Here is a 57,671-nt window from a genome sequence, read left to right as displayed (position 1 = left end):
TTTGTATTCACTGCTTGAAAGAGAAACTTTATACTGCATCTGTCTTATCTGCTTTATTTTTATGCTTGCACCGTCTTTATAAATATGAGTAATATCTATATTATTATTTGTATTTATTTTTAAGCACTCATTGCATTCATCACAATAATACCTACTGTTTTTACAATACAATGTTTTTAAAAATTCTAATATAGTATTATCTAAAATTTCTTCTTTTGCACCATAAAACAAATAGGCATGAGCCATAGTATCATTATTTATATGATTTAACAAAATATCTTTTTCGGTTTTTAATAAATTATCAAACATAATTAATATTTTTCAAATCTGGCAACATCTAAGATAAATACAGTTGCCCCTCCAACTTCAACGCTTGCAGAATAAGTAGTAAGAGGACTTTCCATAAATGAAGCATCAACAGGAGTAGAAACAACCTGTTCTCTTTTTTTACATATTTTTTTCATTATTTCAAGAGCTCTTTCAACCTTTTCATCTTCTGTTCCTATCATTAATGTAACATTTTTTAGTTTTAGAAATCCGCCCATTGTACTTAGTTTAGTTACTTGGTAACCTTCATCTGTAAGCGCATCTGATAAAATAAATGCATCTTCATTTTGAACAATCGCTATTATTAATTTCATTGTATTACCTCCTAAATTATTTTTAATTCTTTTGTATAAATCATTATTGATTTCTTGAATACTTTTTAATTTATTATCCTCTACACATTCAATTCTTTCAAAACCGTAATTTTTTATAAGAAAATTTACATTTTCATAAGCAGACATTAAATATTTAAAATTACTTTCGTGAATATCTTTTTCATGCTCATTTGTAAATTTATTATCTCTGTCTTTTATAAGTTTTTGAGAAACTTTAGGGTCAATATCCAAGAAAAATATTTTATCAGGAGTAGGAATTTTAAACATATTATATTCATAATCCAACAGCCAATTTAAAAATTCTTCTCTTTTTTTTATATCTTTTATTTTACAACCTTGATGAAGCATATTTGAAGTTACATATCTATCTGCAATAATTATTCCACCATTATTATAAAATTCTTCATATTCCTTTTTATATGTTGCATATCTATCAACGGCATAAAATGTAGAAGCAACTTTTGGATCTATATCTTCTGCATTACTTCCAAAATCACCGTTTAAATACATTTTCACCAAAGCTGAAGAATCACTTTTATAATTTGGATAACTTGCCCTTAAAACATTATATCCTTCTTTTTTTAATCTTTTTACTAAAAGTTCGCTTTGTGTTTGTTTTCCACTTCCATCAAGCCCTTCTATTACAAATAGTTTTCCCTTAGCCATTATTTCTCCTTAATAACATTTATAAATTCATTTTCTATTCCTAGAATCGTTTGTTTATCTTTTATTTCTTTTATATAATCTATTATTTCCTTATTAATTATTTCCCCTGGAGTAAGTATAGGATATCCTGGAGGATAAGGAAATATAAAATCATAGCTTACACTTCCTAAACTATCATCTATTTCTACTCTTTTCTTTTCAAAAGAAAGAGTTTTTCTCATAGAATATTTTATTATAGGTTTAATATGTTTAAAAATAATATCCTTTTTTTTGCCTACATTAGTTTTGTATGTTTTATTGATATTTTTTAATGCACTAATTAAACTATCAATATCGCTTTTTTTACTAAGCAGTCCAAGATATACCAAAACATATTTTTCTGTTGAACATTCTGTAAATATATCATAATTATTTTCCAGTATTTCTGATAATGAATAACCATCAAAACCAGTATTATCAACACCTATACATAATTTTGTATAATCATGAATATCACTATTAAATTCTTCCAAATAAAAATTTGTATTTTCTTCTATCTCTTTTTTTGCACCAGTATACCATTCTTTTATTTGACTTAATATACTTTCTCCTTTTTCTTCTGCAAAGGATACCGCTTCTTCTACACTTTGCAAAAACAAAAATGAAGGAGATGTTGAAGTTGTCATCTTGAAAAATAATTTCAACCTTTGAATATCAATTATATCACTGTTTATATGTAAAAGTGAAGTTTGAGTTAATCCAGATAGTGTCTTATGCATAGATGTAATTACTATATCACTCTGTGCGGTAAGTGCTGAAGCAGGATATTCCTTACTAAAAGAAAAGTGTGCTCCATGAGCCTCATCTACAATTATTATAATTTCTCTATTTATTTCTTTTATTCTTCTACATAAACTTTTTATATCAAGTGAATATCCAAAATAACTTGGATATGTTATAAATACTGCTTTTATATCTTTATTTTTATTTAATGCAGATATATATTCTTCTTCACTTATTCCAATATCATTATTCTTTGGATAAATATAAATAGGATTAGCATCACTTAAATATAAACCATAATATGATGAAATATGACTATTTCTTGGAATCAATATTTTATCATTTTCTTTTAAGGAATATAAAATGGAACTTATAATCCCTCCTGTGCTTCCATTTACTAAAATAAAAGAATATTTTGTATTAAAAATATCAGATATTTTATTTTGTAAATTTAGAATAACATCATTGGGGGATAGTAAATTATCATTAAATGAAAGTTCTGTTAAATCTTTTAAATAAAAATCATTTACTCTTCCTTTATGTCCCGGCATATGAAGTCTCACGGGATTTTTATGTATATATGTTCTTATTCTTTCATTAAGTTCTTTTTTCATACAAGCCTTTTCTTTTGATATATTTTAAATTATTATATCATAAAATAAAATGATAAATTTAATTATTAATATTTAATTTCAATAAAATATATAAATATTCATAATAAGGTGATATAATAGCATAAAATGTAAATAATGAATTAAAGGAGGTCTATTATGGCTAATCAAAATATCGTGACAATAACAAATGAAAATTTTGAAACTGAAGTTTTAAATAGTGATAAACCTGTTATGGTTGATTTTTGGGCAACTTGGTGCGGTCCATGCAGAGGTCTTGCTCCAACAATAGATGAAATTGCTGAAGAATATTCTAATAAAATTAAAGTATGTAAACTTGATGTTGATACAAATCAAGAACTTGCAATTCAGTTTAGAGTAATGAGCATTCCTACAGTTATTTTCTTTAAAGGCGGAGAACAAGTAGCAAGAGAAGTGGGAGCTTATCCAAAAGAAAAATACGTTGAAATAATCAATTCTTTATAAAAAAGCACCACAAGGTGCTTTTTTTATAACAATTTCTATTTTATTATTTTATATAAATGTTATTACAAATTAATAATTAATATATTTTTTATTTCAAAAATACTAAAAAAAGAAGAAGGATATCTCCTTCTTCTTTTATAAAACTTTGTTTAAAAAGTCTTTAGTTCTTTGATTTTGAGGATTTCCGATTACTTCTGAAGGTGGTCCTTGTTCTATAATAACACCTTCATCCATAAATATAACCCTATCCGCTACTTCTCTGGCAAAACCTATTTCGTGAGTAACAATTACCATTGTCATCCCTTGAGCAGCAAGTTCTTTCATAACACTTAAAACTTCCCCAACCATTTCTGGGTCAAGGGCAGAAGTAGGTTCATCAAACATCATTATGTCAGGCTCCATTGCAAGCGCTCTTGCTATAGCAACTCTTTGTTGTTGTCCACCTGAAAGTTTCTTAGGATATACGTCTGCTTTTTCAGCAAGTCCTACTCTTTCAAGAAGTTCCAAAGCTTTTTTTTCTGCTTCTTCAGGTGTTTTTAATTTTAAATCTACCGGAGCAAGCATAATATTTTTCTTAACAGTTAAATGAGGGAAAAGATTAAATTGTTGGAATACCATTCCAATATTTTCTCTCATTTTATTAATATCGTTTTTCTTATCTGTTATCAACTTACCGTCAATTTCGATTTCACCTTTAGTTGGAACTTCCAAAAGATTTAAACATCTTAAAAAAGTACTTTTACCTGAGCCGGAAGGACCGATTATGCAAACAACTTCGCCTTCTTTTATTTCAAGATCTATTCCTTTTAAAACTTCTAACTTTTTAAAATATTTATGTAGATCTGTTACTTTTAATTTACTCATTGGTTACTCTCCTTTCAATGTAATTAGAAATCATAGAAAGTATAGTAATCGCTACCAAATACATTATACCTACTATAGTCCATGTAGCAAATGAATTCATTGTTCTTCCGATATAAATATTGGCTTGATATACTACCTCGCCTAAACTAATAACAGAAATAATAGATGTATCCTTTAGAGTAATAATAAACTGATTTACAAGAGAAGGAATACATATTTTAATAGCTTGAGGTAATATTACCTTTATCATAGCTCTGCTTTTAGGTAAACCCAAACTTCTAGCTGCTTCCATTTGACCTTTATCAACAGCTTGAATACCTCCTCTAAAAATTTCAGACATATATGCACCGGCGTTTAAAGAAAGAGTTATTAAACCGGCTGCATAAGCAGTAAGTCTAAAATCTATACCAAAAGATTGTATTAACTGAGGAATACTAAAGTATACAAAGAAACATTGTACCAAAAGCGGTGTTCCTCTTATAATCCATAAATAAAATTTAGATATAGCTTTAAAAGGTTTAAAACTTGATAACCCCATAATACAAGAGATAAGCCCTAAGAAAAACGCTATTATTAATGATATTATTGTTATTTGTATTGTCATTGCAAACCCTTCAAAAAGTAATGGGGCTGCTTCAGTAAAAACCTCTATTAAATTCATTAAATCACTCCAACTATTTTTTTATTTCTATTTATCTGCAATATATTTATCTAATATTTTTTGATATTCTCCACTGTCTTTAATATTTTTTAAACCTGTATTGAACATTTCAATTAGTTCTGAATTTTTACCTTTTAATACAGCAAAACCATAAGAAGAACCTTTTTCCATGTCTGTTACCATTTTTAATCCGTTACCTTGAGAGATACCATAACCCATTACAGGATAATCTTCAAAACAAGCTACAGTATTTCCAGTTTTAACATCTTCGTACATTTTTGGAGAATCTTTAAAGTAAGAAATTTCGAAACCATATTTATCTTTTATAGATTCAGCAAAAGTAGCACCTTCTGTACCTGTTTTACAAGCTACTGTTTCACCTTTTAAATCTTCATAGCTTTTGATTGTTGTGTTATCAGCTTTAACAGCCATAACTACACCAGAATCATAATATGGTTCAGAGAAATCATATTTTTCTTTTCTTTCATCTGTTATACTCATACCTGCAATAACACCATCAGCTTGACCTGATTCTAAAGCTGCAACAGCTGCATCAAAACCTAAAGATTGAAGTTCATAATTAAAACCTTGATCTTTTGCTATTGCATCAAGTAACTCAACATCAATACCAGTGAAATTATTGTTTTCATCTGTAAATTCAAATGGTGCAAATGTTGTATCTGTAGCAATTATATAAGTTTTTTCTCCGTTTGCAGAATCATCTTTAGATCCACAAGCTGTAAATCCTATAAGCATTCCTACAACTAACAAGCATGCTAATAATTTTTTTCCTTTTTTCATTTTCTTCCTCCTTTAATCTAAAATGATAAAATACTAGTTCTATTATAACTTATTACGTTAAAAATACCAAATACTTTTATAAAATAAAGCTAATTTTTTTTAATTTTTAAATTAAATAAATTATATTTACTTTATTTAATTAAATAAATTTAATAATTAAGTTTATTTTTTACGTAATTTTTACCAAACTGTATGCTTTTTTGAATAGTGGTTTTTAATTCTTCAATTGAATCAAAAGCTCTTTCTTCTCTTTCAAATTCTAAAAATTCTACTTTGATTTTTTTGCCGTAAATATCTCTGTCGAAATCAAATATATTAGTTTCTACTCTTGGGGTTTCTCTAAATGTGGGATTTACACCTACATTACTTATTCCATAAAAGACTTCGTTATCTATTGTAACCCTGCTTACATAAACGCCTCTTTTGGGCATAATTTTTAATTCATCTGGGAAAATATTTGCAGTTGGTATTCCTATCTGCCTTCCAAGATGTTTACCTTCACAAACTATACCTTCCACCATATAAGGTCTGCCTAAAAATTTATTGGCTTTTTGTATATTACCGTCTTTTATATAATTTCTTATTGCAGTAGAACAAACTCTTTCATTGTCAATCTTAAATTCATCTACGACTTTAATTTCAAATCCTTTTTCCTTTGAAAGCTTTTTAAGTAATTCACTATTTCCGCTTCCGTTTTTTCCAAAGTGATAATTAAAACCAACTTTCATTTTTTGCATATTAACATTATCTAAAACAAGATTTACAAATTCTGTATCTTTTAAATTCATAAAATCATAGTCAAAAGATATAATAAATAAATAATCAATGCCCATATCAGTTAAATACTCTATTTTTTCATCCATAGTCATAAGTCTTTTAGGAGCTTGTTGTTTATTTATTAAATCCATTGGGTGTTTGTCAAATGTAACAACGCAGTTTTTTAAACTTTTGTCTTCTTCTTCTATAATTTTCTCATGTCCCAAGTGTATTCCATCAAAATAACCAAAGGCCATAGATAATTTTTCTTTTTTATCAGCTTCACCAAACGAATGAAATATTTTCATTATTTTTGTTCCCCGTATAAAATCTTAATTGGTCTTATTAGTACGTTTTCTTCTTCGACTCTTTTGCCTACACCGATAAACTTATCATCCAAATATAACCTTACCAATGAATTCTCTCTAATTTCACTGACATTTGTTAAAATATTTTTTTTAATCAAAGCATTACCGTTTAATATGATTTTACTGCTTCTCGGATTAATATCTACTCTCTCTAAATCCTTTAAAAACAAATCATCATTTTGCAAAACATCTTTTAATCGACCGCTAACTACTTTTTCTTCAAGTTCACTTAATGTAACACTGTTTTCTATATTTAGCGCTCCATTCTTTGTTCTTATAAGACCACTCATAACAGCTCTTGTTCCAAGTTCCTTACCTATATCGCTTATTAAACTTCTTATATAAGTCCCTTTTGAACAGGAAACTTTTATGGTAGCATGTCTTGGCAAATCGGTATCAACAACTTCAATATCATTTATATAAACTTCTCTGGAAGGAATTTCAACATCCTTTCCCTCCAATGCATATTTATATAAAGGTTTTCCTTTTACTTTTATGGCAGAATATATAGGAGGCGTCTGAGTTATTTTTCCTTTAAACTTATTAATAGCAAAAACAAACTCATCCAATGAAAAATTTGGAAGAGAAACTTCTCTTGTAGCGGTCCATATATCATAACTGTCGCTTTCTTTTCCAAATTCTATTTTTGCAATATATTCTTTTTCAAAAGCAGTAATATAACTGGAAAGTTTTGTGCTTCTACCTACAAGTATTCCCATTACTCCAGTTGCCATAGGATCAAGTGTACCGCTATGTCCGATTTTTTTTTCGCCAAGAATCTTTCTTACCTTAAAGCAAACATCATGACTTGTCATGTTTTGCTCCTTGTTAATGCAAATTACACCGTTTATCAAATTAAACCTCTAAATCAATATCTTTAAGTATTGTCAAAATTTCGTTTTTATCTCCTTCAAAAGTAAATCCGGCAGCTTTAACATGTCCTCCACCGCCAAATTCTTTTGCTATTTCAGCAGCATTAACATTTCCACCACCGCTTCTTAAAGAAACTTTAAAAGAGTTTTCATCTGCTCTTTTTACAAGTGCAGCAAGTTTACATCCTTTAATATATCTAATAGCATCAATTAGTCCATCAGTATCAGTATTTTCATTTATACTTTCATCATCAAGCACCATAACCAAAATTTGATTATTGTTAAAAGCATAAATACTTTCTAAAGATTTTTTTCTTATAATCAAACTTTTTAAATCTTTAAGTTTAACCATTTCATTAATCTTACCTTGATCAACACCAAGTTTTAAAAGTTTACTTCCAATAATATGAGTTGTAGGAGTAGTGTTTGAATAAGAGAAATTACCTGTATCAGTTGATATTGCTACATATATAAGGCTTGCAATATCTAAAGGCAATGTCCCAAGTATTTTAGAACTTATTGCAAAAACAAGTTCTCCGGTTGCAGCGGCTTTTTCACTTACAACATTTATATCTCCATATTTTGCATTTGTTACATGATGATCTATTACTATTGTTTTATTGCATAAGTTTCTTAAATCATTTCCGAATAAATAATCTTCACTACTTGAATCCATTGAAAGACAAACATCATAGTTTGCTTTCAAATCATCTAATTTTGCAACTTCCTCTTCCAAAATCATATCTTCTAAATTTACAGGAATAGGTGTTTGAACATATAAATCAACATCTTTACCTATAAGTTTAAGTGTCTTTTTCATTGCAAGTGATGATCCTAGAGCATCACCGTCAGGATTTTTGTGAGTAAGTATTAAAAATGTATTGTTATTTTCAAGAATTTCTATAAATCTATCTATCATTTTATTCATCCTCTTCAAGATTTAAACCTGCTAAAACTTCGTCTATATGCATCGCATAATCTAAAGAATCATCAAGTTCAAAAATAAGTTCAGGAGTATTTTTTGTTTGTAAAACTTTTGATATAGACTTTCTTAAAAAGCCCTTAGCTTTATCAAGCACTCCAATAATTTCTTCTTTCTTATTATTTTCTCCCATTATACTTACATATACTTTTGCATATTTCAAATCGGGAGTTGCTTTTACTCTTGTTACACTTATTATTGCTTCTTTTAATCTTGGGTCTTGAAGTTCAAGCTCGATTAAAAGCGATAATTCGTTTTTAATCAGCTCGTTTACTCTTTCTATTCTATATCCCATAAAGTTTTTTACTCTCTTTCGATTTCTTCCATTTTGAATGTTTCAAAAACATCTCCAACTTTAATATCATTAAAGTTTTCAACACCAATACCACATTCATATCCTGATTGTACTTCTCTTACATCATCCTTAAATCTCTTAAGAGAAGCTATTTCACTTTCAAATATAACTACACCGTCTCTTATTATTCTTATCTTGTCATTTCTGTTAATAACACCTTCAGTAACATAAGAACCGGCTACCAAACCAATATTTGGAACCTTAAAGGTTTCTCTTACTTCAGCCATACCAACAATAACTTCCTTAAATTCAGGATCAAGTAAACCTTTAAGCGCTTTTTCGATTTCTTCCATTACATGATAAATTACATTGTAACTTCTTATTTCTACGTCTTCTTTTGCTGCTGCTGTCTTTGCATTTGCTTCAGGTCTTACGTTAAATGCAATAATAAGAGCATTTGAAGCAGCGGCTAATGTAACGTCACTTTCTGTAATAGCCCCTACACCACCGTGAATTACGCTTACTTTAACACCATCTTCATTATCATTTAATTTTTCAAGAGATTGTGTTAATGCTTCTAATGAACCTTTTACATCGGCCTTAACAATAAGTTTTAATTCCTTAAGTTCGCCTTCGCTTATTTGATTGAATAAATCATCTAAGCTTACAGGTCCGCTCTTCTTAAGCGCATTTTCTCTCATTATAGCTTTTCTTCTTTCGGCAAATTTTCTTCCTTCTCTTTCATTTTCAGCAACGAAGAATTTTTCACCGGCATTAGGAACTTCATTAAATCCTAAAATTTCAATAGCTGTAGATGGTCCTGCGACTTTTATTTTATTCCCTTTATCATCCATCATAGCTCTTACTTTACCGTATACATCGTTACATACAACAGTATCACCATCATTTAAGATACCTGACTTAACAAGAAGTGTTGCAACAGTACCTTTTTGTTTATCAAGTCTAGCTTCAATAACAGTACCTACAGCGGGTTTGCTTGGATGAGCTTTTAGTTCTTCCACTTCTGCTACAAGAAGTATCATCTCAAGTAAATCTTCGATACCTTGTCTTTTCTTTGCAGAAATTTTAACGCAAATTGTATCCCCTCCCCAATCTTCGCTTACAAGTCCATACTCAGTAAGTTCTTGCATTACTCTATCAGGGTTTGCACCAGGTTTATCTATTTTGTTTATTGCAACAATAATAGGTACCCCTGCATCTTTGGCATGGTTTATAGCTTCAACTGTTTGAGGCATAACCCCGTCATCAGCAGCTACTACAAGTACTGCTATATCTGTAACAGATGCACCTCTTGAACGCATAGCTGTAAAAGCTTCATGTCCAGGTGTATCTATAAATGTGATTTTTTCATTATTGATTGTAATTGTATAAGCACCAATATGTTGTGTAATACCACCAGCTTCACCTGCAATTACGTTTGTATGTCTTATTGCATCAAGTAAAGATGTTTTACCATGGTCAACATGTCCCATTACTGTAATAATAGGTGGTCTTTTTACAAGTTCATCTTCATTTTGATAATGAGAATCAAATAAATCATCAATTGCTTTATTTTCATCTTCAAGGTTACATGTAATTTCAAATTCTTCACAAACAATAGAAGCAGTATCAAAATCAATTGATTGATTTAAGTTTGCCATTACTCCATAACCCATTAAAACTTTTATCACTTCTGTTGGAGCTTTATTTATTTTAGCGGCAAGTTCACCTACAGTAATTCCATCAGGAATTGTAATTTCGCTAATTAAAGAATTTTCTAATTGTTTTTCTTCTTTTTCTATTTTACTTTTCTTTTTATATTTAGACTTAGAAACCTTAGATTTCTTTGAGTTATCAATAAATTTAGGAACTACTTCTTTTTTATCTTTTTTATTTTTCTTGTTTTTCTTTGAACCGTAGCCTTTTTCATTCTTTTGATTTCTGTTGTCATTTTTCTTGTTTTTAAATTTTTCACCTTTTACAACATTATCGCTTTTATCATCATTACTGTCATAATCATAATGTTTGTTGCTTTTCTTTGGTTTGTTTTTATTATTCTTCTTTTCTTCGTTATATATTACAACAACTTCAGGTTCTTTTTCTTCCTTCTTTTCAGGTTTTACAAAACGATTATTTTTATTGTTTTTTTGATTATCCTTTTGTTTTTTATCAACAGGATTTTTTCTTTCTTCTTTATTTGGTTTTTCATCTTCGCTTTGTTCTTGTGTTTTATTAACAGGTTTATTCTCTTTATTTTTCAAATAATCCTCTTTATTAAAATTATTTCTAAAATATTTCTCTTGTTGTGCGCTTACGGCACTCATATGATTTTTTACGGGAATACCCATATTTTTCATTATTTCAGCAAATTCTTTACTTGGAAAGCCATATTCTTTAGCCATATCGTAAACTCTCATACTAAAAAACCCTCCTTACTTTATTTTATATACTTTAAAACCTCTTCTTTTAGAGGAGTAATATCTTCATTAGTAAGATTCATATTAAGTGAATTGTTTATTATTTTTGCATTTACCATTTTTTCTATGCAATCGGGATTTTTACAAATATAAGCTCCTCGCCCATTCATTTTCCCGCTTTTATCAAAAACAACTTTGTTATTTTCCTTATCTCTTACAATCCTTAATAAATCTCTTTTATTAAATTTTTCTCTGCAAATCAAGCAGGTTCTAAGTGGTGTCTTTTTCATATTCCACCTCTTATATTATTCTTCATCCTCAGAAAGTAAAACTTCTTCAACACTGTCTAAAATATTTACTTCACTATCAGCGTTTTCACTTTCAAATTTGCTTTTGCTTTTAATATCAATCTTCCAACCTGTAAGTCTTGCAGCAAGTCTTACGTTTTGTCCGTCTTTACCTATTGCAAGAGAAAGTTGAGAATCATCTACAACAACCATTGCAGAATTTTTTCCATCGTTTTCTTCTGTTTGTAAAATATCAACTTTTAAAACTTCGGCAGGAGCTAATGCATTTTTAATGTATTCAACAGGATCTTCGCTCCATTTAATAATATCGATTTTTTCTTCACCGATTTCATTTAAAACATTTTGAATTCTAATTCCTTTAGGACCTATGCATGTTCCAACAGGATCGATTTGTTCATCTTCAGAATAAACAGCAAGTTTACTTCTGCTTCCTGCTTCTCTTGAAATTGATTTAATTTCAACTAATCCATCTGCAATTTCTGCAACTTCTTCTTCAAATAATCTTTTAACAAGTCCAGGATGAGTTCTTGAAAGAATAATTTGAGGTCCTCTTGTTGTTATTATTACATCAGCAACATAAACTTTAAGTCTCATTCCAGGATGATAATGTTCACTTTTTACTTGATTTTGGCTGTTCATTATACCTTCAGCTTTACCTAAATCAATATGGATAATTCTGTTTTGTTCAATAACAGGTTCTCCGTGAATCATTTTCTTTACTTCTTTGTATTCTTCTCTTTGAATAACACCGCTTACCATTTCATCTTTTTTCTTCATGAATGTATTGCTGATGATATTTCTTTCTGATTCTTTAAGTTTTTGAATAATAAGTTGTTTTGCATTTTGTGTTGCAATTCTTCCAAAGCCTTTTGGATCAATATGAGTTATAACACTTCCTCCAAGAACGGCGCTTTTATCAAGAACCAATGCTTCGTGAAGTGAAATTTCCTTATCGTCATCTTCAACTTCTTCTACAATTTCTTTTGAATAAAAAGCATCAATAGCCCCTGTTGTTCTATTTATGTTTACAACCAAATCAACATTGCTTCTTGTATCTTTTTTATAAGCAGCAACAAGTGCTTGTTCAACTGCTACAATAATTTCTTCTTTATCTATACCTTTTGCTTTGTTAATTTCATCTAATGCTTCAATAAAATCTTTTAAAGAATGATCTGCTTCTTGTTTTTTCTTTCTTGCCATTTTTTTACTCCTTAATTAAAATTTAAAATCAAAACTTAAATTAACTTTACTTATATCTTCTTTTGGAATAGCCATATGATCATCGTCTACCAAAACTAAAACTTTTCCGTCTTCATACCCTTCCAAAATACCACTGAATTTTTTCCTTCCGTCCACTGACTTAAAAAGTGCTACATCTATCTTTTTACCTGTAAACTTTATAAAATCTTTTTCTTTTTTTATAACTCTGTTTACTCCGGGAGAAGATACTTCCAAAATATATTCTTCTTCTATTATGTCTTCTTCATCAAGCATATCTGATATAAGTCTTGTTACATTGCTTATATCGTCAAGATTGACTCTTCCTTCAATTCTTTCAATATATAATCTTAAAACTTTGTTATTTCCTTCTTTTTTAAATTCTATATCAACAAGTTCAAGCCCATTTTCACTTAATATATCTTCACTTAAAGCTTCAATTTTATCTGTAATTTTCAATATAAAGCCTCCTAAATAAAACAATATAAAACAATGAGTGGACATACGCCCACTCATCTAGCCTAAATTATTATACACCTTAAAATATAAAAAAGCAATAAAAAAGCCTCATTTTTATGATTAAACCAATATTTTAAGGTAAAAAAACATGTAAATACATAAAAAAAGAAGCATAAAAATGCTTCTTTAAAATTAATCTTCAATTATTTTTACATAAAATCTTCTATGTCTTGGACCATCAAATTCAGCAAAGTATATACCCTGCCATGTACCAAGCAACAATTCATTATCTTTAACTATAATAGTTTCGCTACACCCTACAACACTGGTTTTTATATGAGCAGTACTATTACCTTCATAGTGCCTAAATTCTCTCATATCAGGGAAAAACTTATCAAAGGCAAATAACATATCACCAACAACGTCAGGATCTGCAGCTTCATTTATTGTTATTCCTGCGGTTGTATGAGGAGAAAATACTGTACATAAACCATTTTGCACTTTGCTTTCCTTAAGTGCACTTTTAACCATATCCGTTATATTATGGAAATTTTCATTATCAGTTCTAAGATCAAATTCAAAAAGCATAACAAACTCCTTAATAATATAATTTCTTATTACATTATAACATTAATTATTAAAAAAGTTATCGGAATCATTATAATGTTCGTTAAAATTAAAGTCATGATTATTATTAAAAAGGTTATAGTGGTTTGTCGTAGTATAATAAATTGTTCCAGCAAACAACAATATAACCATTATAGCTAAAACAACAGCTCTAATTTTTCTATTTTGATATAAAAGAAACAATCCAATAACAACCAAAAATAAGGGCCACATTAAATCTATTGCTTTTACAAACCCAGAAAAAGAGAGAATATAAATATCAAGCAAATTTAAGATGCATCCGGCACCAATAACTATTAAAAGAATTCCAAGTATTATTTTTAGATTTCTATTCATGATTTTCACTACCTTCTTCTCTCATTTTCTTTATTTCTTCAATGGTAAATTCACCTTTATCAGAATCATTTTCAGTTTCTTCGTTTTCTTCATTTACATTTGAATATTCAACTATAGAAGATTGTGATTTTTCATTTATACAATCATCTTCTATAATATTTTCTTCTTTATTAATATCATCTTCTTTTATAACATTACTTTTTTCACTACTTGAATTATCAACATTATTATAATTTATATTATTCACATTTTCGTAATTAACATCTTTGTTTTTTTCTTTAAATGGAACACTTGATACTATTAAAAGAAGCCCTGCAATCAACAAACAAACGGGAACGATAAAATCTGACATATATTTTGGTAATACATTTCCAAGGAACAAAATAACACCTATTATAACTAAAAATAAACCTATCTTTTGTTGATTTTTATTTTTATTAATTTTTTCATCATCAAATTTATAAGCCCCTGAATTGAATTTCGTATTATACTCATTTACACCTGAACTATTAGAGTAAAAAGAAGAAAACTTTTTACTATGCATTGTATATTCTCTTATAGGCTCATAAGGAATTAAAAAACAAAGTAAAAGATATATAAAAATTAGAATACCACTTGTAACAAGTCCAAGAATTATTGCTACTATTCTTATTATTATAGAATCTACATCAAAATACTCTCCTATTCCCCCACATACTCCCCCAAACCATTTATCATCTCTGCTTTTATATAGTTTTTTTTCATTCATATCAAAGATGTCCTCCAAAGCAAATTTATATGTTTATATAATATATAAATATTATTAAATTTGCAATTAATCTAACATTAAAAACCCATTAAAATATTTTATGTTATAAAGCATATTGTTTTGCTTTTAATATAACCCCATGATATAATTTAGTTAACGTTAAGCCTTAAGAATGGAGATTATATGAATAAACAAGAACAAATTTTAAATGACTTTTTGGTTGAAATATTTAATGAGATACTAAAAGTTGAAGGTAATGCTTTAAAAAAAGGTAAATTCAAAAACCTTTCAATAAGAGAAATGCACGTAATAGAAGCCGTGGTAAAAAACGAAAAAGCCGGAAATAATACATCTTCAAACATTGCAAAATCATTAAATATTACTCCTGGAACATTAACAATAAGCGTTAATGCTCTTGAAAAAAAAGGTTATTTAAAAAGAGAAAGAAACGATGAAGACAAAAGAGTCATAAAAATTTATGCAACAAAACTTGGACACGAAGTAGAAAAAAATCATGCACAATTTCACGAAAATATGGCAAGAGAAATGCTTAATTTCTTCCCAGAAGAAAAAAGAGAAGTTCTTATTCAAGGCGTAGTTGAACTTGAAAAATTCTTTACAAATAAAAGCAAGGCAGGTGCATAAAATGGTAAGAATAATTGTAGACAGTACATGCGATTTAAGCAAAGAAATTGTAGAAAAACTTGATATTACGGTAGTACCTTTAACGGTAAGATTTGGCGATGATGAATTTTTAGATAGTGTTAATATTTCTAATGATGAATTTTATGAAAAGTTACTTTTAGCACACGACAATCTCCCTACTACATCACAACCAAGTCCAATAAAGTTTAAAGAAGTATTTGAAAAATATATAGCACAAGGTGATGAAATAGTTGCAATAATGGTATCTTCAAAATTAAGCGGTACTATGCAGTCTGCAACAATAGCAAAAAATGAAGTAGACGAAGATAAAATTTATATTGTAGATTCAAAAATTGCAAGCTTTGGAACCTATCTTCTTATAAGTGAAGCCGTAAAAATGAGAGACGAAGGGAAAAATGCCAGTGAAATTGCAATAAAAATAGAACATATGACAAATAATTTAAGACTATTCGTTTGCTTGAATACCTTAAAATATTTAATGTACGGAGGAAGAATATCTAAAACAACAGCAGCAATAGGCGAGATGTTAAACATTAATCCCGTATTAAAGGCAGTTGACGGAGAGCTTGAACAGGAAGGAAAAGTAAGAGGGAAAAAATTATCTTACAAATTTATGCTTGAAAGAGTAAAGGGTAACATTGATTATTCTTATCCTGTAACATTTGGACATTCTCATGCACATAAAGCCATTGAAAACTTTAAAGATTTCATGTACAAACATCTTCCAATAGAAGAAAGCGAAATAATTTCAATAGGCCCGACAGTTGGAACATATGCAGGACCTGGGGCAATAGGTATTGCTTATATACAAAAACAAGATGAAGAAGAATAAATAAAAACACACCAAAAGGTGTGTTTTTTATATTGTTACTGATTTTTATCAACTTTTGCATATCTAAATTTTGATAATCATTTATAAATTTATATTAAAAAAATATTTTTTCTCATCTAAGTTTATTGATAAAAAATCATTAATTTCATCCATAAACTATAATATTATAAAAAAGAGTTTTAGAATTTTCTAAAACTCTTTTAATATTTATGCTTCAACTGTTTCTGCCTCAAGTGTTTCTTTTAAATTCATATTTGCTTGAGAAAGCATAAGCTTAATTCTGTTAAGCTGATTAACTTCACTTGCTCCAGGGTCATAGTCTATTGCAACTATATTTGATAAAGGATACATTTCTCTTATTTTCTTAATTACACCTTTACCAACAACGTGGTTTGGAAGACAACCGAAAGGCTGTGTACAAACAACATTATTTACACCTGATTTAATAAGTTCCAAAATTTCACCTGTTAAGAACCAGCCTTCACCTGTCTGGTTACCAACAGACACAACATCATTTGCATAATAAGCAAGTTTATTTATTTGATTTGGAGCATTAAAATGTACACTCTTTGCACATTCTTCTTTATAAACTTTCCTGTATGTTTCTATAAAGTTTATTCCTAAATTGGATATTGTTGCGCTAATTTTCTTCATACCAAGTTTATCTGATTTAAAGTTGTTGTTATAGAAACAGTATAATAAGAAATCAAGAAGATCCGGCATAACGGCTTCCGCTCCTTCTTTTTCAAGTAAGTCTACCAAATGATTATTTGCACCAGGAAGGAATTTAACAAGAATTTCACCTACTATTCCAACTTTTGGTTTAACTTCATTTGTAATTGGAAGTTCATCAAACTCTCTTATAATATTTCTTATGTTTTCATGGAAAACTTTTTTAGAAGAACGAGGTTTTGATAAATCTTTTATACATTTTTCTTCCCATTTTTTATGAAGTAAATCCGCAGAACCTTTTACTACTTCGTAAGGTCTCATTCTATATAATACTCTCATAAACAAATCGCCGTAAACAACAGCTTGCAAACCTTTGTTTAAAAGTTTAGGTGTTATTTTAAAACCTTCGTTTGTTTCTATTCCGTTTGCATTTAGAGAAATTACAGGGATATGTCCCATTCCGGCATTTTCAAGAGCTCTACGAATAAATCCGATATAGTTTGTCGCTCTACATCCTCCACCTGTTTGAGTTATCATTATGGCAACTTTGTCAGTATCGTATTTACCTGAATTCAATGCTTCCATAATTTGGCCAACAACAATCAAAGAAGGATAACAAGCATCGTTGTTTACATATTTAAGCCCAATGTCAACAGCTGTTTTACTATCATCTTGTAATGCTTCATACTTATACCCACAAGAATTAAGAGCAGCTTCAAACAATGAAAAATGTATAGGAGACATTTGAGGAGAAAGAATTGTATAATCTTTCTTCATTTCCTTTGTAAATTCAACTCTTTCATAACTTGATTTTTTTATTTTTCTCTTTGTTTTTTTCTTATCTCTTATTTTAAGTGTTGCAAGAAGCGAACGAATTCTTATCCTTGCAGCTCCTAAGTTATTTACTTCATCAATCTTAAGTACAGTATGAATTTTTCCTACAGAAGATAATATATCTTTTACTCCGTCAACAGTAACCGCATCAAGTCCGCATCCAAATGAGTTAAGCTGTACAAGATCGATATTATCTTTTGTCTTTACAAAGCTTGCAGCTTTATATAATCTTGAATGATACATCCATTGATCCATTACAATAAGAGGTCTTTCAACTTCACTAAGATGAGAAACGCTGTCTTCGGTTAATACTGCAATACCATAAGAGTTTATCATCTTATCAATACCATGATTTACCTCATGGTCTATATGATATGGTCTACCGGCAAGAACAATTCCTCTTTTACCTGTTTCGTCAAGATATTTTACTACTTCTTCACCTTTTTTAGCTATTTTTTCTCTTACGCTTAAAAGTTCATCCCATGCTTTATCAACTGCTTTTGAAACATCATTTTTATCTAAGTCAAAACCTGTTTCTCCACCTTTTGTAAATTCTCTAATTATTCCTTCTTTTATTGTATTTTTATTTGTAAATGCAAAGAAAGGATTTAAAAATTTAACATTTTCACTTTCGATTTCTTCAACGTTGTTTTTGATGTTTTCTGCATAAGATGTAACAATAGGACAGTTATAATGGTTTCCTGCTTCAGGTGTTTCATCTCTTTCATAAGGAATACAAGGATAGAATATAGTTTTTATTCCTTGTCTTATTAAATATGTAACATGTCCATGAGAAAGTTTTGCAGGATAACATTCTGATTCACTTGGAATTGATTCAATTCCATATTCATAAAGTTTTCTCGTTGATACAGGAGAAAGCACAACTCTAAACTTAAGCTCTTTAAATAAAGTAGCCCAGAAAGGATAGTTTTCATACATATTAAGAACTCTTGGAATACCTACAGTTCCGTTAACTGCTTCTTCCTCACTTAATGGTTCATAATCAAAAGTTATTTTATTTTTATATTCAAACAAGTTTATGTCAGTCGCCTTATCTTTATGTATTCCAGCCCCTTTTTCACATCTGTTTCCTGTTATAAACTTTCTTTTACCACCATCAAAACTATTTATTGTAAGATAACAGTTATTTGTACACCCCTTACATCTTGTTGTAACCGTAGTATATGTAAGTTTATTTATTCCTTCCAAATCAAGCATGGAAGTTTCTTTTCCTTCTTCATATCTTTCTTTCGCAATTAAAGCAGCTCCAAACGCCCCCATAATTCCTGCAATATCAGGTCTTACGGCATCATGTCCCGAAATTTTTTCAAAAGCTCTTAAAACCGCATCATTATAGAAAGTTCCACCTTGAACAACAACGTGTTTTCCAAGATCATCAGGATTTGTTAATTTTATTATTTTATATAATGCATTTTTTATAACTGAATAAGCAAGTCCTGCAGAAATATCGCTTACCGGTGCACCTTCTTTTTGAGCTTGTTTAACGTTTGAATTCATAAATACAGTACATCTTGTTCCAAGGTCTATAGGATTTTTTGCAAACAAAGCTTCTTTTGCGAAATCTTCAACGCTGTAATCAAGAGATTTAGCAAAAGTTTCAATAAATGAACCACATCCTGAAGAGCAAGCTTCGTTAAGAAGTACGTTATCAACAGAACCATTCTTTATCTTTATACACTTCATATCCTGACCGCCAATATCCAAAATACAATCAACTTTTGGATCGAAGAAAGATGCAGCATAATAATGGGCTATTGTTTCAACTTCACCTTCATCTAGCATAAGAGCTGATTTTACCAAATCTTCCCCATAACCTGTTGAACATGAATAAACAATTTTTGCATCTTTTGGAAGTTTTGAATAAATATCTCTCATTGCTTTCATTGTTGTTTCTAAAACAGAACCATTATTACTACTATAGAAAGAATATAATAAATCTCCGTCTTCACTACAAAGTGCAAGTTTTGTTGTTGTAGAACCTGCATCTATACCAAGATAACAGTTTCCTTTATAGTTTTCCAAACTACCTTTTTTTACTGTATGAACAGCATGTCTTTTTGTAAACTCTTCGTAGTCTTCCTTACTTTCAAAAAGACTTTCTATTCTTTTTATTTCACTATTTAATTTGATTTCACTACTTAATCTTGTTTCTAATTCTTCTAGTGTAATATTTTCTTTTTCTTCACTGCTTAAAGCTGCTCCAATAGCTGCAAACAAGTGTGGATTTTCAGGCGATATTACATTTTCGTCCTTTAAATTAAGAGTTCTTATAAAAGCTTTTTTAAGCTCACTCATAAAATAAAGCGGTCCACCTAAAAAAGCAACATTGCCTCTAATTGGTTTACCACAAGCAAGCCCGCTTATTGTTTGATTAACAACGGCTTGAAAAATAGAAGCTGCAAGATTTTCTCTTGTTGCTCCTTCATTAATAAGCGGCTGTATATCACTTTTAGCAAACACACCACATCTTGCGGCAATAGGATATATATTTTTATAATCCTTCGCAAGTTTATTAAGTCCATTGGCATCAGTCTTTAATAAAGAAGCCATTTGGTCAATAAAAGAACCTGTACCTCCGGCACATATACCATTCATTCTCTGTTCAATTCCACCATCAAAATAAATAATTTTTGCATCTTCCCCTCCGATTTCTATTGCAACATCGGTATTTGGATGGAATTTTCTTAGAACAGTTGAAACCGCAACAACTTCTTGGACGAAAGGAATATTTAAGTAACTTGATAGGCTAAGCCCGCCTGAACCTGTTATAACCGGGTAAATTTTACAATCCCCTATTTTATCTAAAGCCTCTTTTATCATACTTAAAAGAGTATCTTGAATATTTGCAAAATGTCTTTCATATTTTGAATATAAAATATTATTATTAATGTCCATAATGACTACTTTAACAGTAGTCGAGCCAATATCTACACCTAATTTATTAATTGATTCCATTACACCCCTCCCAAATAATTATCATTTATTATAATTCTTTAAATTTTAAATAGCAATAAAAAAGCCGAAAATTAGAAGCAATTTTCGACTATTTTTCATATTTATTTCATTTTTATATCAAAAAATATTATCTTTTACATGAGCATACATAACAACAAATGTTTCTGTTGTTCCAAATTGTTGTGCTCCTTCAAGAAGCTCTGCAAGGTGAGTTGTACTTGTTACATAAGCTTTTATTATTAAGGAGTATTGTCCGGTTAAATAATAAAATTCACTTATTTCACTTGTATTATTTGCAAACTCCTTAAATTCATCATACTTACTTGCGGGCATATCTATGGTAATAAATACGGTTATCCCTTGACCAAGTTTTTCCCTGTTTATTATAGCTTTATAAGCAGTAATTATTCCTTTTTGTTCTAATCTTTTTACTCTTTCAGCAACAGCAGGAGCAGATAAGCCAAGCTCGTTTGCCAAATGCTTCATTGTAATTCTTCCGTCAACATTTAATCTTTCTAGTATTTTTCTATCAATTACATCCATTTTTTCTTACTCCCTGGTAATAATTTGCTACTTATAAATTATATTACAACATTTAATTAAAATAATAAAGGATTTTTTTTAAATTACTTTATTTTATAAGTATTTTTTCAAATCATCTACTTTATCTAATTTTTCCCAAGGGAATTCACTTCTTCCAAAGTGTCCATAAGCTGCTGTTTGTTTATAAATAGGACGTCTTAAATCAAGATGTTCAATAATTTTTGTAGGTCTTAAATCAAAGTTTTCATTTATTATTTCAACTATTTTATCATCACTTAATTTTGATGTACCATAAGTATTGACATATATACTTACAGGTTTTGCAACCCCAATTGCATATGCAACTTCAATTTCAATCTTTTCACATATACCGCTTGCAACTATATTTTTTGCAATGTATCTTGCCATATATGAAGCACTTCTATCTACTTTTGTAGGATCTTTTCCTGAGAAAGCTCCACCGCCGTGTCTTGCATATCCACCATATGTATCTACGATTATTTTTCTTCCTGTAAGCCCACTATCTCCTTGAGGTCCACCTATTACAAATCTTCCGGTAGGATTAATAAAATATTTTGTATTTTCATCAAGAAGATCTTCATCTATAACGTCTTTTATTACATATTCTATCATGTCATGTTTAATTGTATCTAAGGATACTTTTTCATCATGTTGTGTTGATATAACAACTGTATCTATTCTTACAGGTTTATCGCCATCATACTCAACAGTTACTTGAGTTTTTCCGTCAGGCCTTAAATATTCTAAAGTTTTATTTTCTCTTACTTCTGTTAATTTTAAAGCAAGTTTATTTGCAAGAGAAATAGGAAGAGGCATGTATTCTTCTGTTTCGTTGCAAGCAAAACCAAACATTATACCTTGATCTCCTGCTCCGTTTTCTTCTTCGTCTTCTGCTGCATCAAGAGATTTATCAACGCCCATTGCAATATCACTTGATTGTTCATCTATTGATGTAATAATACCACATGTATTTCCGTCAAACCCAAATTTGGCTCTTGTATATCCAATATCTGTAATTGTTTTTCTTACAATTTTTGGAATATCTACATATCCGCTTGTTGTTATTTCTCCCATAACAAGAACAAGTCCTGTATTTATTGCACACTCACATGCAACTCTGGCATTTGGATCTTGTGCTAAAATAGCATCCAATACGCTGTCACTTATTTGGTCACATATTTTATCTGGATGACCTTTTGTAACAGATTCTGATGTAAAAAAGTGTTTATTCATTATTTCCTCCCATTTGTGACCTTAAATAAAAAAATCCTCATAGGAACCTATGAGATTAAATGTCTTCCTCATCATTCGGAAAAATCCCGTAGGTATTGGCACCGTACAAGCTGTCGGTTGCCGGGTTTCATAGTGCCTATTCACTCCACCACTCTAAATAAGGTCTATTATTTTACAATTGGAATATTACCATATAAACAATATAAAAGCAATATTTTATTTTATTTTGTTATAAAATACAAAAAAAGCTGCTATCAAAAACAGCTTTTTTAATAAATATATCGTAAGATATGCTTATTATTTATTTTAAATATAATAAATTAAAATTTATTTATTGTCTTACATTCGTTAACGGCAGTTTTTACCCCCTCAATATCTCCTCCACTTTGAATTGTAACAGCTGCAGCAATACCACCTTCAACAATTGGTCCGTCTATCATATACGCTTCGTTCTCACACATATCAAGTGCCATTTCCGTTGTCATTACAGCACTTCCAAGATCCATCATTATAATAACACCATCTCCACTGTCAGCTTCAGAAATACCGTTCATGATTTTTTCCATATCAGTTCCGATACTTCCGTCACTTAAACCTCCCGCAGCAACAATTTTTACATCTTTTGCCATTTGTGCAGCAAGTTCTTTTACTCCAAGAGCAACTTTTTCACTGTGAGAAACAATAACCATACCTAACATAAAAATATCCTCCATTATTTTATTTATAGTATTATATCATAATTATTTATATAAACAAAAAAATAAGAGGAAATCCTCTTATTTTAAAGCCATAAAATTATAAGCCCGCCTCTGCCTGAATTTACAACTCTTGTAAGTGCTTTTTGAACTTTTATTTTATTGTCATCTTCAATAGATGTAAGTTTATTTTGCATATTATCACTTATCATATTTTTTAAATTTCTTCCAAAGAATTCACTTTCCCAAATTTTTTCTTGATCATTTTTATATTCATCCATTATTTTATCATAAAACACCTGACATTCTTCCTCTGAACCTATTGTAGGACTTATTGATGTTTCTACATTTGTACATATAATATGAAGTGCAGGAGCAGAAGCCTTTATTTTCACCCCATGTCTTGAAGATTTATTTATCATTTCAGGCTCATCTAATACATAATCTTCAAACTCAGGTGTAACTATTCCATACCCGCTGTTTCTTGCAACATCCAAGGCAGATGCTATTTTTTCATATTCTCTTTTTATATTAGTAAGAGATGAGATAAGCATAAATAAATCGGATTCATTTTCTATGGTAACTCCGTTTTTTTCGTTTAGCATTCCATAAAATATGCTGTTATTTATATTAACATCAATATGTATAACACCAAGACTAAGATCTATATTTGATATATTCATTTCAAAATTATCAAATTTCGATTCTTTAATTCCTTTTAAAACTTTATTTAAAGTATCATTCTTATTTGAATTTGATAAAATAAAATTATAAATTTCCTTGTTTATTTCATCTTCTTTATCTAATAAGTCTGTCCACAAAGGAAGAGAATAGTTAATTTCTTTAACAGGGAATTCAAACAAAACATCCAAAAGAAGATTTTCGATATCATCAAGAGTTATATTCATAACATCTAAAATAATAACTTTACACCCATACTTTTCTTCCATACTCTTACAAAGTTCTTTAGACTTACTGCTTGAAGGATTTTTTGTATTAAGAATTGTAACAAAAGGCTTATTTATGTTTTTTAGTTCATTTATTACTTTTTCTTCTGCTTGAACATAATTTTCTCTATCTATACCGCTTATACTACCGTCTGTTGTTACAACAATCCCTATTGTAGAATGTTTTTCTATAACTTTTTTTGTTCCTATTTCTGCTGCTTTTTTAAAAGGCATAGGATTTTCGTCCCATGGGGTTCTTATCATTCTTTCTTCATTTTCGTCCATATCCCCAATAGCCCCTTCTATTACATATCCTACACAATCAACAAGCCTTACATTCAAATCAATTCCTCCACCAAGAGAAATGTTTGCAGCGGTATTTGGAACGAACTTAGGCTCACAAGTCATTATTGTTTTTCCCGAACCGCTTTGAGGAAGTTCATCTATGGCTCTTTCCTTTTTAAACTTATTATCTATATTTGGTATTACAAGTTCATCCATAAATTTTTTTATAAAAGTGGATTTACCTGTCCTAACGGGTCCTACCACACCCAAATATATATCTTTACCCGTTCTTTTTGATATATCTTCGTATATTCCCAAATTCATAAGAAAACCTCCAAACTCATGTATCTTACTTATACATATTTATTTGGAGGTTAAAATATAATTATTTTTTTAATTTTCTTGTTTTCTTCTGTATATTAATTTTATAGGAGAACCTAAAAATGTAAAAGCTTCTCTTAATTTGTTTATTAAATATCTTGAATAAGCTTCTTGTTCAAGTTCTGGATCATTTACAAAAATAACAAATGTTGGAGGTGAAACCGATACTTGAGAGAAATAGAATATTTTCATTCTCTTTGTACCTTTTGCAGGTGGATTGTTCATCATTACTGCATCTCCCATTATTTCGTTTAAAAGACCAGTTGTAACTCTCTTTGAATATTCTTCAAGAACCTGTTCAATTAACGGCATTAATTTATGTGTTCTCTTTTTCTCTGTTGCACTTATGAAAAGTATAGGAGCAAAATCAAGGAAATATAATGAGCTTCTTATTTTCTTTTCCATTTCCTTCATCGTATTTGTTTGCTTTTTAACTAAATCCCATTTGTTTATTACAATAATGACAGCTTTAAACCTATCTTTTATAAGTCCGGCTATTTTTACGTCTTGCTCTGTTACGCCTTCCATTGCATCAATCATAAGAAGACATATATCACTTCTTTCTATTGCCCCTATTGCTCTGATTGTGGAATAATGTTCTATATCATCATATATTTTTGCTTTCTTTCTTATACCAGCTGTATCAATTAAAGTATAATTTTTACCTTCATAATTAAATACTGTATCTATGGCGTCTCTTGTAGTTCCAGAAATGTTACTTACTATAACTCTGTTTTCTCCAAGAAGAGTATTTACAAGACTTGATTTTCCTGCATTTGGTTTACCTACAACGGCAATCTTGGTTCTTTCTTCTTCATCTATTCCCTTTTTATTTTCAGGGAAATGAGCAACAACTTCATCAAGTAAATCACCAAATCCAAGAGCATGTTCAGCACTTATAGCTATTGGCTCTCCTAATCCTAAATCATAAAATTCATATCTTAAATAATCTATATCAAAAGAATCAATTTTATTTACTGCTAATACACATGGTTTTCCGCTTTTTCTTATCATATTTGCAACATCTCTGTCAGATGCTGTAACTCCGCTTCTTCCATCAACGACAAGAACAATAACATCAGCCATATCAATTGCTAGATTAGCTTGTCTTTTCATTTGTTTTAAAATTATGTCATCACTTTTTGGCTCTATACCGCCTGTATCAATCAAGAAGAAACTATTTCCACCCCATGATGTATCAGTTATAATCCTATCTCTTGTTACACCTGGTGTATCTTCAACAATTGAAATTCTTTTTCCAGAAATCTTATTAAATAAAGTTGATTTACCGGTGTTTGGTCTTCCTATTAATGCAACAAAAGGTTCTCTCATTTTTCTCCTCCTTTTAACTACTTAATTTATCTATCATTTTAATGTCTTCATCACTTAAAGTAACCTGTACTGTTTCGTTATCCGTATAGATTACTTTACCTTCTTTCATTCCGCTTGGTTTCTTTACATATTTTATATATGTGTAATCAACTGCCACATTTGAAGAATTTTTTGCTTTTGAATAATAAACACAAAGTTTACAACCTAGCTCTAATGCTTCATTAGAATATTTACCATTGTTTGTTCTTATTATAACATGAGATGAAGGAATATCTTTAGTGTGAATCCATAAATCTGTTTTAAAAGCAAATTTTCTCGTTAAATAATCATTATCAAGAGAATTTCTTCCAACATATATCTCATATCCATCATGGCTTTTAAATACAAGTTTCTTTACTTCTTTTAAATTTGACCTTTTTTTCTTTTTCTTTATATATCCAAGCTGTTCTAAAACTCTTTTTATTTCTTCAACTTCAGGATATGTCTTTGCTCTTTCTAAATATAAAGACTGTGATTCAAGGAAATAAACATTCTCTTCCCCTTCTTTAATAAGCTTTTGTAAATATTTCTTTGAATTTTCAAGCTTTGAATACTTTTTAAAATATTTATTTGCATTTTCACTTGGAGATAAGGCAGGATTTAGGGAAATAGTCATTTCTTCATATGGTTCTTTAAAGAAATTTAAAACTTTTATGCTTTTATCTCCTTTTTTAAGATTATGAAGATTTGAAAGAAGCAACTGACCTTTGATGTTATATTTTTCACTGTCTTCTGCTTTTTGCAAATCTTTTTTTCTAAGTTCAAGTTTATGTTCTTCTCTTGATAAAGTCCTGTTTATAAGATTATATACATCTTTATATACAACCTTTAATCTATTCATCCTATCAATTTCATGATAGTATTCATCTATCATTTCAGACGGAGATGAAAATTTCTCTTTGTCAAGATTATCATAGGCTTTTATGTCAATACAAACATAGTCTTTATTTTTATCGTCTTTTTTATATAAATTATAAGTAAGCTTATTATCAAGGCCTTCAAAATATTTTTTTATTGAACTTACTACATTTTCTATATCATTTTTTTCCAGATCATTTAAACCTACGTTTTTATCTATATTAAGACCATCTGTTACTTCATCAAAAATAACGGGACTTATACCATTAAATGTTGCCATTAAAGCTTTTTTTAATGTAGTATCCCCCTTACTCATTATATTGTCTATCGCTACAAATTCATTAAAATTCATGGGATTTAATCTGTCTTTTGTAGGATATTCATAATCAATCTTAGGAACAACTTCTCTAAGTAAAGGGTTATCAGGCTTTATGTGTTTTATTGAGTCGATTATCTTTTTACTTTCATCATCAACCAAAATTAAGTTTGAATTTCTTCCCATAATTTCAGCTATTAACGTAAGATTTTGATAATCTCCAAGTAAATTTATGCTTTCAAAATGAATTTTAATTATTCTATCAAACTCATAACCGTCAATATCCGTTATAACAGCTCCTGAAAGGTATTTTCTAAGAAGCATACAAAAGCCATAAGGCTCATTCATTGAAGCATTATAAGTATTTATAAAATGAACTCTTGGAGTAGATGACCCCGCATTTATAAGTAACATTTCTTTTTCATTTCCGAAAGTATGAAGTACTACTTCATACTTTGTAGGCATATATATTTTATTAATCTTACTTCCTATTAGTTTATTTTTAAGCTCTTTTATTAAAGCATAAGTTGTAATTGAATCAAAAGGCATTTTATTTTCTCCTTTATTTGTTTAACAGAGTAAATTATATATTAATTTTATTTTATTAGCAAATATATAATAATAAATTTTTTATTAAAAGAATTATGAGGTGTTCTATGGGGTTTATAAGTTTCTTTTTAATAGCTATTGGACTTTCTATGGATGCATTTTCAGTTTGTTTATGTATTGGAATGAGTAAAAATATAAATGTAAAACAAATATTAAAGGTTTCTTTTTTCTTTTCTTTTTTTCAAGCTTTAATGCCGATTTTAGGATATATATTAGCAATAAATTTCAGTGAAAAAATAAGTTGTATTGATAATATTATAGTTTTCTTTTTACTTTCTTTTATTGGAATAAAAATGATTATTGAATCTTTAAAGGAAAATGAAAATAAAAAATATAATTCTCTTTCACTATTAAAGATATTGTATTTATCATTAAGCGTAAGTATCGATGCATTAGCAATAGGAATTTCATTTGCATTTGTGAATATAAAAATTATCCCTGTAACAATATTAATTGCACAAACAACTTTTTTAATATCCATTATTGGCATTTTATCAGGAAGTTTTTTAGGGAAAATACTAAAAAACAAAGGAGAAACTTTGGCAGGAGTTATTCTTATTATTATTGGAATAAAAACATTATTTAACTAAGAATGATATTAATATTATATTGATAAAAATTATTTTTAATTTTATATTAAACATATAATTAAAAAAAGGAAAAAAATTATGAAAAAGAAAATAATACTTTGTTTATTATCATGTTTTATGATATTAAGCCTATTTACAGCTTGCGGTTCATCTGATGAAGATGGTGTAAGCAAAGACGAAGAGGGATTTCAAAAAGTGCAAAATTATATTAAAGAAGGAAACTATGATGCAGCAGATTCATTGTTAACTAAGAGTAGATTTGATAATCCTACTTATTATTATTTAGCAAATAACGATTATCTAATTGCACAAAAGAAATATGGAGAAGCTTTTTGTAACATCGGGAAAGGACTTGAAGATAGAAAAGTAAAAGAAAATGATGAAGATTTAAAAAAATAAATGACAAACTTGATGAAATAACTGCTTCTTACGGAGATAAAGTGCAAAAAATAAGAGATAAAGAAAGAGAAAGTTATTTGGAAATGAAAGAAGAGCTTGATGACATACAAAAACAAATTGATGACGAGTTAGAAAAATACTATAATAACAAATCTTCTAAAGCAAAACTTCTTAGATTACATGAAAAAATATATAGACAATATAAACAAATGGCATATATTAAATGCGATGGATATACAAACGAATATAATGCAATTTCAAATTATAAATCATATGTAAAAAAACAAATAAACTATATTGAAGATTTTGCAGAAAAAAAAGCCGGTAAAGATATAAAAGTAGAAACAAAGCTTCTTGAAGCCCAAGAATATGCACTTAAGTATAAATCAGAATTTGAAGAAATAATAAAAGAAGAACCAAAACTATATTAAAAACAAAAAAACAATTAAATTTCATTTTAAAAGTTAAAGAAATTTAATTGTTCTTTTTTTTGCAAAAAAAATAAGTAGATGAAAATTTACAATTGACAAATAATTTTATTTTTGTTACATTAGTTATGTAAAGGTTTATATTTATATTTGGAGGAAAAAATGTATAAAGAACAAAGGCAAGAAATAATTCTTCAATATATATACGAAAAAAAAGAAGCAAGTGTAAAAGAATTATCAAAGATGCTTGGTGTATCAAACGTAACAATTAGAAAAGACTTAATAGAACTTGCAAACATGGGTAAAATTTTAAAAACCCACGGGGGCGCAACATCCGTAGAAAGTATATTATCAACGGAAACTCCTCATTATCAAAAAGATAAGACATTCAGAGAAGAAAAAGAAAGAATTGGAAAAGATGCCGCAAAATTAGTCGAAGAAGGTAATACTATTATAATAGATGGAGGGTCAACACCTTATCATGTAGTACCTAATATTTTGGATAAAGAAGTCATGGTTATTACAAATGATGTAAAAGCAGCATATAAACTGGCGCTAGATTCAAAAGCTAAAGTTTTAGTTTCAGGAGGCTACATAGAAAAATCTGTATTTTCTCTTTTAGGCTCTACTTCAGAACATCTATTCCAAACGACACATTCAGATATTGCTTTTATAGGTTTAGATGGCATGGATATAAACTACGGAGCAAGTGTAAAATCATTTACAGAAACACCTGTAAAACAAGCAATGATTAAAAATGCAGAAAAAGTAGCCGCTGTAATTGACCATTCAAAATTAAATCAAAAAATGCTTATTAAATTTGCAGATATAGAAGATTTTGATTATATCATCACAGACGAAATGAGTGATGAAGACATAAAAGCTTACAAAGAAAGAGGCGTAGAAGTAATCATTGCAAAATAAAAAGACCAAAAGGTCTTTTTTATTAAAGTAGATATAATTTTTTTCATAACTTTTAACTACTATGATATAATTCCATAAAGGAGGTTTTTATATGAAAAAATTTATCAATAAACCTGAAAACGTAGAAAACGAAATGTTAAGCGGAATTGCAAAAATGCATCCGGAATATGTAAAAAGACTTGAAGGTCTTGACGTAATCGTAAGAAAAGACAAAAAAGAAGGAAAGGTAGCATTAATAAGTGGAGGAGGAAGCGGACACGAACCTGCTCATGCAGGATATGTTGGATACGGAATGCTTGATGCAGCAGTTGCAGGACCTGTATTTACATCACCTACTCCTGATCAAATTTACGAAGCTATTAAAGCAACAGATGCAGGAAAAGGAACTCTTCTTATAATTAAAAACTATACAGGAGACGTTATGAACTTCGATATGGCTGCTGAAATGGCTGCTATGGAAGATATTAAAGTTGAACAAGTAATAGTAAATGATGATGTTGCTGTAAAAGACAGCCTATACACAACAGGAAGAAGAGGCGTTGCAGGAACAGTATTTGTTCATAAAATTACAGGTGCAGCAGCAGAAGAAGGAAGAAGCCTTGATGAAGTAAAAAAAGTTGCAGAAAAAGTAATTGCAAATGTTAGAACAATGGGAGTTGCAATTTCTCCATGTACTGTACCGGCGGCAGGAAAACCGGGATTCGAAATAAACGACGACGAAATGGAAGTAGGTATCGGTATTCACGGTGAACCTGGAACTCATAAAGAAAAACTTACATCAGCTGATGAAATAACAGCTCATCTTCTTGATTGCATACTTAAAGATTTAGACTTTGAAGGAAGCGAAGTTGCCATAATGATAAATGATTCAGGAGCAACACCTCTAATGGAACTTTATATTGTAGGAAACAAACTATCTGACATTTTATCACAAAAAGGAATAAAAGTTTACAAGAGCTTCGTAGGACATTATATGACATCAATCGAAATGGCAGGATTTTCAATAAGTTTACTTAAACTTGATGATGAACTTAAAGCACTTCTTGACAGCAAAGCTGATACACCTGCTTTTAAAACATTATAAGGAGAAAGAAATTGACAAAAGAAACTTTAATAGAATTAATTAAAAATATAGCAAAAAAAATTGAAGAAGAAAAACAATTTTTAACAGATCTTGACAGCGAAATCGCTGACGGGGACCATGGAATAAACATGGCAAGAGGATTTGAAGCTGTAGAAGCAAAACTTGATACCGTTAAAGATAAAGACTGTGGAACAATATTAAAAACAGTAGGAATGACTTTAGTTTCAACTGTTGGAGGCGCAGCCGGACCTTTATATGGAACAGCATTCATGAAATCAGGAATGGTTCTTGCAGGTAAAGAAGAATTAAACGGCGAAGATTTTATAAAATCTATGGAAGCTGCAATTGAAGGCGTAAAACAAAGAGGAAAGTCAGATAAAGGTGAAAAAACAATGCTAGATTCTATGATTCCTGCTTATGATGTTTTCAAAGAAAACATAGATAAAGGAACAAAAGAAGCAATGAAAGAAGCCTTAGATGCTGCAAAAGAAGGAATAGAGTATACAAAAACAATAATTGCAACAAAAGGTAGAGCTGCCTACATTGGAGAAAGAAGCATAGGACATCAAGACCCTGGAGCTACTTCTTTTACTTATATGCTTGAATGTTTATATAATATTTTATAAAATAAAAAGCCTGACAAAAAATCAAAAAAAGACCGCATATGCGGTCTTTTTTATTAGAATAATCCGGAAATCTTTCCGTTTTCATCAACATCGATATTAAATGCAGCAGGTTTTTTACCAAGTCCCGGCATTTTCATAACATCACCAGCAAGAGCAACTATAAATCCGGCACCGGCTGATACTGTTAAATCTTTAATTGTAATTCTAAAGCCTTCAGGTCTACCTAGCTTGCTTGGATCATCAGATAGAGAATATTGAGTTTTTGCAATACAAATAGGCATTTTATCAAAACCAAGTCTTTCAAAGTTTTCAATTTCTTTTTCTGCTTTCTTTGTATAGTCAACACCGTCAGCACCGTAAATCTTTGTTGCGATTGCATTAATTTTTTCTTTAATTGGTAAATCTAGATCATAAGAGAATTTAAAGTTATTTTCTTCTTCACAAAGCTTGATAACTTCTTTTGCAAGTTCTTCTCCGCCTTCTCCGCCTTTTTCCCAAACTTCACTTAATACTACATTTACACCTAATTTTTGACATTCATCTTTAATTAAGTTAATTTCAGCATCAGTATCGTTTACGAATTTGTTTATTGCAACAACACATGGTAATCCAAATACATTTTTGATGTTATCAACATGTTTAATTAAATTTGGAAGTCCTTTTTTAAGGGCATCAAGATTTTCTTTGCCCAAATCATTTTTGTTAACTCCACCATTGTATTTTAAAGCTTTTACTGTTGCTACAATAATTACAGCATCAGGTTTTAAGTCGGCTAATCTACATTTAATGTCAAGGAATTTTTCAGCACCAAGATCAGCACCGAAACCTGCTTCCGTTACAACATAGTCACAGAAGTGTTTTGCCATTTTTGTAGCAATAACACTATTACATCCATGAGCGATATTCGCAAAAGGTCCACCATGAATAAATGCCGGTGTACCTTCCAATGTTTGTACTAAATTAGGTTTTAAGGCATCTTTTAGAAGTGTTGCCATAGCACCATTAGCTTTTAAATCTCTTGCAGTAACAGGATCTCCGTCCATGTTATAAGCTACAACTATATTACCAAGTCTTTCCTTTAAGTCAGTGATATTATTTGCAAGACAGAAAATTGCCATAACTTCACTTGCAACGGTAATATCAAAACCGTCTTCTCTTGGAGTACCGTTAACTTTTCCTCCAAGTCCGCAAACAATATTTCTAAGTTGTCTGTCATTTATATCAACAGCTCTTCTCCATACTATTCTTCTAACGTCAATGTTACATTCATTTCCTTGATGTATATGATTATCAATCATAGCCGCAAGTAAGTTATTAGCTGCTGTTAGAGCATGAATATCTCCTGTAAAATGAAGATTAATATCTTCCATTGGAACAACTTGTGCATATCCGCCGCCTGCTGCTCCACCTTTAATACCAAATACCGGTCCCAAAGAAGGTTCTCTAAGAGCCATGATTGTTTTATAACCAAGTCTTCTTATTGCATCCGCAACACCTATTGTAGTTGTTGTTTTGCCTTCCCCTGCTGGAGTTGGATTTATGGCAGTGGTAAGAATAAGTTTACCGTTTTTATTTTCGGTTCTTTTTAAAACGTTATAATCAACTTTAGCTTTATATTTCCCATAAAGTTCTATATCGTCTTCTCCAAGACCTATTCTTTTAGCAACTTCTCTTATGTCTTCCATTTTTGCTTCTTGAGCAATTTCAATATCACTTTTGTAACCCATTTTTATTCTCCTTAAATCTTAATTTTGTTTTTGGTATTTTTGTATAAAAAACACAAAATAGCACTATCAAGAATAATCATTACAACAGCTTTGATAATTCTTTGTGGCATCATTGCAATAGTTGCATATCCGTAAAGCTGAACAAGAAATACAGTGTTCAAAAGAAGAGAACAAAGTAATTCGCAAAGAAGTGCAATTACACAAATATGCACACAGTTCATGTCAATATTTTTTCTTTTAAGAAACATTGCAAAAAGTCCCGGAATAACACCATACATTGCACTTGTAAGGGTAAATCCCAAATGGAAAGCACCACCATCAGGTTTTAAAACAAATTGTATAAAATCTGATAAAAAACCAATGGCAAATCCGTAAAAAGGACCTAAAACAATACCAGAAAAAATAGTGGGAACAGTTGTAAAACCGATTCTGAAATTTTGTGTAACAGAAATTTCAAACATCTTAAGAACCATCCCCATTGCAATAAACAATCCTGCATAAGCCAATTTTCTTGTACTTACCAAACTAGAGCTTGCTCTATTCATACTTTTACCTCCTAAGTATTACTAGACAAAGCTCCGCTATGAAACATATTTAATTAATGTTTTTTTACAGCGGACGCGACAAGATACCGCAACCAATAAGGTTTTCGTTTAAAGGCAACTTCCCATCCTTTAACACTTAACGCATCTTATCTACTCTGTATATATTTTTACATAAAGATTATATCATAAAAAACCTTTATATTCGGCTATTTTATAAAAAATATATTAAATAAATTGATATTTGGATATAAAAATAGTAGAATGGAGTAAAAACAATCGGGGTGATATTCTTTTTATGGAAATAACTTTTGACAATAAGACATTAAACGGAAAAGTATCGGCAAAACCTGTTTTTGAGGATTTAAAAAGATATTTGATATGCTCTTTATTTTCAAATGATACAAACATTATAAAGAATGTATTGTTAGATAAAGAAACAAAAAATCTACTTAACATCTTAAGCAAACTGGGTGCAACCATAATGGTTGACGAATATGAAGGAAAAAGGAAAACTCTTAAAATTAAAGGTTCTTATCCTTTTGATGTAAATATAAATCAACTCGATCTTAGAAATAATATAGATTTATTAAAAACAATAGCTCCAATACTTCTTGTTTCCAAAAAGAAATTTAACATTAAATATCAAAATATTTTAATTTCAAACCCGATAAATTCTTTTTATAGTCTGTTCTTTAAAAAAGGATTTACAAAAATACAAAAGGAAAAAAGAGAATATCCTATAAAAATTAAAACAAGCATAGATAAATCTGTATTCTTTATAAGAGCAGATGTTGAAAAAGAATATCTTTCTACTTTGCTTTCAATTATCCCCAAAGCTTACAACAATGCAAAAATTATTATTCATTCAGGAGAATTAAAAGACAAAGAATATATTTTAAAAACAATAAAAATACTTGAAAGTTTTAATATTAAAATCATAAACCATAATTTTAAAGAATTTGATATTATAAACACAACATATCATCCATGTGATGTTACAATAGAAAATGACTTTACTTCTGCCAGTGTTTGGATAACAGCAAGCGCTCTCGGACATAAAATAATGGTTAAAAATCTAAATTTAAAAAGTGAACAAAAAAACAAAAAGATTTTAGATATTTTAAAGATAATAGGTTTCAATATTCTCGTAAATAAACATGGAGATATTATAGCAAAACCAAATAAAATAAATGCTTTTAATATAGATATAACAAAAGTGCCTGATTTACTTCCGTACCTTTCAGTTATTGCCAGTGTTGCCGATGGAACAAGTAAATTAAGACATGCAGATGAAATATATATCAATAATACTCCAATAGCAGAAGAAATGTCACGAGTAATAAATGAAATAGGCGGTGACAGCTTTGTTTTCGGAGGAGATCTTATAATAAGAGGAAGAGAAATATTAAAGGGTGGAGAAATAAAAGAACCTGTTGTTCACGAAATTGTTTTTTCACTTTGTGCAATTTCAAGACAATGCCAAAATCCTATTAAAGTAACTCTTCCAAATTCAAAACCACGATATTATAAAGAATTTTACCGTGATTATAACAGACTTGGAGGGAAAAGATATCTATAAAGCCATAAAATTTATGGCTTTTTTTTGTATGTTTTTATTATATTAACAAAAACTAATATAAAAAAGAGGATACAAAATGGATATTTCAAAACTAATATATAACAGAATAGTACAATTACTAAAAAATAAGAATATGACAATAAATAAATTTGCAAAAAAACATAATCTTCCTGCAACTACAATATACAGCATAGGTCACGGAAAATCAAAATCACCATCAATAAAAAACATTTTAAAAATATGTAACGCACTGGATATAAGCTTGTATGATTTTTTTAATACAGAAGAATTTAAGTCAAAAGAATACAAATAAAACTACCTTTTATGGTAGTTTTATATTGTAATTTTCTCAAATTCTTTTTTTATTTCTTCTTCACTCATTTCATCAAGAGATGTTGAGGCAATTTCTTTTTTAGCAGACTGTTCATTATAATTTTTTATATTTTTTTCTTGATTATCTATTTCAAGTTTTAATTCATCTATCTCTTTATTTATATCTTTATGTCCACTTCTTTTTTCAATATCACTTAACTCTTTATTAACAGCCTTCTCTAATGCTTCAATTTTACTGTAAGTTTGCTCAACTTGCTTTATTATTTTTTGTAGGTCACTATTTTTATTTGAACCTTCTGTTTTTTCTTTCTTTACTTTTTCATTTTTTTGTTCTTTTTCTATATTTTGTATATTTGATTTTATATTTTTAGTATCTTCAATATAAGATATTTCTTCACTATCAAGAAGCTCATCATCTTCTTCATCTATTTTAGAAAAACCATCTTTATTTTTCTCAGTACTTATAATATTATCATCAACTTGAAAACTGTTTATTTCATCAATAATATTTTCCAAATCTCCTGTATGCATCATATCTTCTTTGCTATATTCATTTTCATCATACATAGGAATATCAATTTCATTCTCTTCTATTGTTTCTTGTTTTAAAGGTGTAACTTTTTTTAATATCTTTTCTTCACCTTTATCACTCAAAACAACAATACTGTCTACTTTATTTTGTAATTTTTCATTTACAATAGGAGATTTATCATCAATATGACCAAATATCTCATTTTCTTTATAGTACTCTTCTATTTTTTCATCTTTATGAAATCTTACAGAAAGCTTATGTAAATCATAATATTGTCTTAAACCAAAATCATAAACAATACAAAAACCAATAAGTTCTAATGTTTCAACAAAATTATAATTCTTACCTATTGATATTTTATCTGTAATAATAAGCAATATATTTTTTAATATATCAAAAGATATATATAATAAAAGAAACAATAAAAATTCCTTAATACTTATGACATTTAAAAACGCCAAAACAAGAGAAAATATTATTATTGGAAGTTCCAATATGGGATTTAAAACTGACGATAAAAATTCATAAAATTTACTAAGCCCCATAAATGAGTTTATTGCCTTTTGATTTTTTGCATTAATATAAGTTGAATACATTTCGTTAAATAAATAAGGCTTAAAATCTTCTTCTTGTTTAAATGCAAGAGCTTCGTAATCTATACTATATCTATCTCCAAATTCTTTCGTTAGACGATTTTTCAAATCATTATTTGGATTTATACAATTATCAACAAATCCTCCAACATCTTTAACTTTCTTTCTATTATACAATGTAAAATTATTACCACTTTCAAAACCGCCGCAAAATTCTTCATTAAAAGTCTTTAGAAATAACTTATTTTTTATACTCTTTAAAATAACACTTCCAAGTAAAAAGTTATGCGTTTTTATACCTTTAAAATTTAGATTTTCTTCATCGATATAAATTCTGCTTTTTATTATTCCCATAGAAAAAAGATTATCGTCAAAAAGCATAAATTCTCTTGCCAGTTTGCTTAAAGATGTTCTTTCTATATCAATATTTTCTTCTAAAACCATAAACAAATCACTGTCTATATTATCTATAACAGCATTAATATTATTCCATTTACGGCTTTGTTCTTTAATTAAAAGATTAATTTTCCCATTAGAGTAAATAGATATTATCTCTTCTTTATTTATATTGTATATAAAAGACTTATTTTCTTTTTGAAGTTTAAATGTTGATATAATTCTTTTTGATAAAAAAGTATTATTACTTGAAACAACAATGAAAATATCATAATTTTCATAATCAAGTTTTGTTAAACTATTTATCTTTAAAATAAATTCGTTAATATTTTTTTCTTCATTTAATATTAACGTTATTTTTTTCCCTTCTTTTTCAACATCTAAATATCTTTTCTTATTTTTTATTAAATTGTTAAATACCATAATAGACGGAATAACAGCACTAAATAACGAAACAATTCCATACATTATTGTATAAACAATAAAAATAATAAAAATAATATATAATATACTCATAATTACTCCCGTTATGCCAAATATTCTTTTACAATATACTTAAGTCTGATATTTTCACTTTCTTCTTTTAACTTAACAAGTACACTGTTTAACATTTTTTTATCCTTAAATTTATCCAAAGCATCATATATTTCCCTTTGAGTAAAATCAGAAAGCCTTTCACAAGCAACAACGAATGCTTTTGTAAAACTTGCTATATTTCCCCTATTAGCTATTGCATTTATTGCTTGAAGTCTGATTTTTTTTGAAGAAGAATGAAGGCATTTTAGTAAAAACTCATCCACTTTTTTATTTCCCGTCCAAAAAGAATTAGTTTTTACAATAAAGACTTCTAAATCTTTCGAATAAGAATATTCAAAGGAAAGGTCTTCACTTGTTACTATACAAGAATTAATTTCATTTATAAATTTATGCAAAATTTTATCGCTAATATTTTCTTCAATAAATTCTTTTATAACAAAATAATATTTTTCTTTAATTCTATCGTCTTTTTGAAGAATATTTTTTAATTCGTCAATATCTTCGACCTTTGGATATTGTCCTATTTTTAAATCTTTAGAAATTTTATTTAAAATTAAATTAAATTTTTTTAATTTTAAATTATAAAAAAACATTTTTATTTTTACAAACAACATTCTAAAAACAAAATATAATATTACAATTAAAAATATTGATAATAAAGCACAAAGTACAATTAATTCAAATTTATCCATACTTCCTCCTTAGATTCATTTAAGTATATCACATATTAATTAAATTTACAAAAATACAATAAATTTGAAATAAAAAAAAGACACTTAAAAGTGTCTTTTATACAAGCATTAAACTTGGATTATTAATAACTGATTTAATTGTTGATAAAACATTTGCACATTGCATACTACTCATTAAATCTTCACAAGCATTGATATATACTTTTACATAATCTTCTTTGATTAAAACTGTAATATCAACCTTTTGTTCAAAAGCTTTTGGATAATAATAGTCAATATTTAAAGGAGTCATGTCTGTAATAATATAATCAATATCTTCTCCATCTTCAATATCTACCATATTTTTATCCATTTGACTTACAGTAAGTTCATTTACACCTTCAATTTTCTTTTCTGTAAGTTCATTATTATGGAATTTACAAATTTTTATTTTTCCTGTAAAAGAATCTATTTTTACTTTATCAAGAGAAAATACGATAGATTTTACTATTGTATTAAAAACTTTTCTTTCACTTAAATCAGAGTAAGAAGCTAACATTTCTTTTACTAAATTTAAATGTGCTTTTATTCCCATGCTTACAGAATTATGTGTATGAGTTTCAATTACAACTTGATTTTGTTTTGTATCTTCTTCAACATCTACAGGCTCTTTATTAATTACAACAGAACTGCTTGTATCATCATTTAATGTTATAATAACCCTTTTACCAAAACTTTCATTTATTTCTCTTTCAGTATCAGGATAATCATCAGGATCTTCTTCAAATGGTACAACAACTTGATGAACTACATTATTTTCAACTGGAACAACAGGAATTTCTTTACCTTCCTCATCAAATTCTTTAGAAACAACTTCTTCAATTATTGGAGAATAATGAGCTTGCTCGTCTCTGTTCATCTTTTCAATACTATCGCTTTTTTCTTCTCTTTCTTCTCTTGTTTCTACAGGTGTTGTATATTCACTTGTTATGGTATTTGAATTTTGATCATAATTTACAATTATATCTTTTGGAGCTTCTCCCTCATCATCATAAATATCATTTTGATGTTTTATCATAAATTGAATTATATCAGAATCTGCATTATCTATTTCTTTTGAAGGTTTTTGTGTATTTGTATTTGTATAGATTGCATTTGATTCTTCTTCAAAATTATCTATATCTTCTTCACTATTTATCATATTTATTCTTTGTTCCAAAATCTTAAACTCATCATATTCATTCATTTTTTTTACAAAAACATCATCAGATATTTCATTATCAACTTTCTTTTTATCCCTTAAATATTTTTCAATATCACTAGCTTCAATACGTCCGTTTTCGCCGCTTCCTTCAATATCTGATAAATCAATTCCCAAAGCTTTAGCTAACTTTCTTGTTGCGGGACTTGCTTTTTGTTTTGAATTTCCTAAGTTTGTCATATGTATACCCCTTTCTAAATTAGTATTCAACTAATTGCATTATTTTTTCTAATAATTTTCCTGAACTTGGGAGAATTTCTTTTGCTTTCTGCGGATTAAAAGGAAGGAATTTATCATCACTGCACATTCTTACTATTGGAGCTTCTAAATAATCAAAAGCTTCTCCTTCTGCGAGAGTTGCTGCAATTTCACTTCCAACAGAACAGCTCTTATAACTTTCAGACATAATAATTACCCTGCCGGTCTTTTTAACAGATTTTATAATTGTATCAAAATCGATAGGTTTTATTGTTCTAAGATCAATAACTTCGACTTTTACGTTACTCATATACGCAACGTCGCTTGCTTTCATTGCTTCCTTTACCATGCTGCCGTAAGTAATGACTGTTATATCTGTTCCTTCTCTTGTAATATTAGCTTTACCCAAAGGAATTTTTTCTTCTTTGGTTTCGCTTATTTCACCTTTTGTATCATATAGATTTTTATTTTCAAAGAATATCACAGGTTCGTGTTCCAAAAAAGCACTTCTAAGCATTCCAATAGCATCTTTAGGATTTGAAGGATAAAGAACTTTTATTCCAGGAAAATATGAAAGAACCGACTCTATAGATTCATTATCTTGTATACCTGTATAACCGCTATAACCAATAGGACATCTTATAAGCAGGCTTCCCGGTATATTTGTTCCCATTGCAGGAAGTTTTGATGCATAATTTACGATTGGATCAAGAGATCGAAGTAAAAATTTACATCCTGGAACTTCTGTTATTACATTAAATCCATTTAAACTAAGTCCAACACTTGAACCAATATAAGCATTTTCACTTACTGGAACTTCTATAATTCTTTCTTCAGGTATTTGAACATCAAACCCCTTACTAACTTTATATTCACCTCCAAAAACTCCAATATCCTGAGATACAAAAACACTATTTCTGTTTGTTCTTAATTCATAAAGAAGAGTATTTTTTATAGCTTGTTTAAAAGTTAATTCTATCATTATTTATCCTCCCCAAAGAAATCAAATTCAGAGTCTTCATCTGTATCTATTTTAAGCATATTATGAAGTTTAGAGATGTTATTTGAACTATTTCCATCACTTATATCTATTATGTTATCATTGCTATTATCAGGCATACTAAAAGGTTTGGATGGGATTTCTTCTTTTTGATTTATACTGTCATTTACCCTTCTCATGTATTCATTGATTATTTCATCATCAACATTGTATTCAAGTAAGGCTTTTTCCTCATCAAAAGGCTCTTCTTGTTTATTTTCTATTACCTCTTCATTATAATTACTTTCATGTTGAGTTCTAAGGCTTTCATAATCTTCACTGTCATCATAAGAAGAATTTACATATTGGATATCTTCATCTTCATATCCATCTACAATATTATAAAGTTCATCATCTTGTCCTACACTGTTTTCATCTTGATATTTTTTTTCTTCTTCGTCTATTTCTTTAAATATATTATCAAGAACAGTTTCAGCGTCAGCAATATATTTTTTCTCTTCTTCTGTTACAATATCTTCCTCTTCGTATTTTGCATTTTTCTCAGCTTTTTTCTTTAAGCTGTCTCTAAAATCAACATCTGCAAAACCATCAGTATTTGATATTAAAGTATGAGTATGTCCATTCTTTAATATATCTTCAACCTTAATTTCTTCTTTAGGAGAATCATCTCTTTCAGGGAAAATATTTTTAAGCTGTCTTATTTCTTCAAACACCTTATCATTTGCTCTTATTTCTTCTTCATCACCAAATAACTCTTCATCATCAAATTGAATTGAAGATTTAAGTTTGGGTTCTTCTATCATAACAGAAGTATCGGCTTGTTTTAAAAATTCCTTTTGTTCTAATAAAGCTTTTAGTTCCTCTTCAATTTGAGTTTTCTTTGATATTTTTTCTTCTTCTTTTTCTTTTATTTCTTCTTTTTTAATTTCTTTTTCGCTTAATATTTTATTTATTATACTGTCCATTTCATTAGAGATACTGTCTTTCATCATTTGAAGATCATCGTCAACGCCTACCATATTGTTAAGCATATAATTACTTAATTGCTTTATAGGACATTTTTCAAACCAAGCTCTTAGTTCTTTTGAACTTCTGTATAAAGCTTTATCTGCCAAATGATGACCACTGAAGCGATAAGTTTTAGCTTCGAGGATAATAGGTCCTTTCCCTCCTCTTACATAACTTGCCGCTGTAAGCATTGCTTCATACATATCAAGAACATTATTTCCATCAACAATAATCCCCGGAATTGAAAAACTGCTACCACGGGAAGCAATATCTTTTACGGTTGATATTTTTGCAAAACTTTGCCCTTTAGCATAGGCATTATTTTCAACAAGATAAATAATAGGAAGTTTAAACATTGAAGCCATATTTACACTTTCAGAAAATACACCTTCATTTACTGCGCCATCTCCTATAAAAGATACTACAATATTATTTGTATGGTGTATTTTTTCTCCCATTGCAACACCTGTTGCAACAGAAACATTTCCTGCAGGAAGAGCAGAAGCTCCATAAATATCAGACTCTGTATCTGCAAAATATCCAGGACCTGCTATACCATCAGTATATCCTCCGTCAACTCCCATTATCTCTCTAAACATTTTTTCTATATCCATTTCAAGACATATTGAAGCAGCAAAGTTTCTATGAGAAGTAAAAACTTTGTCTTTTCCGTTTATTGCTGCCATAGCACCTGCGCTTACGGCTTCTTGTCCTATGGATAAATATAAATTCGTATGTATTTTTCCTTGTTCATATAAATCGGCAAGTTTTTCTTCAAAAACTCTAACCTTTAACATCTTATAAAATAACTCAACAATTTTTTGGTTGTTTATATTCATTTTTACCCCCTATTTTCTGCTGGATAAAATCTCTTGAGCATAGATTAAATCTTCCGGTGTTGTTATTTTTATATTATTATAAGAACCTTTAATTATTTTTACTTTCAAGCCATATTGTTCTACCAAGTATGAATCGTCAGTTCCGATTATTCCTTTTTTTTCTGCATTTTCAAAAGCTGCTTTTAAAATATCTGCTTTAAAAACCTGTGGTGTTCTAATATTATAAAGAGTACTTCTTTCTACGGTAGCTGAAACAAAACCTTTTTCATCAGCTTGCTTTACAGTCTCTTTTACAGGTACCCCTAGTACACAGCCTCCAAATTTTTTTGCGCCTAAAACCGTATTAATTATTTCTTTATTTGATATAAGAGGCCTTGCACCATCATGTACGGAAATAATGGTACATCTCTTATCTACTTTTTTTACTGCGTTATATACGGAAGCTTGTCTTGTACTTCCTCCAACAACGATTTTATATGGTTTCTTTATTTTATATTCTTTTAAAACTGTATTCTTAAATAATTTTTCCTCATTTGCGGCAACAACAACAAGAATTTCATCAATATATGGACAATTATCAAAAGCCATTATTGTATGAGTAAGTATAGCTTTATTATCAAGTGAAATATATTGTTTATTTATACTTTTACCCATTCTGGTTCCTCTGCCGGCTGCGGGAATAATTACACTTACAAAATCTTCGTTCATATCTTACCCCAACCATAGAATAAATAATATAATATAATATTATATCATATTTTCTTCCATAAAGGAAAAGTAATTATCTTTACCTATTATCACATGGTCTAAAACCTTTATTCCAAGAAGTTCTCCTGCATCATAAAGTCTTTTAGTTAAAACTTTATCTTCATTTGATGGCATAGAGTTTCCGCTTGGATGATTATGAACAAGTATAATAGAGTTTGCATTCTTTTTTATGGCATTCTTAAATACTTCTCTTACATGAACTAAAGATGTATTTATTGTTCCAACAGAAATCAAAATATTATCTATAATCATATTCTTTGTATTAAGAAGTATTACCTTAAAATGTTCTTCGTTTAAAAATGACATTTCATAACTTAAAAGGTCTAAAATATCTTGAGTACAAAAAATATACTTAGATTTTTCTTTTTTTAGATAAGTTCTTGCACCCATTTCAATGGCACATAAAAGAATTGTTGCTTTTAAATCCGTCATTCCAGGGTTATCTTTAATCAACTCTTCTTTTGTTATACCCATTAAATCACTTATGGAGCTGCCGTATCTTCTTATTATATTTTTCGATAACTCAATCACACTTTTGGTTGAATCACCTTTCCTTATTAATAAAGACAAAAGTTGCTCATCACTTAAACTGACAACTCCTTCTCTATTCATCTTTTCTTCTATTTCGTTAATAATATTTTTATCATCTTTCATATCTTAAAACTCTTTTAATATATCATAAAGAGTACTTATACTAAGTCCCAAAACATTAAAATAATCACCGTTTATTTCTTTTATAAACTTACTTGCAAGTCCTTGTACAGCATACCCACCGGCCTTATCGTAAGGTTCTGATGTACTTATATACTCTTCTATTTCTTCATTTGTCATTGTTTTAAATGTAACAACTGTCTTTGTAAAAGTCTTTACAACTTTGTCTTTATTCATAACACAAAGCCCGCTTATAACATAATGAGACTTGCCTGACAGCTTTGTTAACATATTCCTTGCATCATCTTTATCTTTTGGTTTTAAAAGTATTTCGTTATCTAAATAGACCACCGTATCTGCACCTATTACAATGCTGTCATTATGATTTTCAAATACGCTTAAAGCCTTTTGATATGCAACATTTTTTATATTTTCTTCAATGGATAATAGTGAATTAAATTCTTCATCGCAATCAGAAACAATAACATCAAAAGGAACATTTAACATACTTAAAATTTCTTTTCTTCTCGGTGATTTTGAAGCTAAAATAATGTTTTTCATAAAAATCCTCACTTGTGATAACTATACCAAAAAATAAGGCTTCTTTCAAGCATTATGCTTTTATTAAAGTGTGTTTAAACTATATGTTTTACAAAGATTTTATAGTATAATTCCTTAAAAGCGTAAAATAAAATTAAAATTAAATAAATTTTATTTTATGGACTTTCATATTCTTAAATGGTATAATAACTCGTTGTTAAAATTTGAAGAATTTTATATCTTAGAGGTAAAAATTTATGAAAGCTGTTGTTCAAAGAGTAAAAAATTCAAAAGTAAGCGTTAATAACAAAGTTATTTCCGAAATTGGAATAGGTTTTAATGTTTTGTTTTGTGCAGAAGAAAATGATACATTTGAAGATGCTAATTATTTAATAAAAAAAATATCAAATTTAAGGATATTTGAAGATAATCAAGGTAAAATGAATTTATCCATAAAAGAAGTAAACGGAAGTATGCTTATTATATCTCAGTTTACTCTTGCCGCAAGCACAAAAAAAGGAAACAGACCAAGCTTTACAAAAGCAATGGAACCTAAAAAAGCAAATGAACTTTATGAATATTTTATGAATGGAATAAAAGAAGAAGGTATTGAAGTAAAAAAAGGCGAATTCGGGGAGGATATGCTTGTAGAAATAAATAACGACGGACCCGTTACCATTATATACGATACTAACAACAAGGAGTAACTAATATGGGTGAAGAAAGATTAGACGTTCATGAATTTTTACAAAATGATTTAATGATAGATAATATCTGCAAAACAAGAAGAATTCTTGGAGTATTTGAAGACGAAATATATTGCTATTTTAAAGGCGATATAGCTGATACAAAATCCGTTACTTATTTTATTGAAAAAATAAACAAGCAACTTCCTATAAAAAAAATTATAGTAAGCGAAATGACAGATGATGAAATCCAAACATATTTGGTTGAATACTTCACAAAAAATAACATATCTTTTAAATTTGTAACGGATTATAGCGACGAGGATCAAGCATATATGATTGTAATATGTGAAGAAGATATACAAAGGGAACCTTTGTTATACGAAACAGATATCCCAAAAGAATATCTTGAAAACTATGGAAAAACTCTTTGTAAAAAACATATGGCAATTCTGCAAGAATTGGAACCTGATATGATACAATATTATAAAAAAGAAAGCTTTCTTACAAAAGGAAGTTGCATTCTTTGTAAGTTAGAAGAAAGGAACAAAGAAAATGGATATTAGAGCTTTTCAACTTGGCCCCGTAGGCACAAATTGTTATATTGTAACAAAAAATGATAAATCAATTATAATTGACCCCGGACATAACGATACAAGACTTATTGATTATATAAAAAAAGAAAATTTAAACATAGAAAAAATACTTTTAACACACGGGCATTTTGATCACATTGCAGGAGTTGATATGGTAAGAGACGCAACAGGTGCCAAAGTATATATTCATGAAAATGACAGTGAAATGCTTTCTAACCCAAATAAAAACGGTTCAGCTCTTATGATGGGAATGAATATCACAATAAAAGATGCAGATGAATTTGTTTTTGACAAAGAAAAAATAGACTTTGAAGGAAGCACAATCGAAGTTATTTTTACTCCGGGACATTCTAAAGGCGGGGTTTGTTATAAAATAGATGATGAAAACGTAATTTTCTGTGGAGATACTTTATTCTGTCGTTCAATCGGAAGAACAGATTTATATGGTGGAAGCATTACTGAGCTTGAAAGTTCAATTAGAAATAAAATTTATACTCTTGATAAAAATTACACTCTTCTATCAGGACATGGAGAACCTACAACAATAGAAGACGAAAAGAAACTAAACGGATTTTTCAGAGCATAAATGAATATAACAACAGACAATAACATAAAAGAAATTCACGTTCGTGAAATATTACAAATGTTTTACCCTGAAGAGTATAAGAATATCTATATGAAATTATACTCAAAGGGTAATTTTATTTATTTAGAGTATAAAAACAATATCTATAAAGAAGAAATTAAAATATCTGAAAAAAATACCACCAAAAGACTTGTTTATAAAGTTTTAAAAGAAGAAACAAAAAAATCATTCCCTTATGGAGTTTTAACAGGAGTAAAACCCATTAACATTTTAAATATGTATAAAGACAAATCGAAAGAAGAAATAATACATATTCTAAAAAAATACTATTTTGTAAGGGAAGATAAAATAAAACTATTAATTAAAACAAAACAAACACAAAAAGAACTTATAAACGATGATTTGGCAAGTTTATATATCCATATTCCTTTCTGCCCTAAAAGATGCTCTTATTGTTCTTTCCCTTCAACAATATTAAAAGAAGAAAACAGCATTCTAACAGATTATACAAAATACTTAATAGAAGAAATAAAATCCATAAGCAACATTTTAGATAAAACACAAACCAAACTAGACTCCATATATATAGGAGGAGGTACTCCGGGAATACTAAATGAATATAATCTTAAAATGTTAATGGAAAGTATAAATAAATATATAAATACTGATATTGAATTTACTTTTGAACTTGGAAGAGCAGACCTCGTAAGAGATGAAAAATTAAAAATATTAAAAAAAAACAACGTAAAAAGAATATGCTTAAACCCGCAGTCATTTAATGAAGATGTTTTAAATTTATGTAACAGAGGAATAAAAAAAGAAGAATTCTTTAAATCTTTTGAACTTATAAAAAAATACGACTTTATTACTAACTGCGACTTAATCATGGGACTAAACAAAGAAGATATTATATCCTTTTTTGATGAAGTAAAGACACTTGTAGATTTAAATGCAGATAATATAACAATACATACACTCGCACTTAAAAGAGCAAGCGAATTAGAACATATAAAATTTGAAAATGAAAATTTTTATTCTATCCAAAAGAAATGCTTTGATTTGCTTGAAGAAAATAAATATAATCCATACTATTTATACAAACAAAAGCAAAGTTTATGTATGGGAGAAAATGTTGGATTTGCAAAAAAAGGCAAAGAATGTATATACAACATAAAAACAATGAAAAATAAAAGCAGTGTAATTGCTATTGGAGCCGGTGGGGCAGGAAAAGTATATGTAAAAAATGAAGATAAAACATATAGAGTCGATACAACAAAAGATACAAATATATATATAAAGGAAATATCAGAAATAATAAAAAGAAAAGAACATGAATATATTTATTTATTAAAAAAATAAAACGCCTAAAAAGGCGTTTTTTTATTCTACCACCACACTGGTATCGCTTAACGAATTTGTTATAGTTACTTTTGCACCTTTTCTCAAGGTTACTTCAGCATTTGTTACGGCATCAAATTCAACAACTTTATCATTTATTGAAAGTCTTACTTTTCCCGTACCGCCTTTTTTGGCTTTTATATCTTTATAAACTAAAGCTTCTAAACCAACAGTATTTGCAGAGAAAATTGCATCATGTTTAACCATTAAATCAACAGCATATTCAACAAGAGCAAAAATAACAAGTCCTGTAAAACCAAGCAGTACACTTATAACAAAACTTGGTTTCATTGTAATGTTATTTTTAAGTGTCTGCATTCCCATAAATCCAAATACAAGCAAGAAACCTGATATAGTAAAAATAGAAAAGTATCTTACGGTTAAAGATGTACTTAACTTATTAGAACTTAAGGTTAAAATTGAAGGATTGTTATTTTGAACTATATTTTCATCTAAATTCGGTTTACCCTTATTTATTTTTATTCTTCTTATTTTAAGTAAGGCAAAAATAATTATTCCAACCAAAGCCACATATACACAACCCAAATATATTGAATTAAGAATCTGTGGCGACATCATAAAATAATCCATAAAACTCACTTCCTATTTAAAATTCATATTCAACCAATGTATGAACATCGTATGCTTTTAATTTATCTCTTGCATTTAAACCTGTAAGTTCCATTAATGCAACTATTGAAACAACTTCTCCCCCAAGCATTTCAACAGCTTTTGCACTCGCTTCTAAAGTTCCACCTGTTGCAATAAGGTCATCTATGATTACAACTTTATCACCTTTTTTTATAGCATCTTTGTGAATTTCGATTGTATCAGTGCCATATTCAAGATCATAAGTATAACTTAATGTTTCAGCAGGTAATTTACCAGGCTTTCTTACAGGAACAAAACCTGCTCCTATTTTATAAGCTACTGCAGTTCCGAAAATAAAACCTCTTGATTCTGGTCCTACAATTAAATCGACATCATTTGGAATGTAATCACAAAGTCTATCTATTGTTTCTTTTAAAGCATCTTTATCTTTTACAAGTGTTGTAATATCTTTAAAACTTATTCCTTCCTTTGGAAAATCTTCAATTACTCTAATTTTACTCTTTAAATCCATTAATATCTCCCCAATCTAAAATTTAATTTTTTCATTATATTCGTATTATTTATATCTGATTTTTTTGTTATCTTATTAAACGACAGACTAAGTTTATCATTTTTAAGAGAATAATTCAATATATTCATTTCTTTCATTATATCAAGTGCAAGCCTTACAGTGAAATAATTTATTTCAACATCACTTTCATTCCTAATGTTTTCCATAAATTCATAAATATCATTTGTAGTATACATCAATATCTTAAATTTCTTATACAAATATAAGAAAAATTCTCTTGTAATTCTTACACTTTTTAAATTCCTTGATGTTTTCAAATATTTATATGAAGTATTTTCAAATACATCATTGTCAAAATCGTTAAACTCAGGTCTGTCAAGTATTATAACATCTTCACCTATATTTTCTATAGGTAAAACTAAAATATTAATCTTTCCTTCTATCTTATTTAATTTATTATAAGAAATATTATAATCATATTTTTTATACTTTAAAAATTTATTAAGTCTAATAAATGTATCTTTAGAATATACTACAAACACTTTATCTTTATATTCTTCGATAGCTGTTTCAAAAGGATATTCTAAAGCATTTTCACATGGATAAAAATATTCTTTTAATTTAAGATTATTTATAAAGTAATAATAATTAGCTTTGTCAAAATCCCTTAAATTAATATCGTGATAATCAATATCTTTAAGCTCAAACTGAAGTTTTTCTATTCCCTTATATGAATTTATAGATAAATTAAACACAATATCAAAGGTCTTTGTAAAATCATACTCATTTACATAGTGGCCCATAGAAAAACCTATGGCATCATAATAATTCCCGTTATATAAAATACTTAATTTTAAGTGGTCAAAATTTTTACCTATTGCCCTTGCATTGTTAATTACCACATTTCTAAGGCAAAGCACACTTCTTGAGTTACCGATTCCAAAAGGAGCAAACCTTTCAAGCTCCATAGCTGATGGAATATTCAAATTAGATGGTATTGCAGTTGTATCATAATATACTCTTTTATAAAATAGATTTTCTATTTTCTTTTCTTTTGCATAATTGTTAGATTTTTTTATAAGTATTTCAAGACTTTCATCTTTTATGCTAAATCCCGCAGCAGCAGAATGACCGCCAAATTTTATAAATAAATCCCTGCTTTCATTCAAACAATCAAATATATTAAAACCTGTTATACTTCTACATGAAGCTTTAATAACTCCCTCTTCTGATTTTGTCATAATCACAACAGGACGGTTATATTTTTCCTGTATTTTACTTGCAGCAACACCCATAACCCCTTCATTAAAATCTTCACCTAAAATAAATAAAATAAGGGAATTATTTAAAAGGTCATTTTTTTCTATGTACTCTTCACTTTTAGAAAATATTTCCTCTTCGATATCTTTTCGTTCATTATTTAATTCACACAATTTGGAAGAAAGCATATCTACTTCGCTGTCATCATCCGTTAAGAAAAGCTTGCAAGCAAGATTTGCATCAATAAGTCTGCCGGCAGCATTTATTCTCGGACCTATTTGAAAACTTATATTACCACAGTTTATATTATCTATATTCAAATCAGCTTTTTTTATTAAAGAAACAAGCCCTTTATTTTTAGTACTTCTTAGTGCTTTTAATCCAAGAGATGCTATTATTCTATTTTCACTTGTTAAAGAAACTATATCGACTATTGTTCCAACCATTGCAAAAATAAGAATTTCATTTATATCATAATCAAGCTCAAAATATTTTTTTATTCCAAGAGCTATTTTAAATGCAACCCCTGCCCCACATAGTTCACTAAAAGGATAATTATCTGATTCAACTTTAGGATTTATTATCCCATAAGCCTTTGGGAGTTCTTTTGGCGGAGTATGATGGTCGGTAATAACAACATCAATACCTTCACTTTTTAAAATTTCAACTTCTTTAACAGACGTAATTCCGTTATCAGTTGTAATAACTAAATCAGGCTTAATTGAAATTATTTTTTCAATACTTTCGGTATTTAATCCATAACCGTTTGTAAACCTGTTTGGTATAACTATTTGCACGTTAATTTTCATAAAAGTCAAAATTTTATAAAGTATTATGCTTGAAGTTACCCCATCACAGTCATAATCTGAAAATATAACAACGCTCTCATTATTTAAAATTACTCTCTTTAATCTTTCCATGAATACTTTCATATCCTTAAACATAAAAGGATCATACAAGTCTTCAATTTTAGGATTTAGATAAGTTTCAACTTCTCCAAATGTAGTAAACCCTTTCATGTTAAGCAAAAGAGCACTCAAATAAGATATATCAAATTGTTCTTTTAAATTTTCTATAAAATCATAATTTATGTTTTCTGAACTTTTTTGTTTAAAAATTTTATATTCCAATTCTAAAACCCCTAAAAAATATAAATAAATTTTAACATATAATAAACAAATATTGTAATGAATTAAAAAATAAAATAATAAATATTTAATATAAAATATACGAAAGGATTAAAAATCATGACAAAAAACAACAACATAAAAAAACTTCTAAATGGAGTAATGATAGGGTGTGTATTCTGCGTTATCAGTGTTTTTGTATTTTCTCTTTTTATGTATTTTTTTGATTTCCCCGTAAGTGTGGAATCAGGGGGACTTTATATTTTACTTAATTTGGGGCTGTTTATTTCAAGTCTTTACGCAGGAAAAAACGTATCAAAAAACGGTTATCTATACGGTATTTTAAATGGTATAATTTTTCTTTTTATTATGCTTGTTTTAAATATTTTTCTTAATCAAGGTAATTTTAACTTTTTTAATTTTCTTTTAAAAATACCTTTATTTATTCTTCTTTGTGCCGTAGGAGGAATATTCGGTGCTAATCTAAAAAAATAACAATTTTACGGTAATATAATAATATTTATCCATTTTACCGATAATTTTAAATACTTCAAATTTAGCCTTTTTGCATGCAGTTTTACCGAAATTGCATGCAATATGTTAAAATTTGCATGCAGTTTTCAACAAAGTAAAGTAAAGAAAAGTAAAGAAAAGTAAAGTATAGTATAGTAAAGTAAAATATAAAAAAGACATTGCAAGCAATGTCTTTAGGAAAGCAAATCAACAAGCTCCAAAATATTTTCAAAATCTTTATTTCCTTTAAAATCTTTTTCTTTATTATTGTGCTCAGCTAAAACATTAATTTTTTCATTTTCATTTTTATCAATATTTTCAGGAAGAAAAACATTTTTTAATTCTCCCATACTGCTAAGCAAAGGAAGCATATTTATCATTGATTCTATTTTATTAAAATCACTTCCGAGAGAATGTTTTAAACTTTCCATTAAAAATTTATTTGTTCCTTGTTTTCCCTCTTTTTTTATCCTCAAAGTTTTATTTTTTATATTTTGTGCATGAGAAAAATAATTATCCACATATTTCAGCTTTTTTCGCACATTATGTATATTAAAATTATCTGTAAATAAATGCTTGTTTTTATGGTATTTATTTGTAGCTTGAATAGAACTGTCATTATCCCTGGAATTTTCAATTACATATTTTGCTTTTACGTAAGATGTATTGTTTCCACCCCCAAATGCAGAATAAAGCAAAATTAAAACCAGGATTTCACCAAATGATATGTTTTTTGGGCTATCCATATTTAATCTCCTTTAAAAGGGGCCAAGGCCCCTTTTTTTAACACTCATCATCACAGAAAAGTAAAAATAATACTAAAATAATAAGAATTATGTTGTTTCCATCAAATATGCCTCTTAGGAAACCGCCCCCGCAGCCACAATCATTATTATTATCGCCGCATAAAAATAGCATTGCAAGGATGATTAAAATTATTAAATTATCATCTTCACACAAACAATCCAAAAAATTACCTTTCAAAAGAAAGTACCTCCTTTATATTAATAGGATAAAGATATCTATCAGCTGATTATTCAGTAAATAAAACGATTAATAGTAAGAAGAAGAATAGTAATGAACAAGGGTCGTCGCCGAACATTTCACAATCATTAAATAAAACTACCAAAAGTAAGAAAAACATTAATAAACATTCACAAGAGCAATCATCTAAAAAATTACACATATAAATTACCTCCGAGTAATAGATTTTAATAGGTGCTTTTTTAAGCTCCTAATTCATAGTACGCGGCTATATAAGATTGTGTGATGAAATAATTAAAGTTATTTCAAAATTAAAATTAAAGGAGGTTTAAAACTTGAAAGAAAAAGATGTTTCAAAAATGATAAATATGGCAAACAGCCTAAATATCAACGAAAGTTCTTTTGAAAAGTTAAAAGATGAAGCAAACAGAAAAGGAGTAATGGAAAAGGCAGAAAGACTTGAAGAAGAATACGCTCCGAAATTTAGACAGTTTTTAAAAGAAAACGGAGATTTATCAAATTTAAGCAACGAAGAAAAAGCAAGAGTAATTCTCGAATACAAGGAAAAACTACCAAAGAAAGAGCAGGAACAATTTGAAAGAGTTCTTTCTCTTTTAAAATCTTATGTAAAGAAAAACAAGTCAAGGTAGAAAAAATGAAAAGAAGAAAATTAAATAATGAGAATAATATTCAAAATGATGAGAATTTGAATTTATCAAACGTACATAATAAAAGACATAAAAAAAGAAAGAGGAACAGAAAAATGGAAAAGAAAAAAGTAATTGTAAATAATGACGATACTGTAAGAGAAGTCATAATAAAAAATAACAACAATCATAATATTAAAAACGAAAAAGATAACGATAAAATATTAACAAAAGAACAATTTTTAAAAGGAGAGGATTATTAAGCCTCTCCTTTTCCTTTTTAGTTAAATAACATATAAATAGGTAAAGACCAATATGCAAATATAATCAAACATATAAAAATATCAAATGTAAAATGTCTTATCATACATACACTTCATTAATTTTAAAATATAAAACATTAAAGGAAGAAATAATGTTTATTTCATGGTTTTTAAAAGTAAATTATGGTGCATTTTATAAATACTTATGCTATAATATTTAATTGATTAAAATTATAAAATGTAGGAGAAAAAGAAAATGGGTAAGAAAAAGAAAGTAGAAGCTATAACCCCAATGGGTGAAGATTTCGCTCGTTGGTACACAGATGTAATAACTAAAACGGAAATGGTAGACTATGCCCCCGTAAAGGGATTTATGGTTATTCGTCCTTATGGTTATGCACTATGGGAAAACATTCAACAAGCTTTTGATAAAAGATTTAAAGAAACAGGACATCAAAATATGTATTTCCCGTTACTTATCCCGGAAAGCTTTTTAAATAAAGAAAAAGAACACGTTGAAGGATTTGCACCTGAAGTTGCATGGGTAACACACGGAGGAGAAAACGAATTAGCAGAAAGATTATGCGTTAGACCTACAAGTGAAACAATCATTTGTAGCATGTATGCAAAATGGTTAAAATCTTATAGACAACTTCCTTTCCTATATAACCAATGGGCAAACGTTGTAAGATGGGAAAAAACAACAAGACCATTCCTTAGAACAAGCGAATTCTTATGGCAAGAAGGTCATACAGTTCACGCAACTTTTGAAGAAGCACAAGAAGAAACTTTAAAAATGATTGATATTTACAGAGAAATCTGTGAAGATTACCTTGCAATGCCTGTTGTTGTAGGTCAAAAATCTGAAAAAGAAAAATTTGCCGGTGCTCATGCTACCTACACAATCGAAGCATTAATGCATGACGGACAAGCTCTTCAAAGCGGAACAAGCCACAACCTTGGAGATCACTTTGCTAAAGCTTTCGAGATTAAGTTTTTAAATAAAGAAGAAAAAGAACAATATGCATACTCAACATCTTGGGGAGTATCAACAAGATTAATCGGTGGAATAATAATGGTTCACGGTGATGATTACGGATTAGTACTTCCACCAAAAATTGCACCAACACAAGTTGTTATCATTCCTATTGCACAACATAAAGAAGGTGTACTTGACAAAGCTAACGAATTAAAAGAAAGATTAAAAGATTATAGAGTAACACTTGATGATAATAACTCATATTCACCTGGTTGGAAATTCAATCAATGGGAAATGAAAGGTGTTCCTGTAAGAATTGAAATCGGACCTAAAGATATTGAAAATGGTCAATGTGTAATTGCAAGAAGAGATACTTCAGAAAAAATATCTGTTTCTCTTGATGAAGTAGAAACAAAAGTAAAAGAACTTCTTGAAGAAATACAACAAAATCTATTTAACAAAGCTTTAAAACACAGAGAAGAACATACAAAAGTTGCAAAAGATATGGACGAATTCAAAAAAGTTCAAAGTGAATCTCTTGGTTTTGTAAAAGCTATGTGGTGTGGATGCAGAGAATGCGAAGATAAAATCAAAGAAGAAACAGGCGCAACACTAAGATGTGTACCTTTCAAACAAGAAGATATCGGAAGTGATAAATGCGTATGCTGTGGTAAAAAAGCAGATAAACTTGCATACTTTGCAAGAGCATATTAAGGAGAAAAGAAAATGACTTTATACGAAGAACTGGTTGAAAGAGGTTTAATCGCCCAAGTAACCGATGAAGAAGAAATAAAAGAACTTATTAATAACGGAAAAGCCACTTTTTATATAGGATTTGACCCAACAGCAGATAGTCTTCATGTAGGACACTTTATGGCTCTTTGCCTAATGAAAAGACTTCAAATGGCAGGAAACAAACCTATCGCCCTTGTAGGAGGCGGTACCGGTATGATTGGCGACCCATCAGGAAGAACTGATTTAAGACAAATGATGAGCGTTGAAACAATAAACGAAAACTGCGAAAAATTCAAACAACAAATGAGCAGGTTTATTGATTTTTCTGAGGGTAAAGCATTAATGGTAAATAATGCCGATTGGTTAAGAGACTTAAACTATATAAATTTCATAAGAGATATAGGTTCTCATTTCAGCGTTAACAGAATGTTATCATTTGAATGTTATAAACAAAGAATGGAAAGAGGCTTAAGCTTCCTTGAATTTAACTACATGATAATGCAAAGCTATGACTTTTACAGACTATACAAAGATTATGGCTGTAATATGCAATTTGGCGGAGACGACCAATGGAGCAACATGCTTGGCGGAACCGAACTTATCAGAAGAAAACTTGGCAAAGATGCTTATGCAATGACAATTACTCTTCTTCTAAACTCAGAAGGAAAGAAAATGGGTAAAACAGCATCAGGTGCCGTATGGTTAGATAAAAACAAAACATCTCCATTTGATTTTTATCAGTACTGGAGAAACGTTGCGGACGAAGATGTTATCAAATGCTTAAAAATGCTTACATTCCTTCCTCTTGAACAAATCAAAGAAATGGAAAAATGGCAAGGAAGCGAACTTAATAAAGCTAAAGAAATATTAGCATATGAATTAACAGAACTTGTTCATGGTAAAGAAGAAGCCGACAAGGCAAAAGAAGCTGCAACTGCACTTTTCAAAGGAGGCGTAAGCAGTGAAAACATGCCTTCAACAGATATTACAAATGATGAATTAAGTGAAGAACCTACCCTACTTGACATAATGTTAAAAGCAAAATTAATCCCTTCAAAAAGCGAAGGAAGAAGACTTATTAAACAAGGTGGAGTCAGCGTAAATGATGAAAAAGTAACAGACGTAAACAAAGCCATAACAATGGAAGATTTTAACAATAATGAAATGATAATAAAGAAGGGTAAAAAGGTATATCATAAAATAAATATTGTTTAATAAACGTTGACATAAATAATAATATTTAGTATTATTGACTTGATGTAAATAAGCTATTTTAAACAATTAATAATTAAATTTTTAAGGAGAAAGATAAAAATGGCAAGAGAAAAATACGAAAGAACTAAACCACATGTAAATATTGGTACAATCGGTCACGTAGACCACGGAAAAACAACATTAACAGCAGCA

61 protein-coding genes, 1 pseudogene and 2 riboswitches (1 of these 64 running past the window's edge) are annotated in these 57,671 nt (G+C 28.8%); of the genes and pseudogenes, 21 read left to right on the top strand and 41 right to left on the bottom strand.

Going from position 1 to position 57,671, the window contains the following annotated elements:
* From ACTQYZ_RS03705 to ACTQYZ_RS03690, 4 genes and pseudogenes are all read right to left on the bottom strand, one after another.
* On the bottom strand, window positions 1-309 hold the 5' portion of the coding sequence (locus ACTQYZ_RS03705; protein ID WP_441416050.1) for a hypothetical protein. It extends 561 nt beyond the left edge of the window; only the first 309 of its 870 coding nucleotides appear in the window; it begins with the start codon at window positions 307-309; its stop codon lies beyond the left edge, outside the window.
* A gap of 2 nt (window positions 310-311) precedes the next feature.
* Window positions 312-641: a cyclic-di-AMP receptor gene (locus ACTQYZ_RS03700; protein WP_171020594.1), complete on the bottom strand. Its 330-nt coding sequence runs from the start codon at window positions 639-641 to the stop codon at window positions 312-314.
* Between the two features lie 24 nt (window positions 642-665).
* A pseudogene (locus ACTQYZ_RS03695) lies at window positions 666-1,328 on the bottom strand (dTMP kinase); the annotation flags it as partial.
* Window positions 1,328-2,704: an aminotransferase class I/II-fold pyridoxal phosphate-dependent enzyme gene (locus ACTQYZ_RS03690; RefSeq protein ID WP_441022782.1), complete on the bottom strand. Its 1,377-nt coding sequence runs from the start codon at window positions 2,702-2,704 to the stop codon at window positions 1,328-1,330. The pseudogene ACTQYZ_RS03695 and the gene ACTQYZ_RS03690, both read right to left, overlap by 1 nt.
* Before the next feature lie 156 nt (window positions 2,705-2,860).
* On the opposite strand from ACTQYZ_RS03690, the gene trxA reads away from it, so the two are divergent.
* Window positions 2,861-3,187 (top strand): thioredoxin, encoded by a 327-nt coding sequence (gene trxA / locus ACTQYZ_RS03685; protein WP_138268784.1) that lies wholly within the window; start codon window positions 2,861-2,863, stop codon window positions 3,185-3,187.
* A gap of 135 nt (window positions 3,188-3,322) precedes the next feature.
* Here trxA and ACTQYZ_RS03680 read toward each other — a convergent pair whose 3' ends face one another.
* The 14 genes from ACTQYZ_RS03680 to ACTQYZ_RS03615 form a co-directional block, all read right to left on the bottom strand.
* Window positions 3,323-4,051 carry an amino acid ABC transporter ATP-binding protein gene (locus ACTQYZ_RS03680; protein WP_441022780.1) on the bottom strand — a complete coding sequence of 243 codons (729 nt, stop codon included), beginning with the start codon at window positions 4,049-4,051 and terminating at the stop codon, window positions 3,323-3,325.
* A complete protein-coding gene (locus ACTQYZ_RS03675; RefSeq protein WP_441022779.1) occupies window positions 4,044-4,712 on the bottom strand; it encodes an amino acid ABC transporter permease in 669 nt (222 codons plus the stop codon). The genes ACTQYZ_RS03680 and ACTQYZ_RS03675 overlap by 8 nt, the downstream gene beginning before the upstream one ends.
* Window positions 4,713-4,739: 27 nt before the next feature.
* Window positions 4,740-5,513: a transporter substrate-binding domain-containing protein gene (locus ACTQYZ_RS03670; protein ID WP_441416049.1), complete on the bottom strand. Its 774-nt coding sequence runs from the start codon at window positions 5,511-5,513 to the stop codon at window positions 4,740-4,742.
* Window positions 5,514-5,662: 149 nt separating this feature from the next.
* Window positions 5,663-6,577, bottom strand: coding sequence for a bifunctional riboflavin kinase/FAD synthetase (locus ACTQYZ_RS03665; RefSeq protein WP_441416048.1), 915 nt, complete (start codon window positions 6,575-6,577; stop codon window positions 5,663-5,665).
* Window positions 6,577-7,491, bottom strand: a complete 915-nt coding sequence (truB, locus tag ACTQYZ_RS03660) for a tRNA pseudouridine(55) synthase TruB (protein ID WP_441022773.1) — start codon at window positions 7,489-7,491, stop codon at window positions 6,577-6,579. Before truB ends, ACTQYZ_RS03665 begins: the two co-directional genes overlap by 1 nt.
* 1 nt (window position 7,492) lies before the next feature.
* The gene (locus ACTQYZ_RS03655; protein WP_171020590.1) at window positions 7,493-8,428 is read right to left on the bottom strand and encodes a DHH family phosphoesterase; all 936 of its coding nucleotides are present in this window, start codon (window positions 8,426-8,428) and stop codon (window positions 7,493-7,495) included.
* A gap of 1 nt (window position 8,429) precedes the next feature.
* Window positions 8,430-8,786, bottom strand: a complete 357-nt coding sequence (rbfA, locus tag ACTQYZ_RS03650) for a 30S ribosome-binding factor RbfA (protein ID WP_138268789.1) — start codon at window positions 8,784-8,786, stop codon at window positions 8,430-8,432.
* A gap of 8 nt (window positions 8,787-8,794) precedes the next feature.
* The gene (gene infB, locus ACTQYZ_RS03645; protein ID WP_441022770.1) at window positions 8,795-11,203 is read right to left on the bottom strand and encodes a translation initiation factor IF-2; all 2,409 of its coding nucleotides are present in this window, start codon (window positions 11,201-11,203) and stop codon (window positions 8,795-8,797) included.
* Between the two features lie 20 nt (window positions 11,204-11,223).
* Window positions 11,224-11,493, bottom strand: a complete 270-nt coding sequence (rnpM, locus tag ACTQYZ_RS03640) for an RNase P modulator RnpM (protein ID WP_329383865.1) — start codon at window positions 11,491-11,493, stop codon at window positions 11,224-11,226.
* Window positions 11,494-11,508: 15 nt separating this feature from the next.
* Window positions 11,509-12,711, bottom strand: coding sequence for a transcription termination factor NusA (gene nusA / locus ACTQYZ_RS03635; protein WP_441022767.1), 1,203 nt, complete (start codon window positions 12,709-12,711; stop codon window positions 11,509-11,511).
* A 15-nt stretch (window positions 12,712-12,726) separates the two neighbouring features.
* Window positions 12,727-13,188: a ribosome maturation factor RimP gene (rimP, locus tag ACTQYZ_RS03630; protein WP_171020591.1), complete on the bottom strand. Its 462-nt coding sequence runs from the start codon at window positions 13,186-13,188 to the stop codon at window positions 12,727-12,729.
* Window positions 13,189-13,380: 192 nt separating this feature from the next.
* The gene (locus ACTQYZ_RS03625) at window positions 13,381-13,776 is read right to left on the bottom strand and encodes a secondary thiamine-phosphate synthase enzyme YjbQ (protein WP_138268794.1); all 396 of its coding nucleotides are present in this window, start codon (window positions 13,774-13,776) and stop codon (window positions 13,381-13,383) included.
* A gap of 42 nt (window positions 13,777-13,818) precedes the next feature.
* Window positions 13,819-14,151 carry a LiaF transmembrane domain-containing protein gene (locus ACTQYZ_RS03620; protein WP_441022765.1) on the bottom strand — a complete coding sequence of 111 codons (333 nt, stop codon included), beginning with the start codon at window positions 14,149-14,151 and terminating at the stop codon, window positions 13,819-13,821.
* Entirely contained in the window at window positions 14,144-14,899 is a 756-nt protein-coding gene (locus ACTQYZ_RS03615; protein WP_441416047.1) for a PspC domain-containing protein, read from the bottom strand. The genes ACTQYZ_RS03620 and ACTQYZ_RS03615 overlap by 8 nt, the downstream gene beginning before the upstream one ends.
* 183 nt (window positions 14,900-15,082) lie before the next feature.
* On the opposite strand from ACTQYZ_RS03615, the gene ACTQYZ_RS03610 reads away from it, so the two are divergent.
* Both ACTQYZ_RS03610 and ACTQYZ_RS03605 read left to right on the top strand, forming a co-directional pair.
* Complete coding sequence (locus tag ACTQYZ_RS03610; protein WP_441022762.1) at window positions 15,083-15,544, top strand: MarR family winged helix-turn-helix transcriptional regulator; 462 nt, start codon at window positions 15,083-15,085, stop codon at window positions 15,542-15,544.
* Between the two features lies 1 nt (window position 15,545).
* Window positions 15,546-16,397, top strand: coding sequence for a DegV family protein (locus tag ACTQYZ_RS03605; protein ID WP_441022761.1), 852 nt, complete (start codon window positions 15,546-15,548; stop codon window positions 16,395-16,397).
* A 207-nt stretch (window positions 16,398-16,604) separates the two neighbouring features.
* Here the strand turns inward: ACTQYZ_RS03605 and ACTQYZ_RS03600 are convergent, their stop codons facing one another.
* The 7 genes from ACTQYZ_RS03600 to ACTQYZ_RS03570 form a co-directional block, all read right to left on the bottom strand.
* Window positions 16,605-20,879 carry an acyl-CoA dehydratase activase-related protein gene (locus ACTQYZ_RS03600; protein WP_441416046.1) on the bottom strand — a complete coding sequence of 1,425 codons (4,275 nt, stop codon included), beginning with the start codon at window positions 20,877-20,879 and terminating at the stop codon, window positions 16,605-16,607.
* A 117-nt stretch (window positions 20,880-20,996) separates the two neighbouring features.
* Window positions 20,997-21,422 (bottom strand): Lrp/AsnC family transcriptional regulator, encoded by a 426-nt coding sequence (locus tag ACTQYZ_RS03595; protein WP_441022759.1) that lies wholly within the window; start codon window positions 21,420-21,422, stop codon window positions 20,997-20,999.
* A gap of 93 nt (window positions 21,423-21,515) precedes the next feature.
* The gene (gene metK, locus ACTQYZ_RS03590) at window positions 21,516-22,676 is read right to left on the bottom strand and encodes a methionine adenosyltransferase (RefSeq protein WP_441416045.1); all 1,161 of its coding nucleotides are present in this window, start codon (window positions 22,674-22,676) and stop codon (window positions 21,516-21,518) included.
* 65 nt (window positions 22,677-22,741) lie between these two features.
* A riboswitch (SAM riboswitch) is annotated at window positions 22,742-22,840 on the bottom strand.
* A 156-nt stretch (window positions 22,841-22,996) separates the two neighbouring features.
* Window positions 22,997-23,374, bottom strand: coding sequence for a dihydroxyacetone kinase phosphoryl donor subunit DhaM (dhaM, locus tag ACTQYZ_RS03585; protein ID WP_329383836.1), 378 nt, complete (start codon window positions 23,372-23,374; stop codon window positions 22,997-22,999).
* A gap of 83 nt (window positions 23,375-23,457) precedes the next feature.
* Window positions 23,458-24,927: a stage IV sporulation protein A gene (spoIVA, locus tag ACTQYZ_RS03580; protein WP_441022754.1), complete on the bottom strand. Its 1,470-nt coding sequence runs from the start codon at window positions 24,925-24,927 to the stop codon at window positions 23,458-23,460.
* Between the two features lie 69 nt (window positions 24,928-24,996).
* Window positions 24,997-26,316: a ribosome biogenesis GTPase Der gene (gene der / locus ACTQYZ_RS03575; protein ID WP_441416044.1), complete on the bottom strand. Its 1,320-nt coding sequence runs from the start codon at window positions 26,314-26,316 to the stop codon at window positions 24,997-24,999.
* A gap of 13 nt (window positions 26,317-26,329) precedes the next feature.
* Window positions 26,330-28,078, bottom strand: coding sequence for an Rqc2 family fibronectin-binding protein (locus tag ACTQYZ_RS03570; RefSeq protein WP_441416043.1), 1,749 nt, complete (start codon window positions 28,076-28,078; stop codon window positions 26,330-26,332).
* A 107-nt stretch (window positions 28,079-28,185) separates the two neighbouring features.
* Between ACTQYZ_RS03570 and ACTQYZ_RS03565 the strand changes: the two genes are divergently transcribed.
* The 6 genes from ACTQYZ_RS03565 (at window position 28,186) to dhaL (ending at window position 32,189) form a co-directional block, all read left to right on the top strand.
* The gene (locus ACTQYZ_RS03565; protein WP_441022750.1) at window positions 28,186-28,728 is read left to right on the top strand and encodes a manganese efflux pump MntP; all 543 of its coding nucleotides are present in this window, start codon (window positions 28,186-28,188) and stop codon (window positions 28,726-28,728) included.
* A gap of 78 nt (window positions 28,729-28,806) precedes the next feature.
* A complete protein-coding gene (locus tag ACTQYZ_RS03560) occupies window positions 28,807-29,127 on the top strand; it encodes a hypothetical protein (protein WP_441022748.1) in 321 nt (106 codons plus the stop codon).
* 41 nt (window positions 29,128-29,168) lie between these two features.
* Window positions 29,169-29,558, top strand: coding sequence for a hypothetical protein (locus ACTQYZ_RS03555; protein WP_441416042.1), 390 nt, complete (start codon window positions 29,169-29,171; stop codon window positions 29,556-29,558).
* 159 nt (window positions 29,559-29,717) lie between these two features.
* Window positions 29,718-30,479 (top strand): DeoR/GlpR family DNA-binding transcription regulator, encoded by a 762-nt coding sequence (locus ACTQYZ_RS03550; RefSeq protein WP_441416041.1) that lies wholly within the window; start codon window positions 29,718-29,720, stop codon window positions 30,477-30,479.
* 91 nt (window positions 30,480-30,570) lie between these two features.
* Entirely contained in the window at window positions 30,571-31,563 is a 993-nt protein-coding gene (gene dhaK, locus ACTQYZ_RS03545) for a dihydroxyacetone kinase subunit DhaK (protein ID WP_441416040.1), read from the top strand.
* Window positions 31,564-31,574: 11 nt separating this feature from the next.
* The gene (gene dhaL / locus ACTQYZ_RS03540; protein ID WP_441022744.1) at window positions 31,575-32,189 is read left to right on the top strand and encodes a dihydroxyacetone kinase subunit DhaL; all 615 of its coding nucleotides are present in this window, start codon (window positions 31,575-31,577) and stop codon (window positions 32,187-32,189) included.
* Between the two features lie 53 nt (window positions 32,190-32,242).
* Here dhaL and ACTQYZ_RS03535 read toward each other — a convergent pair whose 3' ends face one another.
* Both ACTQYZ_RS03535 and ACTQYZ_RS03530 read right to left on the bottom strand, forming a co-directional pair.
* The gene (locus ACTQYZ_RS03535) at window positions 32,243-33,916 is read right to left on the bottom strand and encodes a formate--tetrahydrofolate ligase (RefSeq protein ID WP_441022742.1); all 1,674 of its coding nucleotides are present in this window, start codon (window positions 33,914-33,916) and stop codon (window positions 32,243-32,245) included.
* Window positions 33,917-33,927: 11 nt separating this feature from the next.
* Entirely contained in the window at window positions 33,928-34,461 is a 534-nt protein-coding gene (locus ACTQYZ_RS03530) for a folate family ECF transporter S component (protein ID WP_441022740.1), read from the bottom strand.
* Between the two features lie 65 nt (window positions 34,462-34,526).
* A riboswitch (THF riboswitch) is annotated at window positions 34,527-34,621 on the bottom strand.
* A 135-nt stretch (window positions 34,622-34,756) separates the two neighbouring features.
* On the opposite strand from ACTQYZ_RS03530, the gene ACTQYZ_RS03525 reads away from it, so the two are divergent.
* Window positions 34,757-36,040 carry a hypothetical protein gene (locus ACTQYZ_RS03525; protein ID WP_441416039.1) on the top strand — a complete coding sequence of 428 codons (1,284 nt, stop codon included), beginning with the start codon at window positions 34,757-34,759 and terminating at the stop codon, window positions 36,038-36,040.
* 76 nt (window positions 36,041-36,116) lie between these two features.
* Window positions 36,117-36,353: a helix-turn-helix domain-containing protein gene (locus tag ACTQYZ_RS03520; RefSeq protein ID WP_441022736.1), complete on the top strand. Its 237-nt coding sequence runs from the start codon at window positions 36,117-36,119 to the stop codon at window positions 36,351-36,353.
* A gap of 20 nt (window positions 36,354-36,373) precedes the next feature.
* Here ACTQYZ_RS03520 and ACTQYZ_RS03515 read toward each other — a convergent pair whose 3' ends face one another.
* From ACTQYZ_RS03515 to ACTQYZ_RS03480, 8 genes are all read right to left on the bottom strand, one after another.
* On the bottom strand, window positions 36,374-38,410 hold the full coding sequence (locus ACTQYZ_RS03515; RefSeq protein ID WP_441416038.1) for a hypothetical protein: 2,037 nt from the start codon (window positions 38,408-38,410) through the stop codon (window positions 36,374-36,376).
* 11 nt (window positions 38,411-38,421) lie between these two features.
* The gene (locus ACTQYZ_RS03510) at window positions 38,422-39,123 is read right to left on the bottom strand and encodes a hypothetical protein (RefSeq protein ID WP_441022732.1); all 702 of its coding nucleotides are present in this window, start codon (window positions 39,121-39,123) and stop codon (window positions 38,422-38,424) included.
* Between the two features lie 97 nt (window positions 39,124-39,220).
* Window positions 39,221-40,543, bottom strand: coding sequence for an E3 binding domain-containing protein (locus ACTQYZ_RS03505; RefSeq protein WP_441022730.1), 1,323 nt, complete (start codon window positions 40,541-40,543; stop codon window positions 39,221-39,223).
* Between the two features lie 19 nt (window positions 40,544-40,562).
* Complete coding sequence (locus ACTQYZ_RS03500) at window positions 40,563-41,543, bottom strand: alpha-ketoacid dehydrogenase subunit beta (protein WP_441416037.1); 981 nt, start codon at window positions 41,541-41,543, stop codon at window positions 40,563-40,565.
* Complete coding sequence (locus tag ACTQYZ_RS03495) at window positions 41,543-43,408, bottom strand: thiamine pyrophosphate-dependent dehydrogenase E1 component subunit alpha (RefSeq protein ID WP_441022726.1); 1,866 nt, start codon at window positions 43,406-43,408, stop codon at window positions 41,543-41,545. Before ACTQYZ_RS03495 ends, ACTQYZ_RS03500 begins: the two co-directional genes overlap by 1 nt.
* Window positions 43,409-43,417: 9 nt before the next feature.
* Window positions 43,418-44,116 carry a 2-C-methyl-D-erythritol 4-phosphate cytidylyltransferase gene (gene ispD, locus ACTQYZ_RS03490; RefSeq protein WP_441022724.1) on the bottom strand — a complete coding sequence of 233 codons (699 nt, stop codon included), beginning with the start codon at window positions 44,114-44,116 and terminating at the stop codon, window positions 43,418-43,420.
* A gap of 39 nt (window positions 44,117-44,155) precedes the next feature.
* On the bottom strand, window positions 44,156-44,830 hold the full coding sequence (gene radC / locus ACTQYZ_RS03485) for a RadC family protein (protein WP_329383778.1): 675 nt from the start codon (window positions 44,828-44,830) through the stop codon (window positions 44,156-44,158).
* A 3-nt stretch (window positions 44,831-44,833) separates the two neighbouring features.
* On the bottom strand, window positions 44,834-45,388 hold the full coding sequence (locus tag ACTQYZ_RS03480) for a Maf family protein (protein ID WP_441416036.1): 555 nt from the start codon (window positions 45,386-45,388) through the stop codon (window positions 44,834-44,836).
* A gap of 236 nt (window positions 45,389-45,624) precedes the next feature.
* Between ACTQYZ_RS03480 and dtd the strand changes: the two genes are divergently transcribed.
* Genes dtd through hemZ form a run of 4 tightly spaced genes read left to right on the top strand, consistent with a single transcriptional unit; the run spans window position 45,625 to window position 48,594 of the window.
* Window positions 45,625-46,074, top strand: coding sequence for a D-aminoacyl-tRNA deacylase (gene dtd / locus ACTQYZ_RS03475; protein WP_441022721.1), 450 nt, complete (start codon window positions 45,625-45,627; stop codon window positions 46,072-46,074).
* Between the two features lie 5 nt (window positions 46,075-46,079).
* The gene (locus ACTQYZ_RS03470; RefSeq protein ID WP_441416035.1) at window positions 46,080-46,619 is read left to right on the top strand and encodes a hypothetical protein; all 540 of its coding nucleotides are present in this window, start codon (window positions 46,080-46,082) and stop codon (window positions 46,617-46,619) included.
* A complete protein-coding gene (locus ACTQYZ_RS03465) occupies window positions 46,609-47,235 on the top strand; it encodes an MBL fold metallo-hydrolase (RefSeq protein WP_441022717.1) in 627 nt (208 codons plus the stop codon). The genes ACTQYZ_RS03470 and ACTQYZ_RS03465 overlap by 11 nt, the downstream gene beginning before the upstream one ends.
* Window positions 47,236-48,594, top strand: a complete 1,359-nt coding sequence (gene hemZ, locus ACTQYZ_RS03460; protein ID WP_441022715.1) for a coproporphyrinogen dehydrogenase HemZ — start codon at window positions 47,236-47,238, stop codon at window positions 48,592-48,594.
* A gap of 21 nt (window positions 48,595-48,615) precedes the next feature.
* On the opposite strand, the gene ACTQYZ_RS03455 is transcribed toward hemZ, so the two are convergent.
* From ACTQYZ_RS03455 to recJ, 3 genes are read right to left on the bottom strand one after another with little or no spacing between them, the layout of a single operon-like run.
* The gene (locus ACTQYZ_RS03455) at window positions 48,616-49,224 is read right to left on the bottom strand and encodes a hypothetical protein (RefSeq protein WP_441022713.1); all 609 of its coding nucleotides are present in this window, start codon (window positions 49,222-49,224) and stop codon (window positions 48,616-48,618) included.
* Between the two features lie 16 nt (window positions 49,225-49,240).
* Window positions 49,241-49,756, bottom strand: coding sequence for an adenine phosphoribosyltransferase (locus tag ACTQYZ_RS03450; protein ID WP_441022711.1), 516 nt, complete (start codon window positions 49,754-49,756; stop codon window positions 49,241-49,243).
* Window positions 49,756-52,146 (bottom strand): single-stranded-DNA-specific exonuclease RecJ, encoded by a 2,391-nt coding sequence (gene recJ / locus ACTQYZ_RS03445; protein WP_441022709.1) that lies wholly within the window; start codon window positions 52,144-52,146, stop codon window positions 49,756-49,758. Before recJ ends, ACTQYZ_RS03450 begins: the two co-directional genes overlap by 1 nt.
* Window positions 52,147-52,263: 117 nt before the next feature.
* On the opposite strand from recJ, the gene ACTQYZ_RS03440 reads away from it, so the two are divergent.
* Window positions 52,264-52,638, top strand: coding sequence for a TIGR04086 family membrane protein (locus ACTQYZ_RS03440; protein ID WP_138269686.1), 375 nt, complete (start codon window positions 52,264-52,266; stop codon window positions 52,636-52,638).
* A 212-nt stretch (window positions 52,639-52,850) separates the two neighbouring features.
* Here ACTQYZ_RS03440 and ACTQYZ_RS03435 read toward each other — a convergent pair whose 3' ends face one another.
* Genes ACTQYZ_RS03435 through ACTQYZ_RS03425 form a run of 3 tightly spaced genes read right to left on the bottom strand, consistent with a single transcriptional unit; the run spans window position 52,851 to window position 53,842 of the window.
* A complete protein-coding gene (locus ACTQYZ_RS03435) occupies window positions 52,851-53,402 on the bottom strand; it encodes a hypothetical protein (RefSeq protein WP_441022707.1) in 552 nt (183 codons plus the stop codon).
* A gap of 37 nt (window positions 53,403-53,439) precedes the next feature.
* Window positions 53,440-53,640 carry a hypothetical protein gene (locus ACTQYZ_RS03430; protein ID WP_138269684.1) on the bottom strand — a complete coding sequence of 67 codons (201 nt, stop codon included), beginning with the start codon at window positions 53,638-53,640 and terminating at the stop codon, window positions 53,440-53,442.
* 49 nt (window positions 53,641-53,689) lie between these two features.
* Window positions 53,690-53,842: a hypothetical protein gene (locus ACTQYZ_RS03425; protein ID WP_171020677.1), complete on the bottom strand. Its 153-nt coding sequence runs from the start codon at window positions 53,840-53,842 to the stop codon at window positions 53,690-53,692.
* Between the two features lie 133 nt (window positions 53,843-53,975).
* Between ACTQYZ_RS03425 and ACTQYZ_RS03420 the strand changes: the two genes are divergently transcribed.
* The 5 genes from ACTQYZ_RS03420 to ACTQYZ_RS03400 form a co-directional block, all read left to right on the top strand.
* The gene (locus ACTQYZ_RS03420; RefSeq protein WP_441022703.1) at window positions 53,976-54,290 is read left to right on the top strand and encodes a hypothetical protein; all 315 of its coding nucleotides are present in this window, start codon (window positions 53,976-53,978) and stop codon (window positions 54,288-54,290) included.
* Between the two features lie 5 nt (window positions 54,291-54,295).
* Window positions 54,296-54,550, top strand: coding sequence for a hypothetical protein (locus ACTQYZ_RS03415; protein ID WP_441022701.1), 255 nt, complete (start codon window positions 54,296-54,298; stop codon window positions 54,548-54,550).
* A gap of 256 nt (window positions 54,551-54,806) precedes the next feature.
* Window positions 54,807-56,243, top strand: a complete 1,437-nt coding sequence (gene proS, locus ACTQYZ_RS03410) for a proline--tRNA ligase (RefSeq protein ID WP_441416034.1) — start codon at window positions 54,807-54,809, stop codon at window positions 56,241-56,243.
* Window positions 56,244-56,255: 12 nt separating this feature from the next.
* Window positions 56,256-57,479: a tyrosine--tRNA ligase gene (tyrS, locus tag ACTQYZ_RS03405; RefSeq protein ID WP_441022697.1), complete on the top strand. Its 1,224-nt coding sequence runs from the start codon at window positions 56,256-56,258 to the stop codon at window positions 57,477-57,479.
* A 99-nt stretch (window positions 57,480-57,578) separates the two neighbouring features.
* The coding region (locus ACTQYZ_RS03400) for a GTP-binding protein (RefSeq protein ID WP_441023148.1) at window positions 57,579-57,671 on the top strand (93 nt) is incomplete at its 3' end.

It is taken from the genome of Anaerofustis sp. LCP19S3_F7 (assembly GCF_052119445.1).
GTDB classification, from domain to species: domain Bacteria; phylum Bacillota; class Clostridia; order Eubacteriales; family Anaerofustaceae; genus Anaerofustis; species Anaerofustis butyriciformans.
This window is presented reverse-complemented; position numbering and strand designations above follow the sequence as displayed.

Excerpts from the sequence above, each read along its gene's own strand:
- ACTQYZ_RS03690 (WP_441022782.1), bottom strand. The coding sequence starts at position 2,704 with ATGAAAAAAGAACTTAATGAAAGAATAAGAACATATATACATAAAAAT.
- ACTQYZ_RS03680 (WP_441022780.1), bottom strand. The coding sequence starts at position 4,051 with ATGAGTAAATTAAAAGTAACAGATCTACATAAATATTTTAAAAAGTTA.
- ACTQYZ_RS03565 (WP_441022750.1), top strand. The coding sequence starts at position 28,186 with ATGGGGTTTATAAGTTTCTTTTTAATAGCTATTGGACTTTCTATGGAT.
- radC (WP_329383778.1), bottom strand. The coding sequence starts at position 44,830 with ATGAAAGATGATAAAAATATTATTAACGAAATAGAAGAAAAGATGAAT.
- hemZ (WP_441022715.1), top strand. The coding sequence starts at position 47,236 with ATGAATATAACAACAGACAATAACATAAAAGAAATTCACGTTCGTGAA.
- ACTQYZ_RS03535 (WP_441022742.1), bottom strand. The coding sequence starts at position 33,916 with ATGGGTTACAAAAGTGATATTGAAATTGCTCAAGAAGCAAAAATGGAA.
- ACTQYZ_RS03625 (WP_138268794.1), bottom strand. The coding sequence starts at position 13,776 with ATGCTTTTTGAATTTGATCTTAGAACTGATAATGAAAATTTCCATAAT.
- ACTQYZ_RS03440 (WP_138269686.1), top strand. The coding sequence starts at position 52,264 with ATGACAAAAAACAACAACATAAAAAAACTTCTAAATGGAGTAATGATA.
- spoIVA (WP_441022754.1), bottom strand. The coding sequence starts at position 24,927 with ATGAATTTGGGAATATACGAAGATATATCAAAAAGAACGGGTAAAGAT.
- ACTQYZ_RS03600 (WP_441416046.1), bottom strand. The coding sequence starts at position 20,879 with ATGGAATCAATTAATAAATTAGGTGTAGATATTGGCTCGACTACTGTT.
- ACTQYZ_RS03595 (WP_441022759.1), bottom strand. The coding sequence starts at position 21,422 with ATGGATGTAATTGATAGAAAAATACTAGAAAGATTAAATGTTGACGGA.
- ACTQYZ_RS03570 (WP_441416043.1), bottom strand. The coding sequence starts at position 28,078 with ATGCCTTTTGATTCAATTACAACTTATGCTTTAATAAAAGAGCTTAAA.
- ACTQYZ_RS03510 (WP_441022732.1), bottom strand. The coding sequence starts at position 39,123 with ATGGATAAATTTGAATTAATTGTACTTTGTGCTTTATTATCAATATTT.
- ACTQYZ_RS03550 (WP_441416041.1), top strand. The coding sequence starts at position 29,718 with ATGTATAAAGAACAAAGGCAAGAAATAATTCTTCAATATATATACGAA.
- ACTQYZ_RS03525 (WP_441416039.1), top strand. The coding sequence starts at position 34,757 with ATGGAAATAACTTTTGACAATAAGACATTAAACGGAAAAGTATCGGCA.
- ACTQYZ_RS03470 (WP_441416035.1), top strand. The coding sequence starts at position 46,080 with ATGGGTGAAGAAAGATTAGACGTTCATGAATTTTTACAAAATGATTTA.
- ACTQYZ_RS03495 (WP_441022726.1), bottom strand. The coding sequence starts at position 43,408 with ATGAATATAAACAACCAAAAAATTGTTGAGTTATTTTATAAGATGTTA.
- ACTQYZ_RS03560 (WP_441022748.1), top strand. The coding sequence starts at position 28,807 with ATGAAAAAGAAAATAATACTTTGTTTATTATCATGTTTTATGATATTA.
- ACTQYZ_RS03530 (WP_441022740.1), bottom strand. The coding sequence starts at position 34,461 with ATGAATAGAGCAAGCTCTAGTTTGGTAAGTACAAGAAAATTGGCTTAT.
- ACTQYZ_RS03450 (WP_441022711.1), bottom strand. The coding sequence starts at position 49,756 with ATGGATTTAAAGAGTAAAATTAGAGTAATTGAAGATTTTCCAAAGGAA.
- ACTQYZ_RS03425 (WP_171020677.1), bottom strand. The coding sequence starts at position 53,842 with ATGTGTAATTTTTTAGATGATTGCTCTTGTGAATGTTTATTAATGTTT.
- nusA (WP_441022767.1), bottom strand. The coding sequence starts at position 12,711 with ATGGCAAGAAAGAAAAAACAAGAAGCAGATCATTCTTTAAAAGATTTT.
- ACTQYZ_RS03610 (WP_441022762.1), top strand. The coding sequence starts at position 15,083 with ATGAATAAACAAGAACAAATTTTAAATGACTTTTTGGTTGAAATATTT.
- ACTQYZ_RS03665 (WP_441416048.1), bottom strand. The coding sequence starts at position 6,577 with ATGAAAATATTTCATTCGTTTGGTGAAGCTGATAAAAAAGAAAAATTA.
- ACTQYZ_RS03700 (WP_171020594.1), bottom strand. The coding sequence starts at position 641 with ATGAAATTAATAATAGCGATTGTTCAAAATGAAGATGCATTTATTTTA.
- ispD (WP_441022724.1), bottom strand. The coding sequence starts at position 44,116 with ATGAACGAAGATTTTGTAAGTGTAATTATTCCCGCAGCCGGCAGAGGA.
- rnpM (WP_329383865.1), bottom strand. The coding sequence starts at position 11,493 with ATGAAAAAGACACCACTTAGAACCTGCTTGATTTGCAGAGAAAAATTT.
- proS (WP_441416034.1), top strand. The coding sequence starts at position 54,807 with ATGGGTAAGAAAAAGAAAGTAGAAGCTATAACCCCAATGGGTGAAGAT.
- ACTQYZ_RS03620 (WP_441022765.1), bottom strand. The coding sequence starts at position 14,151 with ATGAATAGAAATCTAAAAATAATACTTGGAATTCTTTTAATAGTTATT.
- ACTQYZ_RS03615 (WP_441416047.1), bottom strand. The coding sequence starts at position 14,899 with ATGAATGAAAAAAAACTATATAAAAGCAGAGATGATAAATGGTTTGGG.
- ACTQYZ_RS03415 (WP_441022701.1), top strand. The coding sequence starts at position 54,296 with ATGAAAAGAAGAAAATTAAATAATGAGAATAATATTCAAAATGATGAG.
- ACTQYZ_RS03480 (WP_441416036.1), bottom strand. The coding sequence starts at position 45,388 with ATGAAAAACATTATTTTAGCTTCAAAATCACCGAGAAGAAAAGAAATT.
- ACTQYZ_RS03655 (WP_171020590.1), bottom strand. The coding sequence starts at position 8,428 with ATGATAGATAGATTTATAGAAATTCTTGAAAATAACAATACATTTTTA.
- der (WP_441416044.1), bottom strand. The coding sequence starts at position 26,316 with ATGAGAGAACCTTTTGTTGCATTAATAGGAAGACCAAACACCGGTAAA.
- tyrS (WP_441022697.1), top strand. The coding sequence starts at position 56,256 with ATGACTTTATACGAAGAACTGGTTGAAAGAGGTTTAATCGCCCAAGTA.
- dhaK (WP_441416040.1), top strand. The coding sequence starts at position 30,571 with ATGAAAAAATTTATCAATAAACCTGAAAACGTAGAAAACGAAATGTTA.
- ACTQYZ_RS03675 (WP_441022779.1), bottom strand. The coding sequence starts at position 4,712 with ATGAATTTAATAGAGGTTTTTACTGAAGCAGCCCCATTACTTTTTGAA.
- ACTQYZ_RS03515 (WP_441416038.1), bottom strand. The coding sequence starts at position 38,410 with ATGAGTATATTATATATTATTTTTATTATTTTTATTGTTTATACAATA.
- dhaM (WP_329383836.1), bottom strand. The coding sequence starts at position 23,374 with ATGTTAGGTATGGTTATTGTTTCTCACAGTGAAAAAGTTGCTCTTGGA.
- ACTQYZ_RS03605 (WP_441022761.1), top strand. The coding sequence starts at position 15,546 with ATGGTAAGAATAATTGTAGACAGTACATGCGATTTAAGCAAAGAAATT.
- ACTQYZ_RS03455 (WP_441022713.1), bottom strand. The coding sequence starts at position 49,224 with ATGGATTATTTTATGATGTCGCCACAGATTCTTAATTCAATATATTTG.
- infB (WP_441022770.1), bottom strand. The coding sequence starts at position 11,203 with ATGAGAGTTTACGATATGGCTAAAGAATATGGCTTTCCAAGTAAAGAA.
- ACTQYZ_RS03520 (WP_441022736.1), top strand. The coding sequence starts at position 36,117 with ATGGATATTTCAAAACTAATATATAACAGAATAGTACAATTACTAAAA.
- ACTQYZ_RS03500 (WP_441416037.1), bottom strand. The coding sequence starts at position 41,543 with ATGATAGAATTAACTTTTAAACAAGCTATAAAAAATACTCTTCTTTAT.
- ACTQYZ_RS03435 (WP_441022707.1), bottom strand. The coding sequence starts at position 53,402 with ATGGATAGCCCAAAAAACATATCATTTGGTGAAATCCTGGTTTTAATT.
- trxA (WP_138268784.1), top strand. The coding sequence starts at position 2,861 with ATGGCTAATCAAAATATCGTGACAATAACAAATGAAAATTTTGAAACT.
- ACTQYZ_RS03465 (WP_441022717.1), top strand. The coding sequence starts at position 46,609 with ATGGATATTAGAGCTTTTCAACTTGGCCCCGTAGGCACAAATTGTTAT.
- dtd (WP_441022721.1), top strand. The coding sequence starts at position 45,625 with ATGAAAGCTGTTGTTCAAAGAGTAAAAAATTCAAAAGTAAGCGTTAAT.
- ACTQYZ_RS03505 (WP_441022730.1), bottom strand. The coding sequence starts at position 40,543 with ATGACAAACTTAGGAAATTCAAAACAAAAAGCAAGTCCCGCAACAAGA.
- rbfA (WP_138268789.1), bottom strand. The coding sequence starts at position 8,786 with ATGGGATATAGAATAGAAAGAGTAAACGAGCTGATTAAAAACGAATTA.
- metK (WP_441416045.1), bottom strand. The coding sequence starts at position 22,676 with ATGAATAAACACTTTTTTACATCAGAATCTGTTACAAAAGGTCATCCA.
- ACTQYZ_RS03670 (WP_441416049.1), bottom strand. The coding sequence starts at position 5,513 with ATGAAAAAAGGAAAAAAATTATTAGCATGCTTGTTAGTTGTAGGAATG.